The following is a 50411-nucleotide window of genomic DNA, read 5'->3' as shown; positions in this document are numbered from 1 at the left end:
GTGAGGAAATAAAGGCTAGGAAGCACTGGAATCAGGTAAAAGAGATTAAAATAAAGCTAATAGTAAACAACCTTGGCAGGTATGCCAAAATTGTTTGTTTGATTCAAATGAGGATTTCTACAGAGCCGATTTAATGTGAGTTTAAAAACGGTGGTCTTCTTACTCCAACGGTGAGAAAGGATCTTTGAAAAGATCTCATATAATACCCTGATCAGATTTTTGGTTCTGTGGTCATCTGATCAGAACCTGTCAATTGTATTATCAACCACCTCCACCGCAATGATCAGTATACGATCGGCGTACTTTCTGTGTCAAACGGATTTGTCCGCATTGCAAGAGAGAACAGGTATGGATAATTCTTCTTGTTATATTTCATATAAGTAAACCATTCTCGCGCAAGCAGTGCATATACACGCTTGATGTCTCCTGTCAGATGATGTGTGTCCGTCTCTGGAAGACATGAGAAATCACCCCTGCAATCCAGCTCTTCTGTGAGATGAAAAACAGCTCTTAAGAGTTCGGTGAATTCCTCATGCTCGAGCATGGATGGATTTTCAAGCAGTCTGACAAGGAAGTCCCTTTTCCCTACAAGAAAGGTGCTTAAGTTTTCAAAATCGATCTTTTCTGTATCCACATCATAATTGATTCTGCTCATTGATCTGACAAGGTTATCGAAATCCCTGTCTGACCATTCAGAATCGATCATGAACTGATCTCTGTGCCTGTCCAGGTCAGGATCAGCATCCGATATATATTCCAGAAGCTTTATGCCAACCTCACTGAAAAACACACCGATCACCATGTTCAGTTTTTGCAACCTGTGTTTTTTATCCATATCACTTAAGAAATGATGAATGATCATTGATATAAGCAGCACTTCAATTGGTACAAATGCAATATCTCCGACCATATAAATGAATATATGATGAGGATCATTAAAGATTAGGTAATGGATATAGTAAATTATTCCCGATAAAATTACCAAAGCAGCACCAAATATTACATACTTCTGATTTTTTTCCATAACAACACCACGCAAGCATAATTTTAAGATCAGGTATTTTAAGGCTTTAATAGATTTCCTTTTAAAGACTCTGTAGAAAACCTGTTTTCCTGCTTTATTTATAAGGGAGTTAAACTATAAAGCAGAATGGCATGGGAAACCATTAATAAAGAAAGATCATATGCAGGTGTTATTTTGATAGGCTATAAGCAACTACAAGGTATTAATAATAGTACATAATAACTTATAAGTGCTTATAATAATTATAATCCACTACCATGGAGGAAAAAGACATGGCACAGAGCACATCGACAACCATACCAACCACAAAGATGGTGAGAGACAGACTGAAAAGCTATGGTCAAAAAGGGGAGACCTATAGTGATATTCTTGAACGCTTAATGAATACAGTCGATAAAGAAGAATTTATGGACCGCATGTACAGGCGCCTGGAAGAGAAAGATCAGTTTGTCTCACTTGATGAAATCTGAAAGTGAGTCAAATGAAATACAGAGTAAGTATACATCCACATGTCAGGAAATCCCTGAATGCACTTGATCCTCAAACAAAGACACGGCTTGTGGAAGGTCTTAGAAAATTGGAGAATAACCCATTCGATAATGACTTTAAAAAACTAAAAGGTACCAAAAGCAGGCAAGACCTTTACAGATTAAGCATTGGTGATTATAGAGCTATTTTTGCAATTGAAGAAGATATCGTATACATACTCGAAGTCATTGACCGTGACCAAAGTTATAAATGGCTTTGATCATACCGTTTTTACTCGATTACTTCACTTTTCACGGCTCTGTAGAAACCCTTGAGATGATCAAACGCAAGGAAATGAAGACAAAAAGAGCCGTATCTTGCGTCTTTGCGTTCATTTGTAGTTGGTTAAAGTTGAAATTAGCAGAATTTCTACAGAACTAAGATTCAATAATGATATATGTTTTTCCACATAATGTTAGTTTGGTGCCCTTTTCTCTTTTTGGACCACTTAACCCACCAATCCACAACCGGGTCCAATTCAAGTACTCCAACTATAAAATCAAATAAGGGCACCACGAAAATCAGACGTGATATGTAGTGACTACTATATCCACTGAAGTGGAGGAAGTGCCCACATAAACGAAAAAAATCCAATATAATTACAGGATTAAGCCCAATGATCTTGATAACGATAGGTTTTCTACAGAGCTGAATTAAAGAACAATTATAACTCATTTGCTTTGAAGCTTGTGACAGAAGTTTTAAAAATAGAAAAATCAAAGAAAGATCAATTATTCTTCAATTAAGTCCCCTTTTGCCAGGAATTATGCTTTCTTCCACTGGTTTTCCATAGGGACATACCAAATTACATATTGTACATTCCATGAACCCTCTTTCTGTTATGCGACGTATGTGTTTCTCATTTTGAGGGGAAACTTCTTTGTCAAATTCATGGGAAACTACACATTTGTCATAAATGACTTTCTTTCCGGGTTCTACTCCTTGAGAAGGGCCGGGAATGATCGCCTGATAGGGACAACTTTTGACACACTGAGACTGTTCCTGACAAAGTGGTTGTTCTGCACACAGATCCCGTTCAAAAGGTTCATCTGGCTCAAGTTCTGCATTTGTCAATACTGTTACCCATCTAACCCTTGGTCCGTATTCAGGAGTTATAACCTGAGTATTATGTCCTATAAACCCCAATCCTGCAAGATAGGCGGCAACCTTTTCATGAACTGCATGAGATGGAACCGCTTTGTATCCCTTTTCATTTAACCAAGCAATCAAACGCCATGCACGGGTTTCGGTTACTTCGTAGTACAGATTGTAATAGTCAGCTTCCCCTCCAGAGAAATCCCCCGTACTTACAGATGATATTGCTGCATTTAGGCCTTCGTCCCAGAGAACTAAACCCATAACAAATGCAGATTTAGCTTCAGGCATTACTTCAGATGGCCGCACCATCCCTCTATCAGTCGGGAAATCAACCTGTTCCAGTTTTTCGATGTCCGAAACACCAAAAAGCTGGAAACCTTCTTGGAAAGCACGTTCTTGAATCTTTTCTTTTAAGCTCATTTTTTCCTCCATAGCAAAAACTTAGATCACTTGGTGAGGTAAGATATTTTTTTGCTACAATAATATAGGCATGAAAAACTATAAAAGGATGCTTTTTTACCAAACAGAGGGCGAATACTGGAACCTGAACTTGTCAATATCCTCTTCAGGTAAGCCGATGTTTTTGAACATCTCCCTGAAAACATCTATGTATTTCTCCTCAGGAACATGCTCTCCTGCTGAAAGCATTATTTCAAGTTCGACCCCACCTAGCTGATCCATCTTGATGGTGTATGCAACACCTTCTTTTTCATGTACTATCCTCTGGTTTGGCACCACAAAGCTCATCCTACCTGTCAGCAGATCGTGTGCATAGAAGGAAAGCATGGTATTGCCTTCTCCATGTGTCAGTGAGAATTCTGAATCTGTGCTCATACTTTCAAGGTCTTTATAGATGGCATCAGGCAGTATGTTACGGGAAATATCCATTTTTGGCTGCTTTCCGGAATCAATAGCATTTTTAAGCTCTTCAAGATCATGTTCGGCTTGCTGCCTGTCAGATCCAAAGGCTGCCATTAACCTCTCGATTATCCAATCGTCCTGTGGAAGGTGCTCCACTTCAAAGGGAGAAAAATATGGATCTGGTCTGATGTGATTGAAAAACATGACAGTTGCCATGTCATCATCAAGGAACATTATCTCCATTACCGTTTCCTCATCTTCATAATACGTGGCATGATTGAGCAAGAAGTCATCTCCAAGACGCTCCTCAATATACGGCATGTCTGTGAGGTATGTCCCAGTTGCACTTTTGGCCTTAACATTTACATAAAAAGGACCCTGTACATCGTAACCTGCATCATTTGCTCTTTGTATTATCCCTTCATGGTTCAGTTCACCCAGGTTCTGTCCTTCTTCTGTATAGTATGTCGCATGATCTGAACCAACAAGTATGAACGCAAAAGATGCATAAAGGAACGCTACAAGTATAACACCCATGGTCAGTGTCAGAAAAGTCTTTTTTGTTAGTGAATATTCCTTTTTCTGCCATATCTTGAATAACCCAAAAAGAAAAATACCACTAACAATAATTCCAATTAAGAAGAACAAACTTATCATAACCGAATCTATCGGCTGACAAGTATAATAATCTGTTGTACAATCGGCTGACCAGGATTACCAAGGATAATATTTATTTGTCTTGAATGCGGAATTTAGTATACAATGGTGATGGGGAGCCGGATGGAACAACAAACTGCATTGATCAAGATTATTGTATTAGTAACCTTTCTGACCATGGTTGTTATGAACTTACTGGCTAACATCCTGCCAATCAATGATGTCACCACAGGCCAGGTTTCGGACTCCTTTCAAAATCTTTTTGCTCCTGCAGGGGTGACCTTTTCCATATGGGGAGTCATATATCTCTTGCTGGGAGGATATACACTTTACCATCTCGGCCTTTTCAGGGATTATCGGAGTAACTCCACAACTGCGCTGTTCAACAAAGTTGGAATACTGTTTTCAATATCTTCGGTCGCCAATGCATCCTGGGTTCTCGCATGGCACTATTATATGATACCACTATCTCTGCTGCTTATAATTGTAGTACTGGTCTGCTTGATAAAGATCAATGAATTGACAGCCAAGGACAGCCTCACTGGGGGGGACTATTTTTTCATCAGGCTTCCGTTCAGCGTTTACTTTGGATGGATCACGGTCGCAACCATCGCTAATGTAACTATTTTTCTTGTAAGCATCGGATGGGGAGGCTTCGGCTTAGCTGAGAGCACCTGGGCTGTTATTATACTTGTAGTCGGGCTCATCATCGCAATAGCAACAATGATAAAGAACAGAGATATCGTTTATGGACTTGTTATTGTCTGGGCCTATGCAGGAATCCTTCTAAAACATATATCACCTGAAGGTTTTGGGGGACGGTATCCCGCCGTGATCGCTGCAGTGGTTATCTGTATAGCCTTGTTGCTACTTGCCGAAGGATATGTTTTGATGTCAAAAAGGAAGGGAGTATATCACTGATAGATACTTGATATTCCGTATGGATCAATGGTTTGAAATAATGTGAGTCATATTTGATTTTTCCCAGTACATAATTAGTGAACTACCCCGAAGCTAAAGACTTCGTGGCTTCCTGTTTCATCCCTTGAACCATTGTTCACAAGTCCACAGGCTCTTCCCGCAGTCCCTGCGGTGTTTGGGTTTGTTACAATTATTTAGTTCACTTGGTTATCATGAACAAAGAATAGTATGATATTTAAATATATAACAGTAATAACAGTAATGTACGCTTACATCTCCGATGTTCCATTTCAAAGAAATGGAACTCCCATTAAATCTTCGATTTAATGCGATGCTAAAGACATAGGGGTTTTACGCTCCTCTTATAAAATGTTACCATATAGTAACTTACTGTATAGTAAGTATCTGAAGTTTATGTTTTTGACGCACTGCAACAAGAATATTATTGCGCAGCCTCACCAAGAATATGTCTTTTGATCCACACCCGAATACATTATCCAGCATTCTGCAAGATGAAAACCGTCCACTACATATTAATTCTTAAACTTAACAAACTTATCCACTAGTTATTGTGTATTTTTGCAAGCAATAACTCAAAATTAATGCATTAGAGCTTTAATAACAAATATCTTTGGTAATTCAAAAAACATATTAGCACATCAAAATTAATTATGTATCATTATTAAAGACAATTGTTCACTATCAAAATTTCGAAATCTTTTTGTTTAAGCTGAGATATTCTAATTTGTTGTTATTATTTGAAAATCTGGAGTTGGGAGTATAACCATACTTAGAAATCTAAGAAAAGAGTATGGAAGGATGATTTATCCTCTAGCATTAATCGCAGTTTTCTTTTCCGTTATCCTGGGAGCTACGGTCGTGAGTGCGGATGGAGTAGATGTGATTTTCGAGTCTGGTTTTGGCCATTTGGATGATATCGATATTCGACATGAAGCAAGAGATGTTGAGGTTAAAGGTGATTACATCTATGCAATTAATGGTGAGGGTTATTTTCAGATTATCGATATCAGCAATCTGAAATCACCAGAACTTGTAGGTGATTATGATACTGGTGGTAAAGCAGGTAATTTTGAAGTATTGGATGATTACGCCTATCTGGTATATAGTGAGGTTTTTGGTAACGCTTCTTTGAACTCCATTGATATAAGTGATCCCTCATCACCAACTCATGCTGGCAGTTATGATATTAATTTACCAGCAGACGATGCTGGTGTTAGAGGCATTGAGCTTTCAGACGGGTACCTCTATTTAATCACTTATAATGGTCTTGTTATTCTTGATGTAAACAATCTCCAATCACCGGTTCTTGTGGGCAGGTATGATACTCTGCCTGCACCTGATGTCGCGGTTGAAGGTGATCATGCCTACATAGTTCATGGGACCGATAGCTTCTGGATCGTTAATATAAGCGATCCTTCATCACCAGATCATGTAGGAACTTATGATACGATCGATCATGCAGGATCCATTGACGTATCAGATGGTTATGCCTATGTGACAACTGATGATGACTCTTTGAAAGTCATTGATGTTAACAATCCTTCATCCCCCACTATCGTAGGTAGTTGTAATAATGTCGGTTCGATGCCAGGAGTTGTTGTCAAAGGTGGATATGCATATTTAAACTGCTTGAACCTTCTTTCGATTATTGATATAAGCAATCCCTCATCACCAACTGTTGTGGGTAGTTCTGCAACCGAAACTTTTTCTTTTCATATTGCTACTGAAGACAATATCGTCTGTCAGACTGATGAATATCATGGTTTTATTATCTATCGCATAGAAAAATCGACCACAAATTCTAATGAAGTAAAAAATAGGCATTCCACAGAGCCGATATTTGATTATTATTGAAAGACTCTGAACCAATAACTAAAATTTAAGTAGCCTTCTCTTTTAATAACATATACATGATTTTCTTTATAAAGTATTCACGAAGCCTAATTTAAACAGTTCTGTTTTTCTGAGTTACCTGTATCCCCACATAAAAGCGCGTCGAACTAATTAATGTTCTTGTTTTCTCATCTCGGAATCACTTCTTCAAATTTTTTACCATTCTCTTCCCATATAATCTTTACTTTAACCATATTTTCCCATTCGTCCATATCACGTTTACTTATATTAGATGCATCAAATGTTGCATTGCCTTTGAAACCTTCCCATGTATCAGGCTCCAAGTCTCCAATATATTTTTCATTTCCTTCAAGAGAAATTAATCTTGATGATACTTCTGGGTGAAGTATAACTTCGCAACTGACGTTTTCTGCAATTGCTTCTCCATTGTTTCCAATACTGGTTGTCCATTGGATTTTTTGAATATTGGTTTGATTTTGATTAATAGCACCCACAGAATAACCAATATCTCCTGAAATTTCTACTTCTTTTGTTTCATCGAATATACATCCAGATGTAACAATTGCACCAAATGCTACCAGAACTAAAAGTAATATTTTTAATTTCATGAACACCTTTGCCAATAGATATTATAATCCTTTACAACTTCTATACTTTAATAATACATTCTTGATGTGAAGAGTGATTTAGGTACATAAGGCTTTCCTTTTGCGATTCTGTAGAAAAGGATACATATATAACTGCAAAGTAATAAAATTAGCAAGCCTGCTTATTTTGGGAAAGAGATGATATCGATCCATGTATGCTCAAATCCTACTAGATCAAACGGAATGTTGAAAAATAATACAAGATACAGACAGATTATACCAAAAAAATAGTAAATGAAATGCATTACTCGAGATTCAACCCCTACTTATCTTTACTGGGTTCTGCCAGGAATGGTGTACATCTCATGTACAGGTAACTGAACATTATAGCATGCTGAATAATCCTTTAAACCGTTATTACTGGCAATTTTCCATAATATAATTTAATTCTTCAATTTTTGCAGTGAATTTAGTATTTATTTCATCCTGATATTCATCTTCACATTGCGATAATACCTTTTTTCTATCATTTTTCAATTGTACAATCCGATTATTACAAAAAGTTAAAACATCTTTTCTTGAAGTCAAATTTTCCAATACCATTTAAACCCATCCAAGTTTATGAATAATTTGTAGTTAATGTTTGATTCAGAAATGTTTCAATGAGCAAATTTTCAAATCATACTTGGGATATTCTAGTTTCAAGTTTCTTCCCTTAGTATTTGCAAGCAAGTCAATGCTTGCACCACAATAGGTAATTTTTTTATTTAACCTAAACTCTTGTTAATATGGAGGGGAGTGAAATTATTTGGTTAAATGAAATTTTTCAAAAGCTTTGAAATTTCAAATGTTAAATACAAATAACGACTCTTTAGAAATCCTTGAAATTATCAAACGCAAGGAAATGAAAACTCAAATGGCAGGCGATATCTTGCGTCTTTACGTTCATTTGTAGTTGGAAACTGCTGACTTTAAAGTTTCAATTAGCAAGATTTCGGCTCTGTAGAAAACCTATCTCCTACTTAATTTATGCAGCGCTAGCTGTATCAACGGTTTTCTCCAGAGCCAAAGTTAACAATTGTTATAAAAGTATCATATGTTATTAAATAAACATGTAAGGTAAGGTTGGAGATGTAGTTAGGATAATTCCTTAAATGAGGAATTCTACAAAGTCTAAATTTGATTCTTTTTTAACAGATTGATTTGCGAATATATGTGGCGGATCAATTCTTCAAACTTATCAATTTGTGATAGGTAGTTCTCATATGTATGCAGTTTAGTTTTTTGTTCTTGTGTCGCTGCATTTTCTTTATATTCTTCTATAAGGGGAGTTATTTTCGTTTTTGCAAGGCTCAATTCGGTTTCAAAACCATTTCTTATTTGAGTCGCAAAAGCATCTAACAGGTTTTTTTCCATTTGCAAATATGTTTTGCGAGATCCTGGCTTGGATATCCTTTTGATACTCCAAAATTGTTCAATATTTTTGACCTTAAGGCTGATGGAAGCAAGACTATAGCCAGTTCTCTGTGCTAATTCCTCCATACTTATTGCATTTGGTTCAAAATTAAGTATCGATAGGATTTGTGCAGTGATGTCATCAACTCCATACCCTTTAAAGATCTCATGCCCTATGTCAATTATCTTTTCTTCAATATCAGTCATTTTTCTCACTCATAATTAGAGGTTTCCTATAATTGGGAGATAAATAATTAGGCTGATACGAGCTTTAATCCACCAATACCAACGACAATCAATCCAATAAAGAATATTCGTGTTATATTTATTGACTCATTGAAAAGAAATATTCCCAATATTGTTGTCCCAATAATACCAATACCTGTCCAGACGGCATAAGCTGTTCCAACAGGCAATGTTCTCAAAGCTCTTTCCAATAGATACATGCTTAGGATTAAAGTAATAGCAGTAAATACCATAGGATAGAATTTGGTTAACCCATCGCTATATTTTAATCCGATTGCCCATCCGGTTTCAAATAATCCCGCAATTATTAAAAGTATCCATTCCATGTTTATCCTTTTCGCAGGTTTTAATAATTATTAAAAGCTATTGATAATACTTGTGTATATAGATATTTTGGAAGGAAAGTCGTTTAGTTCACAATATAAGGAAGCTACAAAATGTTTTGTAGTACAAAATTACTTTTATTATGAACCCTTCAAAATAAATAGGTTTGTTATAGTTTCTTCTTTAATTTATAGAACTTGTTGACATTAATGTTTTAATAAGCAAAAGTTGAAATATAATATAATATAACCAATAATAAACATAAATAATCTTTTATAATATAGGTAGTTTGCATCATGGTCTGACCAGACTAAAAAAGTGCGCCATAGGCAAAACAGAAGGTACAAGAATGAAAAACGAAGTAAGTGTGGAGCGGCTGTCTAAAATAAATAGCTGTCTGCTTGATTTGGGCGCCGACTATGAAGCTAATATTAACATCCTGACAGCGCTTTGCGGTGAACTCCTAAGTGGTACATGTGCTCTATACAACCGACTTAATGGTGACATACTATGTTCTGTAGGACAATGGCATACTCCTCCAGACTATGTATCTGAGGATTATCCTGAAGGACACATCTGCTATGATGTCATCAAACGCGGCACCTCAGAACCACATATTGTGCGCAATTTAGGTGAAACGCCCTATGCCGAGACAGATCCAAATGTGGCATTATATGGTCTGCAGACCTATATCGGTCATCCCGCTATTTGTTGCAGCGAGGTTGTAGGTTCCCTTTGTGTCGTGTATCAGGATAATGTAGATATCGGTGAGGATGACAAACATATCCTTGGACTCATCGCCTTGGCCATTGGCAGAGAGGAAGAACGTAAAAATGTAGAAGAAAAACTGCATAAAAGTCAGCAACAATTATCCAATGCATTAAATATTGCAAAATTAGGCCACTGGGAGTTTGATTTTGCAAGTGGTATGTTTACTTTTTCGGACGAGTTCTATTCCATATTCCGCACGAATGCTGAGGAAATGAGTGGCTACAGAATGCCAATCGAGGATTATGCCAGGCGTTTTGTACATCCGGATGATCGTCATATGGTCTCAGAGGAGACGCGCAAGGCATTGGGTGCTAAAGATCCAGATTTCAGTCGTTACATTGAACATCGCATGCTCTATGCTGACGGGAGCACAGGTTATCTGGCAGTCAGATTCTTTATCGTAAAAAACAGTAAAGGTGAAACTGTCAAATCATATGGTGTAAATCAAGACATTACTGATTGCAAGTTGTCAGAAAAAGCTTTGATTCACTCTCATAACTTATTGAGCTACATCGTGGAACACACAAGAAGTGCTGTTGCAGTACACGACCGTGATTTGAATTATATATATGTCAGCCAGCGGTACCTTGACGAGTACAAGGTCAAAATGAAGGATATCATAGGAAAACACCACTACGAAGTATTCCCAGATTTACCTCAAAAATGGAGAGACGTTCATCAAAGGGCGCTTGCTGGTGAAGTTATAAGTGCTGAAGATGATCAATATATAAGGGAGGATGGCACCGTAGAGTGGACCCGCTGGGAATGCCGTCCCTGGTACGAAATGGATGGAACGATCGGTGGGATTATTGTTTACACCGAGGTCATTACTGACCGCAAACAGGCAGAGAAAAACCTGGAGGAATCTTCCAATATCCTAGAAGCTATGCTCAATCAATTAAAGGATGCAGTGGCTTTCCAGAAAACCGACCTTACAATAATGCGCTATAATAAAGCAGGGTATGAACTGCTAAATTTGTCACATGAGGAGGTGGTAGGTAAAAAGTGTTATGAGTTGATTGGGCGCCACGATGTATGCCCAAATTGTCAGACAGAAAAAGTGCTAAGGACCAAAAAGATTGAGACTTCCGAAAAATATGTGCCTGAACTTAATAGATATATAAGGGCAACAAGTAATCCTATACTTGATGAAAATGGAGAGATCCTCTTTATAGTTGAACAGCTCCAGGACATTACTGAAAGCAAACGAACAGAAGAAGAATTAAAGCAACGTGAAACACTCCTAAACAAGGTATTTGATATTCTACCTGTTGGACTATGGTTTGCTGATACTAACGGAAAACTTCTGCAAGGAAATCCTGCTGGAAAGCGTATATGGGGTGCTGAACCGCTTGTTCCTCCTGAAGATTATGATGTGTTTAAAGCACAGAGACTTCCCACAGGTGAAGAAGTGCTTCCTGAAGATTGGGCACTGGTCCACACTATCAAAAAAGGTGTAACAATAGAAAACGAGCTTCTGGAAATTGAGGCATTTGATAATAAAAGAAGGATCATACTCAATTATACGGCTCCCGTACTAAGTGATGATGGAGAGATGTTGGGTGCAATAATAGTCAATAATGACATCACTGACCTAAAGAAGATAGAGTTGGAACTATTAAAGGCTAAAGAAGCCGCAGAAGCTGCTAATGCTGCTAAATCAGAGTTCCTTGCCAATATGAGCCATGAGATCCGAACTCCCATGAATGCGATAATCGGTTTTACCGATTTACTAATGGAAACCGAGATGAGTGATGTACAACAACACTATACTCAAATTGTACAAAAAAGTGGGGAAAATCTTCTTGAGCTTATAGAAGATGTACTTGATATCTCTAAGATAGATGCAGGGAAGCTCGAACTTGAAAAGGTGGACTTTGATCTGCTGAACCTTCTCAAGGACTTTGTCGACACCATGAGCCTACGTGCGCGTAGTAAGGGGCTGGAACTATCCTACGAGCTCAAAGATGATGTTCCTTTGTTACTTCAAGGAGATCCTGGCCGCTTGACCCAGATTCTTACCAATCTAACAGGTAATGCTATCAAGTTTACTTCAGAAGGAAAAGTATTGATCCATATCTCAGTTGAATCCCAGAACGATGATAATGTCCTGCTGCGTTTTTCTGTAATCGATACAGGCATTGGCATTCCTGAAGAAAAGATTGACCTTATTTTTGAAAAGTTCACCCAGGCAGACACCTCTAACAGCCGTAGATTCGGTGGCACAGGCCTCGGACTTGCAATATCCAGGCAACTGGTCGAAATAATGGATGGAAACATTGGTGTGATCAGCGATGAAGGAGTGGGATCGGAATTCTGGTTCACCGTGCAGCTGGAAAAACAGTCCAAAGCAAAGGGGGTAGAAAAGTCTGAAAAAGAGAACTTGATTCAAACCAACAATAATGTACTGAAGATTTTGCTGGTCGAGGACGATATGCTCAATCAGGAAGTAGCTCAAACTATGCTAATTAACCTGGGATTCGAGGTTGATGCTGTTGACAATGGCATGGAAGCCATAAAGGCTCTTGAGACAGAACCATATGATCTGGTGCTTATGGACATTCAAATGCCTGAGATGAACGGGCTGGAAGCCACAAAGATTATTCAAAGTCCAGAGTCCAAAGTGCTAAACAGGGATATTCCAATAATTGCATTGACAGCATATGCGATGAAAAATGACAGAGAGAAGTTTTTTGAAGCAGGAATGGTTGATTATATTTCCAAACCTATATCATTGAAATCACTTCGTGAATTGCTGGACAAATGGAATAATATTATTCTTACAAGTAGAGAATCTACACAATATTGAGGTTCAAATTTAATCGGATTCTGATTTAACTGTATATACCTCGTTCAGACGAACTCAACATATAGTGCTTCTCATAATAGCATCGATTTTATCAAAGCGATTTTGCATTATATAATTATAGACTCCGCCTATCTAGGGCGACGTCATTTCCTACTCCACTTATAAGAATATCTAGCATTGTATATGAACAAACTCTTCACTTTTTAACATTAGTGTTTAAAAATAATGGCTTTATTATTTCAATGTTAAGATTAGAATATATTGTAGTATTTGTATGATAGAAAGGAACACCGATCGTGTATATTGGTGTTCGTGGGGTAGTAAGGTTTTAAAAAAGCTCCAATCCTTTCTATGCACCTATTTTATGTCAACTGATAAGTGTCCAAGTGGAAACCTCAATTAAAGGAGTAAAACTTTGTCTCTAACTAAGGTGGCAATCTTAAACTTATATAGAAAGGGTAGTTTCCTTATATATAACATACTAAAAAAACATACTAAAAAGAATTACCCATGACTGTTGTTAAAAGCAGGTAGCTTGCTCATGTCTTGCTGAAAAGAAAGCATCTGTTGATTTTAGTAAGCCTGCTTATAGTATTGAAAGGCAGGATTCAGAAGATATTAGGCAGAAGATACTGAGTATATCTTATTCTGATTGGAAGGAAATGGGATTTTCAAAAGGGACCCTCCATTACATGAAGAAAAATGTTGAAGCTGATAAACCTTTTACTCTAAATGCTCATTTCAGGGAAAGATCAGAAATGTGGATAAACTAATTACTATTCAAAGTCAACAGTGTTATATTTAGTGAATTTTCCACAAAAAAGATATAGTTCTTCACCATTAGCTTTAATGAGAGAGTGAAATCTAATGTCATATTAAATTGCACCAGTATTAGAGGGTGGAAAGCAAATGAAGAAACCATTACTTGATGTAATATTTGCTTCTGAAAAGAGAAAAAATGTACTCTTACTGTTACAGGATGGCCCTCAGGGAATGGAAATTCTTCTCAAGTCACTGGATACAACCAGACAGTCTTTACTTCCTCAAGTAAGGATTCTGGAAGAACATCATCTTGTTGATCACTACGATGATACTTATGAATTGACAACTATTGGAAAACTGATAATTGATGAGATGAAGCCGTTGTTGTATACGATTAAGGTATTTGACAAGGATATTGATTACTGGGGAAATCATGACTTGAGTTACATTCCGCCTCACTTTTTACAAAGGATAGATGAACTGAGAGAATGCAGAGCGATAAAACCATCAATTACAGACCTATATGAGATAGATGAGGAATTTCATGAAGCAAGCAAGAGGTCTGAGTCTCACTCTGTAATCACTACATACATACATCCAGAATTCTATAGATTAGTCTATGAAATGATGAATAATAATGTTCAAATGTATTTTGTTTTTCCTCCAGATTTGCTTGATCAATTACAACCTGCTCGTTATGCAGAATTGATAGAAGTTTCAAAAAGTGAGTTTGTCCATATTTTTGTTTATCCAAAAAAAGTAGGCTTCCTATTCTTTGCATTCAATGATACTCACAGTATGTTATCTCTAACGACAAATAATGGTAAGTTTGATGGCAGATATCTATTGTGCCGTTATAAAAAATCACTTGAATGGGAAAAAGACCTGTTTGATTATTACTTGAAAGAATCTACTCCAATAAATGAAATATAATTATTTTCTTTTTTATTTTAGTTTTCATTTATTTGTTCTATTGCATATTGGCAAAGTCTAAAATTCTTGTGTGCTGTCTCTCTAACAGCGTTGCCATAATTTGAGTTGTAGATATCCCTATAACTTATTGAGGAGATATAGTTAACTCTAATTTTTTGTACGCTAATTTGGAATGACGTTTTTGCATGAAACAAATTAAAAATAAAAAGAATGACTAAATTTCAGTTATTGGTATGGAATCTTTCAGATAGTATTCAACTAATTCTTTTCCCCATTTAAGCGCATGATCACTAGCACAGATTACCCTTTTGTGATCATAATCACCTTCTACCGTTAACAACCTAAACATGAAATTACGACCACTGAACGTAAAGGACACGAGCTTGAAATTTGTTGGATGAACGTGAATTCGAATGTTTGGAAGCTGGCAAACATATTTAAAATTTTCCTCGTCCTCCAATGTAAGTTTTTCATGAAGATCTTTTGAAATAATAACTTCAGAATTCACATAATTTTCAGCTAAATCTCTGAATATCTGTTTATAATTAGAAAATAAAAAAGAGGTAATTAGGTAAAAAAATTTTGTGTCTTTGGCTTGCTCAATAAAAGAATAATCAGCTTCATACAAATTAGTTAAAGATACTTCTATAATAGAACATGAACCAAATTCATTCATTCTTTTCGCGAGATGAGGTGGGATAAAATCAAGGTCATGAGTCCCCCAGTAATCGATATTGTTTCCAAAGAAATTTATCATATTTAATGTAGGAATAATCTCGCGAACTATTATCTTTCCCATTGGAGTTAATGTGTAGGAATCATTGGAAGTAGTTATCAAATAGTTTTCTTCAAGTATTTTCAATTGGGAAACTAAAGCCTGTATACTTATATTTAAATGATTCTGTATTATTTCCTTGTCCTTAGATCCGTCTAATAGTAACAAAAGTATGTCTTTTCTTATTCCTGAGGCGCATATAGAATAAATAAATGTTGATTTCTCCATGGTTTACTGCCTTAACAGTAATTATATTTCAAGATATATGAGTTTAAGGTTAAAGTTTTATATTAGACTCAATTACATCATTACAATTAATCTAATGTATTAACACAGTTAACATTATAATTCAATGGCTCTGTAGAAACCTATAAAAAACGCTATCATCAAGGAAAAACTTGTAACTTAGTTCAATAGCTGGCAGTACATTTGAATATTAAAATTTGATTATCGTCTGAATTTTGAGGATTTCTACGAGCCTAAATACCGAAAGTACTTAATAAGTAAGGTATCCAAAGTTACTGTTGCTTGTTAAGATATGGTAAAATGAAGAAAGAATTACTTGATGTTATATTTAAGTCAGAAAAGAGAAAGGAAATTCTCATTCTGTTGCAAGATGGATCAAAGGAAATGGAAGATATCCTTCAATCCCTTAATTCTAGCAGGCAGGCATTACTTCCTCAGATTAGAATACTTGAAGAGCATTATCTTGTTTCACAAGAGAAAGATACCTATGAGTTGACAACTATTGGGAAACTTATTATTGATGAGATGGTTCCTTTTGTAAATACTGTTGATGCTTTAGATGTTGATATTGATTATTGGGGAACTCGTCGGCTTGACTTTATTCCACCTCATCTCATTAAGAGGATAAGCGAACTTGGAAAATGTGAGGTTGTTAACCCTCCACTAAATGAAGCATATGAACTAAATAAACAAGTCGTAGAGGATTGTTATAAATCTAAATCTGTTTTTATAATTTCTACATTCTTTCATCCAATGTATCCAACATTATTCTCAAAGCTGATTGAAAACAATGTAAACGTATATGCAATCTTCTCCCAGGATGTTGTTAACCTGATAAGAAGTAATTATTATGCTGATTATTTAGAACTCCGTGCTCAGAATTTAGTCCATCTTTTCATGTATACTAAAAAAATGAACTTGCAGGCTGTCGTATGTAATGACCACTGTTTACTAATGCGGTTATTGAAAAGTAATGATGGAGTTGATAACAAACATGTCGTATGTTTCAATCCTTGTGCTCTTGAATGGGGAAAAGAAGTTTTCGATTGTTACATGAAGAATTCAACTCCAATAACGGAACTTTAGTTATTATTTTTACTTTATTCTCTTATTGAGTTCCAACTTTTTTAGAATATATCTAGGGTTAAACAGATAATATAGTTATAACAGTTCGGTTTTTTGAGTTACCTATATCCCATAACTTATTGAGGGGACACAATTTGGACCAGATGCAATACACAAGGTTGGAAATAGACAAATACCAACTTCCGAGAATGACGGCTCTATAAACCTCCGCCTCATCTAGGCAACCCTAATCCCCACAACAAATCCCATATTCTAAAACCAGCATCAATCGAATGCGGAAACAATTGTAATCTTGGCATCATTCACAACTTAGATGAAACACAAGCCGAGCTATTGCACCACAATGATATCGAGAAAAACATAGTTAATCTGCAAGAATCAATATCAGGCAGTCAAAAAGAAGTTGGTGGGCCCGATGAGATTCGAACTCATGACCCCCGCCGTGTAAAGGCGATGTCATAACCGGCTAGACCACGGGCCCATACGAATGATAATAGTTGCTCGGTGACGCTTTCACCTTAGAGCATCCCCATAATGTAACTAGTGGTATATATTCCTTTTTAGTGAAAACAGGTTAAATGCAGGTAAATCTTTCTTACTGCAGGAACTGGGCGAATGCGGATTGCTACCTTTATATAGTCCGGGGCAAATTCTTGTTCTGGAGTGGATATCTTGACAGTAGCAGAGACCTTAAAGGACCTTTATATTCTCATAAAGGAGGAAGATACCGAAAAACTGCTTTCTATGTTTGTAGGGGAACCTGTGATAGATACGCCCCTCGAGGGAAGAATAACGGGCATAGATGAGTTCATTGAATTTGCAGACCGACAGCATCAGTGGCTGAGCGGGCATGATGCAGGGCAGCAGTTCGTAGAGATCACTGCGAATGTTAAGCGCATCTGCGTTGAGATCCTGCTTTATTTACAGCATGATACCAGGAATATTGATCTGCCGGTTGCGATCGTTGCAGACCTTGACGGAGACCGGGTGTCCGCAATACGTGTATATCACAGTACGTGGCCGCTCACAGGAAAGCATAAGGTGAGAGAACCGCTTCTGGAACCGGTGGAAGGTCTTGAAGAACCTGATTTTGTCAAACAGTACATGCAGGCCTTGGAGGAAGGCAATACTGAACAAATACTGGATATTTTTGAAGACGATGGCTATGCCCGTGAACCCGGCAGCTCAGGGTATATGCATTCGGGTAAAGCCGGCCTGAAGGATTTTTTATTCATCAGTATTGCATGACGGAGGCATCACTCTCAGGCACTGTACCGCCACATTCGATGGCAAGCGTGTGGTAATCGAATATATATCCGAAGCATGGGGCAAAACAAAATTACCGCCGCAGGCAGGTGTGGCTGTCTATGAACTCGGTAAGAACTGGAAGATGTACGCTGCCAGAATATACGATGATGTAACTCCGCCCGGAGAAAAATAAGAAAAAGAGAAAAAAGACAAATACTGGCTCCGGTAGCAACTCTCACAAGCTGTTCTGCGGGAAATGCTCATTTACCATATCCCTTACCTCATTCAGCCAAGTCTGCCTTTGTTCAGGTGTGCTTCCTGCTATTGTCCTGAACATCCTGCGATAATAGTTTTTCACACCGCAGAAATCAAAAACACAGTCCTTCCATATCCTCTCAAGAGGATCCCCGAAAACAGTATATTCCCTCTCCTCAGGCGTGTTTGAGGTATTGAACACAATAGCTGCCTTTGCTCTCATCAGACCGATGGGAAGGCCGGAACCGTCATCATCTGCAGGGAATCTGTATGCCACATTCTCCCGTAACACCCTGTCAACCCATCCCTTGAGGATGGCCGGAGGCTGTCCCCACCAGTTGGGATGGATGATTATTATGCCTTCAGCTTCCCTTATCTCATCACAATGTGTCTGGACGAGTGCATTTTCCGACCGGTCCGTCACAAGTTCCTCCCCCGGATAACGGGGTCAAAATTTTCCCTGTACATGTCATGAAGCCGGACATCATGCCCGTTATTATTTAGGACATCGGCAACTGTCGCTGCAATGGCATGATTGAGGCTTTTATCGTAAGGATGACCCAGTATTACTGATATTCTCATTAGAACTACCGTTATTTAGGACTTATACCGCCTGATATTGTCAACTTCACACCAGATAATCAACGACTACTCTCATTTCATTGATTTTACCTACAAGATCTGCAACCTTTACATGTTCCGGGTGTTTCTGGTAGGATAGCAGTGCTTTCTCGTTCCTGAACTCTGAGTACAGCACCACATCAAAGGCAGCATCAGAAGAGTTGATATTGACTCCGACCTCTATACTTTCTATCTCGGGGATCTGGTCTTTGAGATCTTCAAGCATTTTCTTCATCAGGTCTGCATTCTCCTGACTGGTCCTGCCTTCTGCAGTTTCTTTCAGCTTCCACATGACAATATGTTTTAACATAATAATTCCTTTCCACAATTTACGAAAAACCTTTTTCAGGGAATTATGCGATAAAACTTATAAAGCTAATGCAGAATAGGGCATAATCAACAGTTTTCGCTGTATGTAGTGGTCATATCTATTTAAATATTAAAAAAGCGAAGTAAGGCATATGCCTCACGACACACATCATCAGGAAGACGATGAGGAAGATGAGTTTGCAGAAGAGTACATGGGAGATTATGCAAGCATCAGTTCTATCGTAGGTGAGGCTTTGCCTTTTCAACTGGTAGCAACGTTCGGAGGTGTTGCATCAGGTATCATTCTGTCGGGCATGACCGATGAACTGCAGATGATACCCGGACTCATAGTGATAGCCCCTGCAGTCCTGGGAATGCGTGGTAATATATCATCCACACTTGGATCCCGGCTCGGCAGTGCTATCCATATGGGACTGATCACAAAGATCGACAGAAATCCTGAATTAATGAACAATGTGACCGGATCTCTCCTGCTCAGTGCGATAATGTCTTTTATTCTGGGATTATTAGGTCATTTTATCACGGTTGCTCTCGGATTGCCGAGTGCGGGTCCTCTCACACTTACCCTGATAGCTGTTCTTGCAGGTGTGTCTTCAGGCCTGATACTCGCATTCGTAGCCGTGCTGCTTGCTCTGGGTATGTTCCGATTCGGCTTTGACCCGGATAATGTAGTCACTCCTGCCATTGCCACGATTGGTGATATAGTATCTATGATGATGATCTTCATAGCTGCAAGGGTGGTGCTCTTACTATGACGTATTATACAATAGGAGGAATAGTCGGAAGAAGCTTCCCTATAATCCTCTTCACCTCAATAATAGGTATCCTGACAGGGCAGATCCTTAATTTCCAGATAGAGAACCTTGTCTCAATGCCAATCATTCTTATCCTGATACCTGCGCTTATCAAGATCGGTGGTGATACGGGAAGTATGCTGGGAGCACGTCTCTCATCCGCCCTGCACATGGGTCTTGGAGGTAATGTATATCACAATCCGGTTGTGCGCAACAGCGTGCTTTCAGCATTCATTGTAGGTATGTGTGCCTTTACTTTCCTGGGGATTGTTGTATGGATCACCGGTATGGTGCTTGAGATGGAGATCGCATTTGCAACTCTTATGGCATTGTGCTTAATTGCAGGCACTTTCGAGCTACTGGTCGTTTACTCAGCCACTCTTGTGATTGCTTTCGCATCACATCGTTTCGGTGTGGACCCAGACGATACAGTAATTCCTGTGATCGCAACCCTTGGAGATCTTATTGGCGTAATTGGTATATTTATCACCATGCATTTGCTGAATATAATATAGAATAGAATTGAAGATAAGAACATGAAAGGAATAAACTGGTAGAAAGATCATGACTCCTAAGGAAATAAAGTACATCCCACGCAACCTCAAAGATCTCCTGATAGAGACTAAGAATACATCAGAACTGATGGTTGATCTTGCCTATTCTGCAATGATCTATGATGACGAAGACATTGCTGAAGAGGTAATAAGTCTTGAAGAAAAAATGGACACTCTTGACTATCACATGAAAATAGCTGCCATGCTGAGTGCAAGACGTGTAGATGAAGCTGAAGAGATGTCAGGTGTGTTACAGGTTGCACTTGCATCTGAAAATATCTCAAATGCAGCAGGGGACATTGCAAAGATAGTTGTCCTGGACATGGGTATACCCATGGAGCTTAAACTGGCTATGAGAGAAGCTGAAGAGACGATCACAAGAGCAACTGTCAGTGAGAACTCTCCTCTTGCAGGCCGTGCACTTGGGGATATTGAGTTCGATACGGAATCCGGAATGTGGATTATCGCCATACGCCGGCACAATGAATGGATATATAACCCAAACCACAATTCACGAATACGTGCCGATGATGTGATTTTTGCGAGGGGTCATGATGAAGGGGTTCCTATTTTCATGGAACTTGTGACAGGTCACAAATATGTTCCAAGGGATGTACAGCATGAGCGTTTCCTGATAGACCTCGAAAGGGCCGTGGACATTATAGTTGAAATGAAGAACATGGGTGAACTTTCCGTAGGACTTGCATACTCCGCCCTCCTCTTCGATAACGAGGATATAGCTCATGAAGTAAAGGCACTTGAAGTAGAAATGGATGCCATGAAATACGAACTTCAGCATTGGGTGCTGGAAACTGCAAAACATGTACCTGATGTGAACCAGCTTAGAGGTTTGTTGCATCTTGCAAATGCAGCCGAGGCAATTTCAGACGCAGCATATACGATTGCCGATACTGTTCTCAGGGATATCGAACTTCATCCGGTGGTGACCCTGGCTGTCAGACAGTCGGATGAGGTCATAACAAAACTCGTTGTCCAGAAATGCTCGCCCATTGTAGGAAAAACCTTCGGGCACCTGAAACTCGAAACAGAGACAGGTGTACATGTAATGGCGATCAAAAGGGATGATAAGTGGGTTTACCGTCCTAATAAGAGAACGATCATCCAGGCAGGGGATATACTTATAGCAAGAGGTTCCCGCACAGGAGAAGATGCACTATTCGAGATGTGCGCCTGTCCCTTTGAAGACGAAGACGAAAGAGATTCCTGACCGAAAGATCAGGATCTCAATATTTCTACAGAGCCATCTTTTTTACCGATATACGCCTCGTCAACATTGGTGAATATCCCATGTTCGACGATTCCGGCTACCTGTGAAAGAAGTGCGGACATTACCACAGGGTTTTCGATAACGCCGAAACTTGCATCGATAATAAAATTACCATTGTCGGATATGACGGGCCCATCTTTTCTTGATGCAAGACGCAGCACCGGGTCTCCGCCAATCATTCGGACCTGTTTTAATACAAGTTCCTTTGCGTACGGAAGCACTTCAAGTGGCACATAATGGTTCAGCTGTTCACTTGATTTCGATTCGTCAGCAACTATCACAAAACGCTCTGCAGAACGTGAAACGACCTTCTCACGTGTATGTGCGGCCCCACCGCCTTTTATAACGTTGAGGGCAGCATCAATCTGGTCGGCGCCGTCAATGGCTATATCCAGTTCCGGATACTCGGCAAGGCTTGTGAGAGTTATACCTGCATCTATGGCCAGCATCTCGGACTGGTATGATGTCACGACTGCAATTATATCAAGACCTTTGGCAACACGCCTGCCAAGTTCAGCTATCGTGTAAGCTGTGGTCGAACCCGTGCCAAGGCCAACTACCATCCCATCTTTAACAAGATCTGCTGCAGCGATACCTGCTGCTTTCTTTTCCGGGCTCTCTCCGGAAGGATTCCTTTCTTTCATCAGAACTGCTCCGATTGCTTTGATCACGGGGAAAGTCTGCGTCTGTCCCTTGGGAACAGCACCACGTCACGGATGTTCTCAACTCCCAGCATGGTCATGACAAGCCTTTCGCAGCCTATACCCCATCCTGCATGTGGTGGCATACCGTATCTGAAAGCCTTAAGATAGAATTCGAAACCTTCGGGGTCAAGGCCCTGGGATTCGATCCTTCTTACAAGAAGCTCGGGGATGTGTATGCGCTGTGCACCTGAAGAAAGCTCCATTGTCCTGTGCATCATATCAAATCCCTTAGAAAGGACCGGGTTGTCCTCATAAGGCATTGCATAGAATGGCTTGATCTCAGTTGGCCAGTCGATTATGAAGTAGTGTGATTCACCTGTTTCTTTGAACACATACTCACCAATGGTATGCTCGGCTGCGGTACCCAAGTCATCCCCCCAGTTGAGCATCTCGTCAGTGTTCGCATTGACGATATCAATGGCTTCATCATAGGTAACTCTTTTGAAAGGAAGTGCCGGTACTTTCAGATCAAGATCAAGAACTGCAAGTGAACCGGACGCATTCTCAATTACCTGCTCATAGATGTAGGCAACCATCTTCTCAAGGATCTCCATCACATCGAAGTGATCACAGAAGCTTGCCTCAATGTCAATGGATGTTGCTTCATTGAGATGTCTGCGGGTGTCGTGTTCCTCTGCCCTGAAGATAGGGCCGATCTCAAACACCCTGTCCATTCCGCCGGACATCAGTATCTGCTTGAAGAGTTGAGGACTCTGGTTAAGGAAAGCTTCCCTGTCAAAGTATGTGATCGGGAATAGGGAGGTTCCTCCCTCTGTTGCTGTTGCAACGACCTTCGGACTGGAAGTCTCGATGAAACCGCTGTCCGTAAGGAAGCTCCTGACAGCCCTGAGTACTTCGTGCCTTATACTGAATATGGCGGTTGTCCTCTCTCTCCTGAGGTCGATGAACCTTGAATCAAGTCGTGTATCAAGTTCGGCTTCAACCTTTCCGGTAGTATCCATCGGAAGTGGTGACTCTGCCTCATTGAGGAGTCTTATCTCATCGGGAATGAGCTCATAACCATTTGGAGCCTTTGCTTCCGGCTTGACACTGCCTGTTATGGATACTACGGATTCCCTGACGAGTTTTCTGGCCAGATCCAGCAGTTCCGGATCTGTTTTCTTTTTCACAAGTGTGACCTGGGCCCTTCCGGTCCGGTCCCTGACCACAACAAAACAAATTCCTCCGAGGTCACGGACCTCATATACCCAACCGGCGATGGTTACTTTCTCATCGCCCAGTTCTTCCGGTTTTACCTCTGATGCATAGTGTGTCCTGAGATCTGTTAATGACATAAAATCACCTAGTTTGTAAAAATACTAATATCATTCCTATATCGATAATTCTGGCACCAATACTTGCTACTTTGTTATAAACCTAATTATTCATGGCATTCACAGGCTGAAACAAGAGTCCTTTCCGATATCTCACCTGCAATTGCATTTGTCATGATCTCTGCAACTGTGTCGATGTCATCAGACTGGCCCAAGGCCCACATAAGCTTTACAAGTGCGACTTCCGGAAGCATATCCTCCCCTTCGATAGCACCTGCTTTGAGTATATCCCTGCCGGTATCGTAAACCCTGTTGCATACCCTTCCACTGATGCACTGTGATGTCACTACAACAGGAATACCCGAACGTATCACATTCTCTATATGGGGAATCCATTCGGTGGAAACATGCCCAAGTCCGGTACCTTCTATCACCAGCCCACGGTAGCCGGCATCTGTGAAATACGAAAGGATTTCAGGACTTGCGCCGGGTGTGAACTTCACGAGTGCACATCTGGGTTCAAGGGAGTCATTCAGTTCGAGTTGTCTGGCTCCTCTTTTAGTGTAAGTTGACGTAGCGTGCAGCTCGCGGCCGGTATAGTCCACATAGGCAATGGGGTCTGCATTGACAGACCTGAAGGCATCTCTTCTGGAAGTGTGCATCTTCCTTACCTTGGTGCCGCGGTGTACGGCACATCTTCCATCGGATTCATCATCATGCATGACAACAGTGACCTCGGCAATATCACTGACAGCAACAAGTGCGGCACATATGGCGTTCATGGCATTGTCGCTGCTGGGTCTGTCAGCACTTCGCTGGGAACCTACAAAAACGATCGGCACGGGGGTCTCTATCATGAATGATAACGCAGCAGCCGAATACATCATTGTGTCAGTACCGTGGGCTACGATTATCCCGTCAGCGCCCTTCCCGATTTCTTCAGCTATCGCTTTTGCGAGTACCTGCCAGTAATCGGCTTTCATGTTCTCAGAAAGAATATTATAGATGGCACGGCCGCTAAAATCAGCTATCTCTTTTAATTCCGGGATGGCCTGCAGAATATCATCAGCCGAGAAACTGGCTGTGACAGCACCTGTCCTGTAATCGATCTTACTTGCTATCGTACCGCCAGTGGACAGAATTGAGACCTTTGGCAGGGAAGCCGGCCTTTCCACGGAAATATCCGGACCCCTGGCTGCAACCAGTGTATTGTTTGCTGCTTTTTTTTTCTGCACAACTTTGATACTGGCATTCTCAGGGTCGATTCCCGCATTATATCCGCTGATCATCTTGATGACAATGTGCCGGGTGGTGCTTGGCATGACTACGCCTTCATATTCCACACCGTCCTTTTCGATTTTTATCCTGTCGCCTTCTTCGAATTCCATGATGATCCTTACCTTGGTATTATAATAAGTACATTATTTCGAACTACTCTCAATGCATCTGTCGACAACTGTGAAAAGGGCATTGAGCGAATGCTCTATGCTGTTGTTGAATTCTGTTATTCTGGTGTGTTCAAGTTCCAGCTCCTCAAAACAGCTGCGTATCGCCCTTTCAAGCTCATTGGGAGAAGGGCCACCTGTGATACTGCGTTTGCTTATGTTGGATAGAGGGTCAAGTGCTTCTTTCACCATTTCCCGACTCAGGCCACGTTCACTCAGGTTTTCGCCCAGCACGTTCCTGGCGGCAGCATCGATATCTTCCGGTGTAGGGTCTCTATTTTCACGTGCCAGTACACCGACTATCTGATGTGCTGTCCTGAAAGGTATGCCTGCAGCTCTTACCATGGTATCTGCAAGTTCTGTTGCCGTTGTAAAACCAGCTGTTGACTGCAGCGACATAGCATCCGTATTTACCTCAAGTGTGGCAAATATACCTGCCATTACTCTGGCAGCACCTCTTGTAGTTTCCACAGCACGCCAGAGGTTAGGAGTAGCTTCCTGAAGGTCCCTGTTATAACTCAGTGGGAGGGCCTTGCAAATAGATATCAGTGCCATCAGAGAACCAATGACGGTACCGGATTTACCACGAATAAGCTCGGCAGTATCCGGATTCTTTTTCTGCGGCATTATAGAAGATGTTGATGAGTAACTATCATGAAGTTCGATAAAACCAAATTCAGTCGTTGACCATATTACTATCTCCTCTGCCATTTTGCTGAGGTTTACCATGATATTCACAAGTATCGAGGCAGACTCTATCATGAAATCACGGCTACTGACCGCATCCATGGAATTCTCAATGAGCCTTTCAAAACCAAGCAGTGACCTTGTTCGTTCCCTGTCAAGTAAAAAACCCGTAGATGCAAATGCAGCAGCTCCCAGAGGGCATTCATTCACCCGTGAGAAGGCTTCCATCAGACGCTGTGTGTCCCTTGACAATGCACCTGAGTGTGCCAGCAAATGGTGAGCGAAGGTGGTCGGCTGTGCATGCTGCAGGTGGGTGAATCCTGGCATCAGCGTATCTTTATTTTCCGAAGCCATGTCCAGAAGATTCTTCCGAAGCTGGCTGAGCTCTTCCATAAGGGACAGCAGTTCATCCCTGAGCCTTATCCTGATGCAGGTGACGACCTCATCGTTCCTGGAGCGGCCGGAATGCATTCTCCCGCCAACATCCTCACCGACCATATCGATGAGCCTTGATTCAAGTGAAATGTGTATGTCCTCATAAGAGTGATCAAGACTCCCGATCCCATCTTCCCTGATCTGCAAAAGTCCCTTCAGGATCTTGCTGCAATCCTGTTCCCTGATAATACTCTGCTCTTTGAGCATGACTGTATGTGCCAGGTCCACAAGTATATCTGCCTCGAAGATCCATTTATCTGCCGACATAGATGAAGTGAAGTTCAATATATCTTCATCAGGAGTGGAAGACAGGCGTCCCCTGCGTAAAATCTCGCTCATGTGAATCCTCGTTAGTTTAAATATAATATTAAAAGTGACCTTGATTTTGTAGCGTGGTATGGCTTGAATACATAAATAAGAATCGGTTTTGTAATTTCAGCCCTCAGTGAACTTTTTTGTTCAGGAGATCAACTGCGGACAGGTAAATCAAATAAGATGTTGGAAAAACTATCCGAAAAATCCCGCAGCGGTGAAAATGTACTCCGTTATCAGAATTTCAGTATTCCCTGAGATTAAACTCAACTGTTAAGGCCACACAACCACGGGCATTACAGAGAACCAAGCACAACCAGCATGGTCAGAGAAGCCGTAAGGTTGGCAATGATCGATGCTTCCAGTCCTTTTTTCCAATAGAGCCAGCCGAATATACTCCCGGTGATCAGGCTCAGGACTGTGATTCCCAGGGTGAGCATCAGATCAGGGTATTCTGATGCGGATAGGGATGAAATGTAGCCTATACTATAAAGGAGACTCGTGATAAGTACGGATAGCCAGACACCAGTGTTCGTGGGTAGGTTCTCTGAAGTCCTTTTGATCTTCCATGAGATCCATATCAGAAGGGTTACAAGGAAGAATCTCAGGATAATCTCCTCCACGATACCTGCATAGAATGAGTATAAAAATCTCTGCCACAGAAGAGGTGATGCCAGGAACACGGTCAAAGGTTCGACAAAAATGGAAAAAACGAATCTGTCCGTTACAAAGATGAGAGTGCCTGCAAAGACACCAAGGATCACCGATAATTTCACGGTAGAATGAAAGCTGGCAGGCAAACCCCTGCCTTCAAACAGGGATTCAAGTACTGGTGTCCCCAAACCAATTTTTTTCCCGAGGAAGATGCCTGTTAAAATGGATACGATCAAAAGCCCTGTTCCCTGAGCAAACTGGGTTGCCAGTATCATCGGGAGAGAAACGCCAAAGTCGTATATCGCATCTCCGGAAATAGAGACTGCATATGGTACGGCTGCTATCATTGAGAATTCTGCTGCCATAAACAACAGCCAGAAGATCTTCTGGTCCACAATATTTTTGGCATCCATGCTTATATTCCTTTTTTGAGAACAGCCTTAGTGAGTTATTTATATTTTGATGCGATTCATATGCCCGTATTATATATCAGTCCTTTTATTTGCAACTGCTTTTTTACTTTCTGGGTTGCTGATTATCTCTGATTTCGGTTGCTATGATCTTTGCAGTTCCTATTAGCGAAACTATATATACTAATTTAATAATATATTATTAATATTATATCACATCAGTACTATCATAATCGCTTTTCAGTTGAGGATCAATATGGAAAATGACATTAATAAATTCCAGGAACATGTTAATACAAACGAATTAATCCAGCTTGTAATTTTTAATCTGGGGCTGGAGGAATTCGGTGTTGACATTATGAAGGTACAGGAGATCATCCGGCTTCCTGAAATAACGCGCATACCCAGATCTCCTGACTACATTAAGGGTGTTATCAACCTGCGTGGTAAGATCATTGTTGTAATGGATCTGGACAGGAGATTCGGCCTTCCGGCAAAGGAGATTACCGATGAATCCCGGATTATAGTTGTAGATGTTGAGGGTACGATAATCGGAATGGTCGTTGACTCTGTCAGTGAAGTGATCAGACTGCTTGCCACAAATGTCGATCCCACACCTGAGATTATCATGCAGAAGATCAACGCAGCTTATCTCAAAGGCGTTGGAAAAATGGATGAGAGGTTGTTAATACTTCTCGATCTTGAGAATATCATAAACGAGACTGCTGCCTGAGAAGGTTTTTCCCGCGAACCTTCTACTCCGGCAGGATGCATGAGTAGCTGGCAAATGACGCAATAGCCGTTTTGCTCATTATTTACCTATATACGGGCAGAATTCCCGGATATGTGCATTTGCATTGAAGCTCTAAAAGAACTTTTACTTTTTTGCGGGAAGATCCATTGGAATTAATTATTAATCGAATACGGGGATGACTATGAGAAAGAATATAATCATTTTTGCGATATGTCTGTCGGTCATATTTACATTGGTCACCGGATGTATCGATGAAGCAGAATCAGGTGGCATTTCTGAAAACGTTACTGGGCAGCAAGCAGAAAGTGCTTTGACCCTGTATAGTTCAAACGATATACTGTACCAGGTTTCCACGATAAATGCCTTACTTGAAGGGGTATATGATGGCGAAACAGACTATGAGTCTCTAAAGCAGCACGGGGATTTCGGGATAGGGACCTTTTCAGGTCTGGACGGTGAGATGATAGAGCTGGATGGTATAGTATACCAGATAAAAGACGATGGTATTGCCTATCCTGTGAATGATTCCATGACCACACCCTTTGCTGCGGTAACTTTTTTCGATGCGGATACAGAGGATCTTATCACTGAACCTATGAACCGATCTCAGACAGAAGATTATCTTGCAGCATTGATGCCTAACAGGAATATCATGTATGCCATCAAGATCAACGGAACATTCGATTATGTCAGGACAAGGAGTGTTCCGAAACAGGAAAAGCCATATCCCAAACTGGTGGAAGTCACAAAGGACCAGCCTACATTCGAATTAGAACAGGTTAACGGAGTAATTGTAGGTTACTGGCTGCCCTCGTATGTTGAAGGTATAAACGTGCCTGGATATCATCTTCACTTCATAACTGAAGACAGGACCGCAGGCGGGCATGTTCTCGAGTTCGGTATAACTGAAGGAACGGTCGGTATAGACAATACGCACAGGTTCTTTATGGAACTTCCCAAAAGCAATGAGTTTCTGGATTCGGATCTTACAAAGGATACAGGTTCAGAACTCGAACAGGTCGAGAAGTGAGAATTAAGGTCTATTGATCAATAGCAGGAAGTGTTACATGTACTTTTGTACCAACACCTTCCTCACTTTCAATCCATATTTTTCCACCATGGTCCTCTATTATTACTTTTGATATGTATAGACCAAGACCATTGCCACCGTAGTTCCTGGTGGATGAACTGTCTATCTGGTGGAATTTCTGGAAAAGATCAGGCAAGTCATGTTCGGCAATACCGATGCCATCATCTTCCACAATCGCATGCAGATTCCCATTCTCCCTAAAAGCTGACAGATTTATAGTTCCTTCTCTGGGGGTGAACTTTATTGCATTCTCTACTAGATTCACAAAGACCCTTGGAAGGTAATCGGCATCAGCCTTTGTTAAAATGGCGTCCGTTGGTAAGTTGAAGTTCAAAGAGATACTTTTCTCCTTTGCATGTTCAGACATCTCTCCCATGGCAGACAGCACAGAATCGGACAACATTATCTTTTCAAAATTATATTTAACCCTTCCACCCTGTGAAGTGCTGGCAAATAGGAGGGAATCAAGCAGGCTATGCAGGCGTTTAGACTTGTTAACAACTTTATTTATGGCATTTTCCTGCTCAGGGTTCAATTGACCGAACATGCCTTCCTGTAGTAATTCACTGTAGCCCCTGATAGTAGTGAGCGGGGTATTGAGCTCATGTCTCAGGTTTGAAAGGAACTCATCTTTGAGCTTGTCAAGAGACTGGAGTTCTTCATATGCCCTGGCTAGTTCTTCCGTGGATTTCTGCAGGGCTGTTTCAGTACTCTTACGCTCGGTAATGTCGCGTATATGCTCCACAGCCATCACTATATCGTTATTTTTACCAAGGACCGGGAACACTCGATACTCCCGGGTCTTCCCGTCTACAGGGCTCGTATATTCAGTTTCGGTAACATTCCCGGTGGAAAAAACCTCTTTTACATGACATGGGTCACAGGGCTCATCGCGGTGCATGAAACATTCATAACAATGTGGATGGAACTCTCTCTCTTCGGGAGTGATGAACTTCTCACTTTTCCAGTTACTTGTAACTACATTAAGCTCTCTGTCCACGACGACTATCAGGTCCTGTAATGCATTGAAAGTGCTTGTAAGTAGCTCTTTTTGTTGCTGCAATGCATCTTCTGATTGTTTACTCTTGGTAATATCGGCAATCAGGCAGACACCACCTTCAAGGGTGGTTTTCGATGACCTGTGAGGGACGTAGTAAGATCTGAGATACACGGGCTTGCCTGCTATTCGGACCGAGTATTCTGTCTCGTAATATGGCATGATTTCCTGGTCGGACCTGAAGAGAACTTTTTCAAGCTTTTCATCATTCACAAAATCAGTTATCTCTGCTCCTATTATATCTTCACGCGGCAATCCGAATATTTTCAAGAAGCTCCTATTGCAATGGGTTATTATCCCATTCTTGTCAATAAAGATTCCAAGAGGGGATGATTCGAAGATGACCCTGTACCTTTTTTCGGAATCAAGCAGGGCATCTTCGACACTTCTTCTCTCAAGGACTTTGCCAAGGCGAGAGACGATGGCGTCCATCAACTTTTTCTCTTCTTTAAGAAATGGTCCGACATCCTGAACAGGATGCTCTTTAAGGTAGACAAGCTTCAGATAGCCCCGGACCTTTCCATGAACGGTTATTTCGACAGACATCTTCCACGGAGTATCCTCATAGTTAGTAGTCTGGTAAATTTCATCATCCAGTGTGATGCGTGCTGCTGCAACTTCAGAACAGCTACATGCAGAAGGGATGCGATTAACGATTCCCCTGAGCAAAGACTTCAGGGGGATATGCATATCAAAAAGATCTGAAATACTATATATGCATTCTAATTCCTTTTCTCTTTTTTCGAGCAGCATCATTGCATGATTGTTTATAAAAGACACCTATTTGATTTTTATATTAATTATATTTATATTTTAGTTATTAATACATTTCGTTCCTGCACAAGATTTGAAGAAAGCCCGGTTTCAGTCTTTTTCCGATAGGTGCAATGTAATAGGGGAAGTTATATATGGAATCACCTATTGAAATATGTCCAAATCTTAGGTGAAATAATGTACTCTGACAGGATAAATGCACTACCCCCTTACTTGTTTGCGACTATAGACGAAGCAAAAGCTAAAATGAGATCTAAAGGTGTGGATGTGATAGATCTCGGAGTAGGTGACCCTGACCAGCCAACTCCTGCGCATATTGTGGATTCAATGTGCCAGGCAGTTCGTGACCCTTCTACACACAGGTATCCCTCCTATACAGGCATGCTTGATTTCAGGAAGGCTGCTACTGACTGGTGCAGGCAGAGCAGAGGATTGGACCTCGACCCTGCTTCAGAAACACTCACACTTATCGGTTCAAAGGAAGGAGTTGCGCATATACCTCTTGCCTTCATTAACCCGGGCGATGTGGCTCTCTGCCCTGACCCTGCGTATCCGGTCTACAAGATCGGTACACAATTTGCAGGGGGAGAACCTCACATAATGCCTCTTCTTGAGGAGAACGGTTTCCTGCCTGACCTTGATGCGATACCAAATGATGTACTTGGCAGGTCGAAGCTTATGTTCATTAATTATCCCAACAATCCTACATCTGCAACAGCCGACACAAAATTCTTCGAAGAGGTTGTGCAGTTCGCCAGGGAGAACAATATCGTAGTTGTACACGATAATGCATATTCGGAGATGACTTATGATGGTTACAAGGCACCAAGTTTCCTGAGCGTCGACGGGGCAAAGGAAGTAGGAATTGAACTTTTCTCTCTTTCCAAGACCTATAACATGACCGGATGGCGCCTTGGATTTGCTGTGGGTAACAAAGACATGATCGCCGGTTTCGGTAAGGTCAAGTCCAATATCGATTCAGGAGCTTTCAATGCCATTCAGATGGCAGGCATTACAGCTCTTTCTGACTCACAACAGTGTGTTGCCGATATGAACAGCACCTATACTGAAAGAAGGAACGTTCTCCTTAAAGGTCTTCATGAAATGGGTATTGATGTCAAACCACCCAAGGCTACCTTCTACATATGGGCACCCGTACCAAGCGGATATGACTCCATCGGCTTCTCCAAGCTCCTGCTGGAAAACGCGGGCATTGTAGCAACACCAGGCGTAGGTTTCGGAAAGTATGGTGAGGGGTACATACGCTTTGCACTGACCCAGACCGTAGAAAGATTATCTGAAGCTGTGGACCGGATGTCAAAGCTCGATATCTGAAACTGATATTTCCGTTTTGAAGCTTAAACAAGCACTTAAAGCAGGATTTCCATCCTGCAACTTTTTTCTATCAACTATTCAATGATCATACTGGAAAGCATAGTTTAAGACTTATCTGGTGTGAGATTTATAATTACAAATCAGACATAAAGAGCCCGAAGCAGAGAATTCGGTCACACGATACACTAATTAGATTCTATTGTGATATGAGAAGCTTAAAAAGACTTTCCTTTGTAGGTGGTGGTTTATGCAACACCTGGATAATTTTATGCTTAGAATTTAATAATTAAAATACTATACTATTATTATTTTATTTGATAAGGTTATATATTAAATCGCACTTTACTGTTACACATTATCACACAGTTTGAATTATGATGTACAGAGGTGCAAAATGAATCTTAAAAACATACCAATCAGTCGTCAGATAATTGCTTTAGCACTGATCCTGACAATAATACCTGTTACAGTGGTGGGTCTCTACGCCTACGGTCAGACTTCGGATGCTATCCATACTCAGCTCAATGAACGATTAGATGAGCAAGTGAAGATGGAAAAGGATTATATTGACACTACCTTCACTATTGCACAGCAAAGTCTGCAGTCGCAGATCGATACTGCCCGTATAGAGTTCTATTCAATTGCCGATCCCAAAATAGTTGACGGAAAGCTGGTAGTAGGAGATCTTATCCTTAATAGTGACTTCAAGCTTGTGGATACTATAGAAAGTAAGATCGATGGGAGTGTCAGTGTATTCCAGGTAAAGGATGGTTCTGCAATCCGCATATCAACCACAACGCGAAACGCGGATGGAAGCCGTGCTATCGGAACTACGGTCTCTCCGGAGGTTTATAACTCAGTTGTGAGGGGCGGCCAGACATATACTGGCAGGGCAGATGTTCTTGGTGAGTGGTATATGACTGCCTATGATCCGATAAAAGACAGTAACGGCAGGATAATAGGTATTCTTGGAGTTGGCATCCCTGAAGAGGTATACAGGTCGCAGATCAAGGAGCAAATGGGAACAGTTTCATTTGGTGAAACCGGGTATATGTACGTAATGGATTCCACGGGTGACCTCATCATCCACCCTACCATAGAAGGAGATAATATTTATGCTAATGATTTCGCCAGAGAGATAAGTGCAAACAAGAACGGTGATATCATTTATGAATGGGAAGGACGCGACAAGATGATGAGCTACACTTACTATGAGCCCAAAGACTGGATAATAGTATCCGGAACCTATATGGATGAGTTCGAAGCTCCTGTGGTTGCCATAAAGAATGGTATCATGACCGCTGTTCTGATCTTTATTGTCCTTGGTTCTGCCTTTGCACTGCTTATCAGTAGGTCGATATCAGGTGGTATCCAGAACATCGTCGACGATTTCGATAAGATCTCCTCCGACGCTCTGGAAGGTAAGATCAACACACGGGCCGATACTGATGTTGGTGTGGACTTCAAGGCGATACCCAGGGGCTTGAATGGTATACTGGATACTCTTACTGATATAATTAGCATGGTAAGTAAAAACGCAAACAATGTAGCTGCAACATCCCAGGAGATATCCTCCTCTATAGAAGAGGTGACCGCTGCATCCAATCAGATATCCCTTACAGTCGGTGAGATATCAAAAGGTGCACAGGACCAGTCTTCCAAGACAGAGGAAGTTGCACATGCTATGTCAGATATGACTTCCAATGTTCAGGACATTGCCTCCAATGCACAACATGCGGCCGAAACTGCAAGTGTTACAAGTGAACTTATCCACAAGGTAGGGAATGAATCTGAAGAAATGTTGAAGCAGATGGATGATATCAAGAGAGCAACTGACAGTTCAGCCTCTGCAATTACAGAACTTGAAGGAAAGTCAAGACAGATCGGAGAGATTGTGAGCCTGATAACAAGTATTGCAGATCAGACTAATCTACTTGCACTAAATGCTGCTATCGAGGCAGCCAGGGCAGGAGAACACGGCCGTGGTTTCGCAGTTGTGGCTGATGAGGTCCGAAAGCTTGCCGAAGATTCTGGCAGTGCTGCCAAGGATATAGCACAACTGATCCATGAGATACAGGAAGGTACCAGGGATGCGGTCGAGTCAATGGAAAGTGGTACTGAAACAGTAGGTGCCGGTGTCAACGCACTTAACACAACAGTCCTGGCTGTAAAGAACATCGTTGTAGAGAGCAGCAAGGTAGCTGAAATGGCACAGAACATAGCAGCTGCAGCCCAGGAACAATCCGCCTCTATTGAAGAGATAACTTCATCTATGGATGAGGTGGCAGCTATTTCACAGGAAGCTGCCGCAGGAACAGAGGAAGCTTCAGCAGGAGTCGAGCAGCAAACTGCCTCGATGAACGAACTTGCAGAAAGTGCTCATGAACTTGCGGATATGGCTGCATCCATGCAGCAGATGATCTCTAAGTTCACTCTGGAAGAACAGTCAACAACCACGCATGAACCTGCAACTTCAACTCCGTTGAAGAAAAAGGTCAGGAAAGAGATTTTGGCCTGATGGTCACTATCTCTTTTTCTTTTTGTATAGTTCTGAGTTTTTGCGTTACTGATCATTTTTTTCTGAATAAAGTTTCACAAACAACCTTTTTCCATTATCTCCAGTACTTCTTTATCAGAAACATCATACCAGTTCCTATAAACCTGGGCAACGGCCATGAAGTTCCCGGGTGTATCAAGCACCACTAGATCATCGACCATTTTTCCGATGTCTTCAGCAACCTCCCTCCCTGCAACCGGGACTGCGACAACGATCATTGCGGCTTTTTCCTTCTTGCATAGCATGATGGAAGCCCTCATAGTAGAACCCATAGCAAGCCCGTCATCAACCAGTATGACAGTCCTGTCTCTTATTTCCGGCAAAGGTTTGCCTTTTCTCAGGATCCCTATTCTTCTCCGGATCTCTGCAGACTGCTCTTCCACGATCCTGTCTATCAGATCCTGTGACAGCCACATTGTGGCATCTCTGAAAAGAAATAAACTACCATCTTCTGCAATTGCCCCGAATCCTGCTTCCGGGTTATCGGGAAACGGAAGTTTCCTTGTGATCAGCAAAGAAAAATCCGCATCCAGGTAGGCAGCTACCTGGCAGCCAACCTCCACTCCGCCCCTGGGGATGGCAAGTACCAGTGCTTTACTTTCTCTGTACTTATCCAGGGATTCTGCAAGTTTTATACCGGCATCCCTGCGATCATCAAACATTTATACCTCCAGTTAAGAGAAATCATCTCTGGATCAGTTCCGGAATGCGCTTATTGTACTGTAACAGTACCCACCATGGAAGGATGTATCGTACATATGTAATCATAGGTACCAGGTTCCTCAAAAGCATGGGAATAAGTCTGGCCGGGTTCAAGAACCCCGGAATCGAACTCACCGTTATCTGCAGTGGCGGTATGGGCCACAGCATCATCATTTGTCCACGTAACAGTATCCCCTGCTGAAACCCTGATGTTCTGAGGCTGGAACTGAAGGCTCATCATAGAAACTTCATTCGTTTGAACCTGCTCCTGATCATCAGCGGAATCGTCCGTTGGCCCGGAATCTGTACATCCTGCAGCAAGCACCGCTGCTGCCACAAGTACCATAGCTATCAGCCATTTCAAGAATTTTCTCATTGGTCACTCCCCAATATCATCAAAGAGAATAAGGTTTAAAGCATTAACGTAGAATCTACCTGCAGAGAAGAAACAGAAGGAACAGTAACAATTTGTAATTTTAAAAAGGAGTTATGTGATATAATAAAGAACATTAAATGATATGATCATGTTTCAAGACAGTCAAGCGGTCTTTTGAAAAAGGCCTTGATCATACCATTATCATCAATGTCGTCGGAGAATTTGACCAGCTCCCAGCCATCTACGCCGAGTTCATTCAGGTCCTGCTTTGTGAGGTCCAATTCACCAAATCTAACTGATCTTATTTCATATTCCCATGATGTCATATTTATTACCTCGTAATATTTCCGGCTAGTAATTTTCGGATATAATAGCCTATATTCGCGATCTATAAAAACCTTTTCAAAAAATTAGATTGTATTGAAAACAATCCAATTTGCTTTAACTGCGAAAATATATGGGAAAAATAACGTCGTAAGTAATTTGTATCACGTAATCTTATTCAGAGATTTATCAGAAATAGGAACTCAGGAAGAATAATATCTCTACAGAAAAACCTGAAAATATGGGAATTGCAAGGTTGTCATCGATTTTCACAAAATATGTCTCCACCATCGTTGCCACTGCAGCCATCAAAATAGCTGCCTGCCAGCTGGAAAGGAAAATATAGCCTATCACAAGATCAATACACAATTCCGCAATAAGACCTTCAAGAGACTTGCCATTGCCGAATATCCTGATCTTTCCAATCCTTTTACCTACAAGCGCTGCACTGGCATCTCCGAAGGTTGTCATAAGTATGGCAGCATAGGCGACATGTTCACTAAATACAGCTACCGCAATAAGGGCACCGAGGGTGAAGTAGACGTGTGAGCCAAGGCCTGAGACCTCTTTCTTTCTCAGCAGAAAACTGACAAAAGGAAGTTTGAATCCCCTGTCAAGCCTCAGATGTTCGATGGTCAGGATTATCACCAGATATGTAATGAGAAGGCTAAGGGTGGCCTGCTTCCCGAAAAAAGCGTAGACAAGTACTATCAGGATAGATGTCAGATGAATGCCTTTTCGCACAATTTCATTGAAAAAGGATTTTGAAGCCATCGGGATTTACTTCGCTTTTTTTGTATATAAAAGGCCCTATCCGGGAAATTGAACAGGCTTATCGATATGATCAGTAGGTTTGTTTTCTGTTCTAAGCGAATCAGTAAAATAGCAGGCCTTAGAAACTACAATGTGGAGTGGGTATTATATGGTAATCTTTAAGGATCGAACAGATGCCGGAAAAAAGCTCGCAGAGGCGCTTTCCGAATATTCCGGACATGAGGATGTTATTTTACTTGCGCTTCCAAGAGGAGGAGTTCCAGTGGCTTTTGAAGTAGCAAAGGAACTTGATGTGGAACTTGATGTTTTTATTGTAAGGAAACTGGGGGTCCCGGGTTATGAGGAACTTGCTATGGGAGCCATTTCAAGCGGGGGCGTAAAGATCATGAACATGGGTGTGGTGCAGTCCATGCAGATAACCGGGGAAGCGATCGATTCGGTCGTTGCGTCAGAAAGGGTGGAACTGGAAAGAAGAGAAGAAATGTATCGTAAAGGTAAGCCTGAACTGGATGTTACTGGAAAGACAGCCATTCTTATAGATGACGGGCTAGCTACAGGCGCTACCATGAAAGCAGCATTCCAGGCCCTGAGAAAGCAGAACCCGGACAAAATAATCGTGGCAGTACCGACTGCGTCCAGGGAAGCATGTGACGAGTTTGCGGCAGAGGTTGATAGGACTGTGTGTCTGACAACACCTGAGCCTTTCTACGGTGTGGGAGCATGGTATGAGAATTTTGCCCAGACAAGCGACAAGGAAGTATGCGACCTGCTGAAGAAAGCTGATGAAATGGCCGGACCCGTTATGCCTTCAAGGGGGTAAGAAGATGGCAGATAAGGAAGAGAACAGTGTCAAGATCACTATTGATTCAATATCCCTTGGAGGGAACCTCGACATTCCCGGTGGTGCAAAAGGTATTGTTATATTTGCACACGGAAGCGGTAGCAGTAGATTCAGTCCCAGGAACAGGTTTGTGGCTGGTTATCTCCAAGGACAGGGGCTTGCTACTCTTCTGTTCGATCTGCTGACTCCGGGGGAGGAGGAGATTGACAATCAAACCGCACAGTTTCGTTTTGATATAGAAATGCTTGCCGAACGCCTTGTTGCAGTCACAGACTGGGTTGTTGAAAATCCGGCAACTGCCAATCTTAAAATAGGATACTTCGGTGCAAGTACAGGCGCTGCTGCAGCCCTTATTGCTGCCAGTGAGAGACCCGGCCAGACCAGGGCCGTAGTTTCGAGGGGAGGAAGGCCCGACCTTGCAGACAGGGCATTGGCAAACGTAAAAGCACCCACATTGCTGATCGTGGGCAACATGGATAGTCCTGTAATAGAGATGAACAAGTGGGCTTTAGAAAGACTGGACTCAGAAAAGAGAATGGAGCTGGTTCGCGGTGCGACCCATCTTTTCGAGGAACCGGGAACGCTGGAAGAAGCAGCCAGGCTGGCAGGGGAATGGTTCAGTAAGTATCTTGGTTCAAATAAGGGTTGAATATACCTTTTTTTCTTTTAGTTTGAATATTTTGTCTGTATTTAAGAATTTGAATATATGTCAGGCAGTAAACTGGCATCTTAAATTATAAACAGGATATTCCCGGCCGGGTCTTTGAGCCAGGTAATCCCGGGACCCTTATTTGTATCATTTGACGATCTCGCGATATCTTTTATTTTACGGCATGCCTCCATAGTACTCAAATTAAAAAAGAAACAGGAAATTTTGGCATTATTCTAACGAAATTGCATCAACCGGGCAAATTTCTACACAGTCTCCACAGTCCACGCAGGTGTCAGCATCGATTACCGCAAGGTCTTCGGCACTCATTGAGATCGCTTCAACAGGGCAGGAATCGACACATGCTCCACATCCAGTACATAAATCCTTATCAACAATAGCTACCATTCAATTTCACTCCATTATTTGTGATAATCTCTTATAGAAATCCATTGAGAGATTCTACAGTCAAAGTCAGGGATTATGAGATAAATACTTGTCGAATTCAGGGAGCTTCAATTGTATGCGGGCAAAATTGTGAAGATAGTGAAGAAAGTAAAGCTGATTACATTTATACTTTATTATACAGGTGGTATAAAATAAGTTAATATACTATTTATTTTAATAAATATAATAAAGCATATTCTCAAAATAATTAGTGTAATACTTATATACAGTATCCTGGGAGAAAAAAGCATGGTTAATATTGATGATCTGCACTTGTCAAAAAATGCTGCACGACAGGAACTAACGTTGATACTCTTATTCGGATGCCTTGTTTTATTTGTTTCATCCTATTTTCGTCTATATGAGATCATCTTCTCTTATGTGGAATTTCATGAATTGTGGCAACTTGGGGTATTATTCATTCTTTCGCTTTATTTTGCAGTAACTTTTACCTTTTTTTCTTTCAGGAGATGGCAGGAAGCAAGGACTGAGATAAATAAGAGAATAGAACTTGAAAAAGATATCTTACTCGCCGCTCATACGGCAGATCATGCCAACCGGGCGAAGAGCGAGTTCCTTGCTAATATGAGCCATGAGATTCGCACACCTCTTAATTCGATCATAGGCTTTTCAGACCTGCTCATGGAGGAAATGTATGGAAATCTCAATGATAAGCAGACACGTTTTGTAAGTAACATCTCTTCAAGTGGAAAGCATCTGCTGGAGTTGATTAATCAGATACTTGATATTTCAAAGATCGAGTCAGGTCAGATGAAACTCAACCAGGAGAAGTTCAATATTTCAGATACTTTAGAAGAAATAAAGACAATACTTTACCCCCTTGCTTCAAAGAAGAGAATTAAACTTACATTCGTTTCAAACAACGAACTTGCAGAAATTATAGCAGACAAACTCAAGATAAAACAGATAATTTTCAATCTTGCAAGCAATGCTATCAAATTCACACCTGAGGGGGGTCGTGTCGATATCGCAACAGCGATGTCGGACAAGGTTCTGACCGTGATGATAGCCGATACCGGGATTGGTATCAGAAAATCAGAACTGGAAACCATCTTCGAACCTTTCGAACAGGCCGGACAAATGTGCAATAAAGAGAATCAAGGCACAGGACTCGGGCTGTCTATTGCTAAAAAGTTTGTAGAGCTACATAAGGGACGCATCTGGGTCCAAAGTCAACCTGGGATTGGTTCGACTTTTATTTTTAAGATACCTGACGAGATATTTGCATGAACTTCCTGTTTCCTGAACTTGTTCCAGACACCTAGATCCGCTAAACCTGTTCTCATAGAAATCAAGATTCACTCTGTTTCTTTGTTCAAAAGTGACTGGCAAAGTAGGCGATAGCTGCATATCTGAAAAACTTTCCTACGAAAACTAATATGGCGAAGTTAATGAATTTGTACCGTAAGAGGCCTGCGACTACGGTAATGGCATCTCCTATACCCGGCAGCCAGGTGAAAAGAAGAGATAAAGTGCCGTATTTTCTGAAACAGTTCTCTGCACGTTTGAGCTGCTCATCGGATATACGCATATATTTGCTTATGAGGAGATTCCTCCCCGTAGATCCGATGTAATAGGAAGTACATGAGCCTAGGAAATTCGCTACTGATGCCACAAGAACAACAGTATGGATGTTGAAGTTACCAAGGACCATCAGTATAACAAGACCCTCGGAACCAAGTGGCAAAATCGTTGAGGCCAGAAAACTTGTGATAAAGAGGCTGACATAACCATAATCATTCAGCAGTAGCATTATATCGACCATGACATGTCTTCCTCTGTTTTACAAAGTTACAAATATATTCTGTATTTAGTTACTTTAATTCAAAAAACTACTCCGGTTGCAGGATAACGACTATCTTCGCAACCGATCTTTTAAAACAATCCTTCCATTTATGCATTAAGGGTATCATTGATACATTAACTCTTTGTACGAGGCATCTCCGTTACACCTATAGTTGATTCCGAGGTGTTTTCACTCCGACCTTCAATACACTGGAGAAAACTACAATTGATAATATTCGAGGTCATAAATTAATATTTGCAGACTGTTGACCAGTTCTTATCGAAATTAAATCTAAAGCGAGAAATACACTGTAAAAAAAAGTATATATTTTCTAAAAGCCTAAGATTAAAAAATAATCGTATGCCTAATGACATACGATTTCACTTATCAATAACTTTCCTGTACATCCGGGCCTGGAAGCCATGATATTTTGCGAACCCTTCGGCGTCCTTCTGGTCGATGGTGGCGCTGTCGAATGAAACGAGGTCCTCTGAGTAGAGAGCGTAGGAAGATGTCCTTGCCAGTATGATGACGCTGCCTTTGTGAAGTTTCACGGTGACAGTGCCTGTTACTCGCTCCTGGGTCTTGTCTATGAAGGCATTCAGGTCGTGGTAGAGCGGCTCGTCCACCAGGCCGTAATATGCAAGCTCTGACCACTGCTCGTCCACACCCTTCTTGAATTTGAGCTCCGCCCGTGTGAGTACCAGCTTCTCGAGGTCCCTGTGGGCTGTCAGAAGCACGGTGGCTGCGGGGTGCTCGTAGTTCTCCCTCGCTTTCAGACCCAGCACGCGGTCCTCGATCATGTCCGTTCTTCCGATTCCGTGGGAACCTGCGAGCTCGTTGAGCCTCTCGATAAGTTCCACGCCGCCCATCTTCTGACCGTCCAGGGATACAGGGACACCGTTCTCGAAACCTATGACAAGGATCTGTCCGGCAGGTGCTGCTTCCGGGGACACCGTCCACTGGTATATCTCCTCAGGCGGGATGAATCCGGGGTCTTCCAGTTTACCGCCCTCGATACTGCGGCTCCAGATATTCTCATCCACACTCCAGGGCTTTGCTGTTGTGACGGTAACAGGTATGCCGTGCTTCTTCGCATACTCGATCTCCCACTCGCGGGTGAGGTTCATGTCCCTCATGGGTGCGATGACCTCCATGTCCGTCAGGCGGAATACAGCCTCGAAACGTAGCTGGTCATTACCCTTGCCGGTACAGCCATGTGCAAGTGCCACTGCGCCTTCCTGTTTCGCTATCTCGACAACCTTCCTAGCAATGAGCGGGCGGGCGATGGAAGTGCCCATCACATAACCCTCATAGTCTCCGTTGGCCTTGATAAGAGGGAAAATGTAGTCTTTCACGAACTCATCACGCACATCAAGGGTGAAGTGCTTGTCACTGATCTTCTGCGCCTTCTCCTCTGCCTGAGCGACATCCTCTTTTGGCTGGCCTACATCTACTGCGACTGTAATTACCTCGTCGCAGCCATATTCTTCCTTGAGCAGCGGGATGCACACCGAAGTGTCAAGACCGCCTGAATAAGCAAGTACAACTTTCTTTGACATAAGAAAACTCCTATCCTTCCTTCTATTCTTAAAATTAAGAACTTATAATTTCCCTGTGATATTCATTAATGGATTTGACAGTACCTTCACCCTTCTTCATGGACACTATGGCGTTAGATGCTGCAATGGCCGCCTGGATGGTTGTAATGTAAGGCACCTTGAAATCCACAGCCGCACGGCGTATCCTTGAACTGTCTTCCCTTGAAAGCTTGTCGTTAGGGGTGTTTATGACAAGAGCAACCTCATACCGGCGCATCATGTCAATGACATTGGGACTGCCGTCATGGACCTTCTTAACAATTCCCATTTCAATGCCATGTTCTTCAAGGTAATCCGCTGTTCCTTTGGTACCAAGCAGTTCAATACCTGCATCTTTGAGCTTGTTGGCCACATCAACAAGCTGCTCCCTGTCCTCGTCCCTTACTGAGACAAAGACCTTTCCTGTGAGTGGGAGCAGGTTATCGGCACTGAGCTGTGCTTTGAAGAATGCTCTGCCGTAATCGTAGTCAACACCCATGACCTCGCCTGTACTTTTCATTTCAGGTCCAAGTATCGGATCTGCTCCCGGAAGTTTATCAAAGGGCAGCAGTACTTCTTTTACAGATACGTGTTTGACCTTAGGTTCGTTGCCGGATGCATAGCCAAGCTCCTCCAGTCTTATTCCCATTATCACCCTTGCTGCTATTTTTGCCAGCGGCAGGCCGACTGCCTTGGATACAAAGGGGATGGTCCTGCTTGAGCGCGGGTTTGCTTCAAGGACGTATATTGTGTCGCCCTTCTTAGCCATTTGAATGTTCACAAGACCCTTTACGTTCAGGGCCAGTGCGATCTTACGGGTATAATCACGTACTATTTCGAGGATCTCTTCTGAAAGTGACTGTGGCGGGATCACACATGCGGAATCGCCTGAGTGCACACCCGCTTCCTCGATATGTTCCATAATGGCACCGATGAGCACATCCTTGCCATCACACACGGCGTCCACATCTATCTCCACAGCTCCCTCAAGGAAGTCATCGATGAGTATTGGGTGCTCGGGAGACACCTTCACAGCCTCACGCATATAGCGCTCGAGATCGTTCTGGTCATAGACTATTTCCATTGCACGACCGCCCAGTACGTATGATGGTCTCACAAGCACCGGGTAGCCTATCCTGTTGGCTATCTCGATAGCCTGTTCCTGCGAGATAGCATAACCTGCATCCGGCTGGTTGATCTCCAGCTTGCTCATCATAACGTTGAACTTTTCCCTGTTCTCTGCAACATCGATGTCCGCAGGGGATGTACCCATGATAACAGTCTTCAGGTCACTGCGCCTTATGAGCTCTTTTTCAAGAGGTAGTGCAAGGTTGACGGATGTCTGTCCTCCGAACTGTACAAGCACACCGTCCGGATTCTCCTTCTCGATGACATTCATGACGTCTTCCAGGGTCAGAGGCTCGAAGAATAGCTTATCCGAGGTATCATAGTCAGTAGATACCGTCTCCGGGTTGTTATTGATGATATGTGCCTCGATGCCTGCCTCGCGGATAGCCGCCACCGCGTGAACTGTACAGTAGTCGAATTCTATACCCTGTCCGATGCGTATTGGACCGGAACCCAGGATCAGTATCTTCTTACGGTCAGATGGTTCTGCTTCACACATCTGCTCGTAGCATGAATAATAATAAGGAGTCGCTGCAGCAAATTCCGCAGCACAGGTATCTACCATCTTATAAGTTGAACTGACACCTGCATTGCGCCTCTGGTCGTTGATCTCTTCCCGGCTCTTCCCGGCGACTTCTGCAATGCGTGCATCGGTAAGTCCTAAGCGTTTCGCATCCTTGAGCATCTCATCCGGTATACTACCGGACAAACCTGCTCCCCTTATACTTTCCTCCATGTCAACGATGTTCTTTATCTTCCTCAGGAAGAAGACATCTATCCCGCTTAACCTGGAGACTTCCTCGATGGAGAAGCCATTGCAAAGAGCATGATAGATAACGAACAGGCGCTCACTTGTAGGTGTCCTGAGAAGGGTCTTTATCTCACTGGCTGACCACTCATCCGATCCGAAATCCATATTGATGTCCAGTGAACGTACAGCCTTGAGCAGTGATTCCTCGATCGTCCGTCCGATGGACATTACCTCACCGGTACTCTTCATGGCAGTGGTAAGTGTCCTGTCTGCATTGACGAACTTGTCAAAGGGCCATCTCGGGATCTTCGTGACTACATAGTCGATGGTGGGCTCGAAGGATGCAGGGGTCTGCTTGGTCACATCATTGAGGATCTCGTCCAGTGCCATGCCGATAGCTATCTTTGCTGTTACTCTGGCTATGGGGTAGCCCGTTGCCTTTGATGCAAGGGCTGATGATCTTGATACCCGCGGGTTTACTTCCACGATACGGTAATCCCCATCCTTGATGGCGAACTGGATATTACAGCCGCCCTCGATTCCGAAGGATCTGATGATCTTGATCGCAGCAGTCCTGAGCATTTGATGTTCATCATCACTAAGAGTCTGGGAAGGAGTGACTACAATGGATTCTCCTGTGTGGACACCCATGGGGTCAAGGTTCTCCATGTTACAGATAACTATACATGTATCATTGCCATCACGCATGACCTCGTATTCGAATTCCTTCCAACCGAGAACACTTTCCTCGATCAGCACCTGGCTTATACGGCTTCGTCGAAGGCCTCTTTCAGTTATCTCCAGAAGTTGTTCCCTGGAGTGAGCTATACCGCCACCAGCTCCGCCGAGAGTGTATGCCGGGCGGATGATGAGCGGAAGTCCGAGCTCATCTATAAGTTCCTCTGCTTCCTTTAGTGTGGATATTGCCCTGCTGCGTGGTACTTTTTCCCCAATACTCTCCATTCTGCGTTTGAAGAGTTCACGGTCTTCTGTGTTCTTGATGGCCTCAAGGGGGGTTCCAAGAAGCTCCACATTATATTTTTCAAGAATGCCGTGTTCTGCAAGCTCACTTGTGATATTAAGACCTGTCTGGCCTCCTATACCTGCAATGATACCGTCAGGCCTTTCCTTCTCTATTATCTTCTCGACAGATTTCACTTCAAGAGGCTCGATGTAGACTGCATCCGCCATCTCTGGATCGGTCATGATGGTCGCAGGGTTAGAGTTCACAAGCACGACCTGCATACCCTCTTCCTTGAGCGACCTGCATGCCTGACTCCCGGAGAAATCGAACTCTGCACCCTGCCCTATCATAATGGGCCCTGAACCTATCAGGAGAACCTTTTTAATATCCGTACGTTTTGGCATTATTTCTTACCTCCTGCCAGTTTGAGAACCTTATCAAAGAAGATCTTCTCGGAATCGAGTGGACCTGGATGCGCATCAGGGTGGTACTGGACACTGAATATATCAAGGGTCTTGTGTGCTATCCCTTCAACTGTCTTATCGTTCGCGTTCATCTGGGTTATCTTCACTTCCGCCTCTTCAAAAGTATCGGCGTCAACGGCAAAACCATGGTTCTGAGATGTAATATGTACTATGCCGGTCTCGAAATCCTTTACAGGCTGGTTCGCACCCCTGTGGCCGAACTTGAGCTTGTATGTTTCAGCACCTAGCGCACGGGAGATTATCTGGTGTCCCAGGCAGATACCCACTATAGGTAATTCCCCTGAGAACTTCTTCACTGCCTCGGTTCCCTTTTCTGCCTGTTGCGGATCTCCCGGACCATTGGATAAAAAGAGCAGGTCCGGCTCAAAGGATTCGATTATGGATGTCGAAGCAGTACCTGGGACAACCGTCACATCGATGCCTCTGGACAGCAGGCTCCTTTCTATACTTAGCTTCCTGCCAAAGTCCATGAGCACCACATTCACCGGCTTATTCGGGTCCCTGAACGGGCTTTCTATCCTGAAGGGCTCAGGGCATGTAACCTTTGAAATCAGGTCGATATCCGAGATACCTGGCTGCTTCCTGGCAAGTCTTACGGCTTCTTCTCCGTCATCACTGCCGTTGATCAGGGCTGTACGCATTGTTCCGTGCTCACGTGTCTTGATTGTGAGCATACGTGTGTCGATCCCTGCGATACCGGGTTTACCTGCATCCTCCATAAGCTGGAAAATGGTCTTCTTTGAAGTGTAATGAGATGGCTCAGGACATGCCTCCCTTACAACAAGACCTTCGGCTTTTACTCCGTCTGATTCAAAACAGTTTTCACTGACACCGTAGTTGCCTATGAGGGGATATGTGAACATAAGGATCTGACCTTTATAGGAAGGATCGGTCAGTGCCTCCTCATAACCAGTATATTGAGTGGTAAAAACAAGTTCCCCGGAAACGATACCTTCGGCACCAAAGCCAGTGCCTTTTACGATAGTCCCATCTTCTAATCCTAATACTGCATTCATTGTACGAACCTGCGCCTACATGTAAGGAATAGGCTATAAGTATTACGATGAGTCTCAGTCTGAATGCGTAGGCTGAAAAGATAAGAAAGGATCGAATTAACGAATCTTTCTGAGGAAGGAGTAAACTATAAAGCTCACCATTAAAAATGAGATTATAAGTACGGATACAATGAAAGACCTGGGACTCTCAGTGGCAAAGACCCTGATCCTTTCTACATACGGATTCAGTTGCTTCTTTTCCCGGTCATCTTCCTGAACGTCTGCTTCTTCCAGTTCCATATTCCCGGTTTTCAATGTCATTACCCAGATGTTGTATCCTCCATTCTCATTGGAAATATGGGCTATTTTGCTGCCATCCGGACTCCATGCAGGGGCTCTTTCATCAGATGCTGCAGATGTCAGCATTGTAAAACCTTTACCATCAGCACCCATAAGCCAGAGATCATAGTCTCCACTCTGATCTGATGAAAATACTATCATGCTCCCGTCAGGACTGTATGCAGGATCAATATTATCATAAGAATTGCTTGTTAGTACAATCGGGTTTATGCCATCCGTATTCTGAACAAGGATGTCACCATCCAGTGAGTAAATCAGCTTGCTCCCATCAGGGCTCCAGGAAGGGGAACTTTCATGACCGGGACTGTCGGTTATCCGTTTACTATTAGTGCCGTCTATGTCCATTATCCATACATCATAGTTCCCGGCAAGTCTTGAGATATAGGCGACCCTTGTCCCGTCCGGGCTTACAGAAGGACTTCTGGCATCGGCGGTTTCCGTAAGTTTTAGAACATTGCCGCCATTGGCATCCATGACGTGTATACTTATGTAGCGTGAAGAATAGGCCTTCTTGCTCTCGGTCGCATAATATATTTTGCTGCCGTTACGATTGAATACCGGGTCCCCTTCCCATGCCAGGTTATCGTAGAGTTTCTTCCTGCCCGAGCCATCGGAGTTCATGCTCCATATGGCCTGATCGAAAGCAAAGACTAATTTTTCCCCGTCCGGACTCCAGGATGGGTGGTTATAGTTAGAGCCATTGGTCAGTTGTACGCTTTCATGGGCAAGCAGACCGGCAGATACCAAGGGTGTCAGTAATATCACTAACGAAAATACCAGCGCAATAAGTATGAGCACGGCTGCATGTTTTGGATAAGAGGCATATGGGGAAGTAGACATGATAAATATATTATAAGTCTATATATTTATTAACCTTTTGTTTTAGGATGTCGCTTATAATTTTCCCGTCAACCTTACCTCTGAACTCAGCCATTACCGGACCCATTAGAGGGCCTATTGCTGCAAGACCTTTTTCCCTGACAAAATCCTGCCTTTCAAGGATAACGGATTCAATGAACTCCTCGAGATTTTCAGTATCGATTCCTCCAAGACCAAGTTCCTCTGCTGCATCCTTAGCATTAAGGGAGGGGTTGTGTGCCATTGCCCTTAATATAGGATCTATCGCTTCCCTTGCGATCTCTCCTTCTGCAAGCCGGGCAAAGATATCTGTGAAATGGCAGTCCTCAAGATTGTCAACTTCCACACCGTCACGCCTGAGTTCCGGAAGCGTACCTGTTAGCGTCCTGACAGCAAGCGTTGCAGTAATATCAGGATTGTCAGCGAATCGCTGCATTATATCCTCGAAGAGGGGGAGGTAAGTCGAATACACGATTTTTTCTGATAGCTCCTTATGCAAACCGTAGTCCGATTCAAAGCGCTTTGCACGCTGTGTCAGCAGTTCAGGCATATCAACTGACCCGAAATAATCCGCAGAGATCTCTGTCTGGGGAACATCCGTTTCAGGATACATCCTTGCGGCTCCGGGAAGAGGTCTCAGATATGAGCTGTTCCCGTCAGGCAATGCACGGCGGGTCTCCTCGGGCACTCCGTCAAGTGCTTCCTTTGCCCGGACAATAACGCTCTCCATAGCACCCTGTGCACGTATTTCAGCATCTGCCACCATTACGACCGCATCATTCTCACCGGCATCAACGGCCTCCCGGAGGACCCGGACCTCATCTTCACTGATGCCATAATTTGGAAGTTCGTCAGTGTGGAAGATCCCGCCAACACCAGAGGTCTTGGCACGGTCCGAGAACTCGGTACCAAGACGTCTGCCAGGCTGGATCTCCATGCCCACAAAGTCTGCAAATCCCCGGAGCAGGATGGCAAGAACCTTACCCTTTTTAAGTGCCTTCTTTATGACCTTGGACTGAGTTTCCTTGAAAAGATGAGTGACATCAAATACAGTATCGCAGGCTGAAGCATGTCTTTCCAGAAGCTTGTCCCTGATGGCAAGCAGATTGACCTGGCGTTCTACCTCATGCTCGACAATTGTCTCTATCATGTCCAGTGCCTGCACACCTTTAAGTTCCACCCGGGCTCCCTTTGCAATGGATATGTTCACGTCCTGGCGTATGGTACCAAGGCCACGTTTGACCTTTCCGGTTGAGCGCAGCAGCATGCCTATCTGCTGTGCTGTCTCTTTTGCATGTGCAGGGGAGATTATGTCGGGGTCCGTGCCTATCTCGACAAGGGGAATACCAAGGCGGTCAAGTGAATAGATGATAGAGTCGCCCCTGTCCTCTATTTTCTGGCATGCCTCTTCCTCCAGGCAGAGCACACCAACACCAACAGGCCCGACTGATGTGTCGAGGTGGCCGTCCTTTGCAAGGAAAGCGGTCCTTTGGAAACCCGATGTATTGGAGCCGTCCACTACGATCTTGCGCATTACATGAACCTGATCCACAGGTTTCATTTTAAGGAGCTTGCTAATACTGAGTGCTATTCCCAGGACTTCCCTGTCAAGTTCTTTGGGTGGCTCATCATCGTTCTCCACCAGGCAGGTTGTATCATAGCCCTTGTAAACATACTTGCGCTTAAGTTTGGACTGCTCCAGGGCAGCTCTGTCCGTTTCACCCATCTCACTTGCAGTAGGCCGCAGGTAACGGAAGAATTCGTAAGTCGATTCGCCGGTCTCCCTGATCAGTGTAGGGCATCTGCAAAAGAGCTTCTGTTTTGAATCAAGCTG

The 50411-nt window shown here is 42.4% G+C and carries 47 protein-coding genes and 1 tRNA gene (1 of these 48 running past the window's edge); 19 read left to right on the top strand and 29 right to left on the bottom strand.

The genetic code is table 11. The features are described from left to right. Positions 1 to 283: 283 nt before the first annotated feature. Positions 284 to 910: a hypothetical protein gene (locus CUN85_RS06825; protein WP_235856230.1), complete on the bottom strand. Its 627-nt coding sequence runs from the start codon at positions 908 to 910 to the stop codon at positions 284 to 286. Positions 911 to 1296: 386 nt separating this feature from the next. Between CUN85_RS06825 and CUN85_RS06820 the strand changes: the two genes are divergently transcribed. Both CUN85_RS06820 and CUN85_RS06815 read left to right on the top strand, forming a co-directional pair. Then, positions 1297 to 1494, top strand: a complete 198-nt coding sequence (locus tag CUN85_RS06820; protein WP_135389576.1) for a DUF7557 family protein — start codon at positions 1297 to 1299, stop codon at positions 1492 to 1494. 11 nt (positions 1495 to 1505) lie between these two features. After that, a complete protein-coding gene (locus CUN85_RS06815; RefSeq protein WP_135389575.1) occupies positions 1506 to 1772 on the top strand; it encodes a type II toxin-antitoxin system RelE family toxin in 267 nt (88 codons plus the stop codon). A 518-nt stretch (positions 1773 to 2290) separates the two neighbouring features. Here CUN85_RS06815 and CUN85_RS06810 read toward each other — a convergent pair. Together CUN85_RS06810 and CUN85_RS06805 are read right to left on the bottom strand one after the other, a co-directional pair. Beyond that, positions 2291 to 3070, bottom strand: a complete 780-nt coding sequence (locus CUN85_RS06810) for a 4Fe-4S double cluster binding domain-containing protein (protein ID WP_135389574.1) — start codon at positions 3068 to 3070, stop codon at positions 2291 to 2293. Between the two features lie 96 nt (positions 3071 to 3166). After that, positions 3167 to 4048, bottom strand: coding sequence for a hypothetical protein (locus CUN85_RS06805; protein ID WP_135389573.1), 882 nt, complete (start codon positions 4046 to 4048; stop codon positions 3167 to 3169). 243 nt (positions 4049 to 4291) lie between these two features. Here CUN85_RS06805 and CUN85_RS06800 point away from each other — a divergent pair, with 243 nt between their 5' ends. Then, on the top strand, positions 4292 to 5089 hold the full coding sequence (locus tag CUN85_RS06800) for a tryptophan-rich sensory protein (protein WP_135389572.1): 798 nt from the start codon (positions 4292 to 4294) through the stop codon (positions 5087 to 5089). Between the two features lie 879 nt (positions 5090 to 5968). Next, positions 5969 to 6964 (top strand): LVIVD repeat-containing protein, encoded by a 996-nt coding sequence (locus tag CUN85_RS06795; protein WP_167848817.1) that lies wholly within the window; start codon positions 5969 to 5971, stop codon positions 6962 to 6964. 167 nt (positions 6965 to 7131) lie between these two features. On the opposite strand, the gene CUN85_RS06790 is transcribed toward CUN85_RS06795, so the two are convergent. The 4 genes from CUN85_RS06790 to CUN85_RS06775 form a co-directional block, all read right to left on the bottom strand. After that, positions 7132 to 7572 (bottom strand): hypothetical protein, encoded by a 441-nt coding sequence (locus tag CUN85_RS06790; RefSeq protein WP_135389570.1) that lies wholly within the window; start codon positions 7570 to 7572, stop codon positions 7132 to 7134. 396 nt (positions 7573 to 7968) lie between these two features. After that, complete coding sequence (locus CUN85_RS06785; RefSeq protein ID WP_135389569.1) at positions 7969 to 8154, bottom strand: hypothetical protein; 186 nt, start codon at positions 8152 to 8154, stop codon at positions 7969 to 7971. Between the two features lie 570 nt (positions 8155 to 8724). Next, a complete protein-coding gene (locus tag CUN85_RS06780; protein WP_135389568.1) occupies positions 8725 to 9213 on the bottom strand; it encodes a GbsR/MarR family transcriptional regulator in 489 nt (162 codons plus the stop codon). 47 nt (positions 9214 to 9260) lie between these two features. After that, a complete protein-coding gene (locus tag CUN85_RS06775; RefSeq protein WP_135389567.1) occupies positions 9261 to 9578 on the bottom strand; it encodes a DMT family transporter in 318 nt (105 codons plus the stop codon). Between the two features lie 347 nt (positions 9579 to 9925). Here CUN85_RS06775 and CUN85_RS06770 point away from each other — a divergent pair, with 347 nt between their 5' ends. Together CUN85_RS06770 and CUN85_RS06760 are read left to right on the top strand one after the other, a co-directional pair. Beyond that, a complete protein-coding gene (locus CUN85_RS06770) occupies positions 9926 to 13156 on the top strand; it encodes a PAS domain-containing hybrid sensor histidine kinase/response regulator (protein WP_135389566.1) in 3231 nt (1076 codons plus the stop codon). A 909-nt stretch (positions 13157 to 14065) separates the two neighbouring features. Next, positions 14066 to 14851: a helix-turn-helix transcriptional regulator gene (locus CUN85_RS06760; protein WP_135389565.1), complete on the top strand. Its 786-nt coding sequence runs from the start codon at positions 14066 to 14068 to the stop codon at positions 14849 to 14851. Between the two features lie 214 nt (positions 14852 to 15065). On the opposite strand, the gene CUN85_RS06755 is transcribed toward CUN85_RS06760, so the two are convergent. Then, positions 15066 to 15854 carry a helix-turn-helix transcriptional regulator gene (locus tag CUN85_RS06755; RefSeq protein WP_135389564.1) on the bottom strand — a complete coding sequence of 263 codons (789 nt, stop codon included), beginning with the start codon at positions 15852 to 15854 and terminating at the stop codon, positions 15066 to 15068. Between the two features lie 318 nt (positions 15855 to 16172). On the opposite strand from CUN85_RS06755, the gene CUN85_RS06750 reads away from it, so the two are divergent. Beyond that, on the top strand, positions 16173 to 16958 hold the full coding sequence (locus tag CUN85_RS06750; RefSeq protein ID WP_135389563.1) for a helix-turn-helix transcriptional regulator: 786 nt from the start codon (positions 16173 to 16175) through the stop codon (positions 16956 to 16958). Between the two features lie 404 nt (positions 16959 to 17362). Here the strand turns inward: CUN85_RS06750 and CUN85_RS06745 are convergent. Next, positions 17363 to 17439 (bottom strand) — tRNA-Val (locus tag CUN85_RS06745). A gap of 191 nt (positions 17440 to 17630) precedes the next feature. On the opposite strand from CUN85_RS06745, the gene CUN85_RS06740 reads away from it, so the two are divergent. Together CUN85_RS06740 and CUN85_RS06735 are read left to right on the top strand one after the other, a co-directional pair. Continuing rightward, positions 17631 to 18206: a nuclear transport factor 2 family protein gene (locus tag CUN85_RS06740; protein WP_135389562.1), complete on the top strand. Its 576-nt coding sequence runs from the start codon at positions 17631 to 17633 to the stop codon at positions 18204 to 18206. Next, complete coding sequence (locus tag CUN85_RS06735) at positions 18199 to 18399, top strand: hypothetical protein (protein WP_135389561.1); 201 nt, start codon at positions 18199 to 18201, stop codon at positions 18397 to 18399. The genes CUN85_RS06740 and CUN85_RS06735 overlap by 8 nt, the downstream gene beginning before the upstream one ends. Positions 18400 to 18441: 42 nt before the next feature. Here CUN85_RS06735 and CUN85_RS06730 read toward each other — a convergent pair whose 3' ends face one another. Genes CUN85_RS06730 through CUN85_RS06725 form a run of 3 tightly spaced genes read right to left on the bottom strand, consistent with a single transcriptional unit; the run spans position 18442 to position 19392 of the window. After that, positions 18442 to 18885, bottom strand: coding sequence for an NAD(P)H-dependent oxidoreductase (locus CUN85_RS06730; protein ID WP_268921602.1), 444 nt, complete (start codon positions 18883 to 18885; stop codon positions 18442 to 18444). Next, entirely contained in the window at positions 18882 to 19043 is a 162-nt protein-coding gene (locus CUN85_RS13525) for an NAD(P)H-dependent oxidoreductase (RefSeq protein WP_268921601.1), read from the bottom strand. Before CUN85_RS13525 ends, CUN85_RS06730 begins: the two co-directional genes overlap by 4 nt. Before the next feature lie 46 nt (positions 19044 to 19089). Continuing rightward, positions 19090 to 19392 carry a Dabb family protein gene (locus tag CUN85_RS06725; protein ID WP_135389560.1) on the bottom strand — a complete coding sequence of 101 codons (303 nt, stop codon included), beginning with the start codon at positions 19390 to 19392 and terminating at the stop codon, positions 19090 to 19092. A gap of 151 nt (positions 19393 to 19543) precedes the next feature. On the opposite strand from CUN85_RS06725, the gene CUN85_RS06720 reads away from it, so the two are divergent. From CUN85_RS06720 to CUN85_RS06710, 3 genes are read left to right on the top strand one after another with little or no spacing between them, the layout of a single operon-like run. Further along, positions 19544 to 20167, top strand: a complete 624-nt coding sequence (locus tag CUN85_RS06720; protein WP_135389559.1) for a magnesium transporter — start codon at positions 19544 to 19546, stop codon at positions 20165 to 20167. After that, positions 20164 to 20721 (top strand): magnesium transporter, encoded by a 558-nt coding sequence (locus CUN85_RS06715; protein ID WP_205804378.1) that lies wholly within the window; start codon positions 20164 to 20166, stop codon positions 20719 to 20721. Before CUN85_RS06720 ends, CUN85_RS06715 begins: the two co-directional genes overlap by 4 nt. 49 nt (positions 20722 to 20770) lie before the next feature. After that, complete coding sequence (locus CUN85_RS06710) at positions 20771 to 21988, top strand: potassium channel family protein (protein ID WP_135389558.1); 1218 nt, start codon at positions 20771 to 20773, stop codon at positions 21986 to 21988. An 8-nt stretch (positions 21989 to 21996) separates the two neighbouring features. Here the strand turns inward: CUN85_RS06710 and rpiA are convergent, their stop codons facing one another. The 5 genes from rpiA to CUN85_RS06685 form a co-directional block, all read right to left on the bottom strand. Further along, complete coding sequence (gene rpiA / locus CUN85_RS06705; RefSeq protein ID WP_135389557.1) at positions 21997 to 22692, bottom strand: ribose-5-phosphate isomerase RpiA; 696 nt, start codon at positions 22690 to 22692, stop codon at positions 21997 to 21999. 23 nt (positions 22693 to 22715) lie between these two features. Continuing rightward, positions 22716 to 24047, bottom strand: a complete 1332-nt coding sequence (gene aspS, locus CUN85_RS06700) for an aspartate--tRNA(Asn) ligase (protein WP_135389556.1) — start codon at positions 24045 to 24047, stop codon at positions 22716 to 22718. Positions 24048 to 24133: 86 nt separating this feature from the next. Continuing rightward, positions 24134 to 25414 (bottom strand): Glu-tRNA(Gln) amidotransferase subunit GatD, encoded by a 1281-nt coding sequence (gatD, locus tag CUN85_RS06695; protein ID WP_135389555.1) that lies wholly within the window; start codon positions 25412 to 25414, stop codon positions 24134 to 24136. 33 nt (positions 25415 to 25447) lie between these two features. After that, positions 25448 to 26932 (bottom strand): argininosuccinate lyase, encoded by a 1485-nt coding sequence (gene argH, locus CUN85_RS06690; RefSeq protein WP_135389554.1) that lies wholly within the window; start codon positions 26930 to 26932, stop codon positions 25448 to 25450. 269 nt (positions 26933 to 27201) lie between these two features. Further along, positions 27202 to 27972, bottom strand: a complete 771-nt coding sequence (locus CUN85_RS06685; protein WP_135389553.1) for a CPBP family glutamic-type intramembrane protease — start codon at positions 27970 to 27972, stop codon at positions 27202 to 27204. Positions 27973 to 28225: 253 nt separating this feature from the next. Between CUN85_RS06685 and CUN85_RS06680 the strand changes: the two genes are divergently transcribed. Both CUN85_RS06680 and budA read left to right on the top strand, forming a co-directional pair. Beyond that, complete coding sequence (locus CUN85_RS06680) at positions 28226 to 28702, top strand: chemotaxis protein CheW (RefSeq protein ID WP_135389552.1); 477 nt, start codon at positions 28226 to 28228, stop codon at positions 28700 to 28702. 202 nt (positions 28703 to 28904) lie between these two features. Further along, the gene (budA, locus tag CUN85_RS06675; protein WP_235856229.1) at positions 28905 to 29753 is read left to right on the top strand and encodes an acetolactate decarboxylase; all 849 of its coding nucleotides are present in this window, start codon (positions 28905 to 28907) and stop codon (positions 29751 to 29753) included. Positions 29754 to 29763: 10 nt separating this feature from the next. On the opposite strand, the gene CUN85_RS06670 is transcribed toward budA, so the two are convergent. Then, positions 29764 to 31650 (bottom strand): PAS domain-containing sensor histidine kinase, encoded by a 1887-nt coding sequence (locus tag CUN85_RS06670; RefSeq protein WP_135389550.1) that lies wholly within the window; start codon positions 31648 to 31650, stop codon positions 29764 to 29766. 171 nt (positions 31651 to 31821) lie between these two features. On the opposite strand from CUN85_RS06670, the gene CUN85_RS06665 reads away from it, so the two are divergent. Beyond that, on the top strand, positions 31822 to 32979 hold the full coding sequence (locus CUN85_RS06665) for an LL-diaminopimelate aminotransferase (RefSeq protein ID WP_135389549.1): 1158 nt from the start codon (positions 31822 to 31824) through the stop codon (positions 32977 to 32979). Between the two features lie 394 nt (positions 32980 to 33373). After that, on the top strand, positions 33374 to 35497 hold the full coding sequence (locus CUN85_RS13325) for a methyl-accepting chemotaxis protein (RefSeq protein WP_235856228.1): 2124 nt from the start codon (positions 33374 to 33376) through the stop codon (positions 35495 to 35497). A 74-nt stretch (positions 35498 to 35571) separates the two neighbouring features. Here CUN85_RS13325 and CUN85_RS06655 read toward each other — a convergent pair whose 3' ends face one another. From CUN85_RS06655 to CUN85_RS06640, 4 genes are all read right to left on the bottom strand, one after another. Further along, positions 35572 to 36198 carry a phosphoribosyltransferase gene (locus CUN85_RS06655; protein ID WP_135389548.1) on the bottom strand — a complete coding sequence of 209 codons (627 nt, stop codon included), beginning with the start codon at positions 36196 to 36198 and terminating at the stop codon, positions 35572 to 35574. Between the two features lie 50 nt (positions 36199 to 36248). Then, entirely contained in the window at positions 36249 to 36614 is a 366-nt protein-coding gene (locus tag CUN85_RS06650) for a cupredoxin domain-containing protein (RefSeq protein ID WP_135389547.1), read from the bottom strand. Positions 36615 to 36760: 146 nt separating this feature from the next. Continuing rightward, positions 36761 to 36940: a hypothetical protein gene (locus CUN85_RS06645; RefSeq protein ID WP_135389546.1), complete on the bottom strand. Its 180-nt coding sequence runs from the start codon at positions 36938 to 36940 to the stop codon at positions 36761 to 36763. Between the two features lie 187 nt (positions 36941 to 37127). After that, a complete protein-coding gene (locus CUN85_RS06640) occupies positions 37128 to 37712 on the bottom strand; it encodes a diacylglycerol/polyprenol kinase family protein (protein ID WP_135389545.1) in 585 nt (194 codons plus the stop codon). Positions 37713 to 37860: 148 nt separating this feature from the next. Between CUN85_RS06640 and CUN85_RS06635 the strand changes: the two genes are divergently transcribed. Continuing rightward, on the top strand, positions 37861 to 38532 hold the full coding sequence (locus tag CUN85_RS06635) for a phosphoribosyltransferase (protein ID WP_135389544.1): 672 nt from the start codon (positions 37861 to 37863) through the stop codon (positions 38530 to 38532). A 4-nt stretch (positions 38533 to 38536) separates the two neighbouring features. Further along, on the top strand, positions 38537 to 39202 hold the full coding sequence (locus CUN85_RS06630) for a dienelactone hydrolase family protein (RefSeq protein WP_135389543.1): 666 nt from the start codon (positions 38537 to 38539) through the stop codon (positions 39200 to 39202). A 231-nt stretch (positions 39203 to 39433) separates the two neighbouring features. Here the strand turns inward: CUN85_RS06630 and CUN85_RS06625 are convergent, their stop codons facing one another. Then, complete coding sequence (locus CUN85_RS06625) at positions 39434 to 39610, bottom strand: indolepyruvate ferredoxin oxidoreductase subunit alpha (RefSeq protein ID WP_135389542.1); 177 nt, start codon at positions 39608 to 39610, stop codon at positions 39434 to 39436. 288 nt (positions 39611 to 39898) lie between these two features. Here CUN85_RS06625 and CUN85_RS06620 point away from each other — a divergent pair, with 288 nt between their 5' ends. Further along, positions 39899 to 40900, top strand: a complete 1002-nt coding sequence (locus CUN85_RS06620) for a sensor histidine kinase (protein WP_135389541.1) — start codon at positions 39899 to 39901, stop codon at positions 40898 to 40900. A gap of 85 nt (positions 40901 to 40985) precedes the next feature. Here CUN85_RS06620 and CUN85_RS06615 read toward each other — a convergent pair whose 3' ends face one another. The 6 genes from CUN85_RS06615 to gatE all read right to left on the bottom strand — a co-directional run. After that, positions 40986 to 41435: a YqaA family protein gene (locus CUN85_RS06615; RefSeq protein ID WP_135389540.1), complete on the bottom strand. Its 450-nt coding sequence runs from the start codon at positions 41433 to 41435 to the stop codon at positions 40986 to 40988. 401 nt (positions 41436 to 41836) lie between these two features. Beyond that, positions 41837 to 43018 carry an argininosuccinate synthase gene (locus CUN85_RS06610; protein WP_135389539.1) on the bottom strand — a complete coding sequence of 394 codons (1182 nt, stop codon included), beginning with the start codon at positions 43016 to 43018 and terminating at the stop codon, positions 41837 to 41839. 34 nt (positions 43019 to 43052) lie between these two features. Next, a complete protein-coding gene (gene carB, locus CUN85_RS06605) occupies positions 43053 to 46283 on the bottom strand; it encodes a carbamoyl-phosphate synthase large subunit (RefSeq protein ID WP_135389538.1) in 3231 nt (1076 codons plus the stop codon). Beyond that, positions 46283 to 47380 (bottom strand): glutamine-hydrolyzing carbamoyl-phosphate synthase small subunit, encoded by a 1098-nt coding sequence (carA, locus tag CUN85_RS06600; protein ID WP_135389537.1) that lies wholly within the window; start codon positions 47378 to 47380, stop codon positions 46283 to 46285. The genes carB and carA overlap by 1 nt, the downstream gene beginning before the upstream one ends. 96 nt (positions 47381 to 47476) lie before the next feature. Continuing rightward, entirely contained in the window at positions 47477 to 48559 is a 1083-nt protein-coding gene (locus CUN85_RS06595; protein ID WP_135389536.1) for a TolB family protein, read from the bottom strand. A 10-nt stretch (positions 48560 to 48569) separates the two neighbouring features. Continuing rightward, on the bottom strand, positions 48570 to 50411 hold the 3' portion of the coding sequence (gatE, locus tag CUN85_RS06590; protein ID WP_135389535.1) for a Glu-tRNA(Gln) amidotransferase subunit GatE. The gene runs 60 nt beyond the window's last position; the window shows 1842 of its 1902 coding nt (coding positions 61–1902); its start codon lies off the right edge, out of view; its stop codon occupies positions 48570 to 48572.

The sequence above is a fragment of the Methanolobus halotolerans genome (genome assembly GCF_004745425.1).
Classification (GTDB): domain Archaea; phylum Halobacteriota; class Methanosarcinia; order Methanosarcinales; family Methanosarcinaceae; genus Methanolobus; species Methanolobus halotolerans.
The sequence above is the reverse complement of the archived record's forward strand: the minus strand, read 5'-3'. Positions and strand labels throughout refer to the sequence as shown.

Bases quoted from the DNA above. Each gene is read 5' to 3' on its own strand.
- CUN85_RS06825 (WP_235856230.1), bottom strand. From the start codon at position 910: ATGGTCGGAGATATTGCATTTGTACCAATTGAAGTGCTGCTTATATCA.
- CUN85_RS06820 (WP_135389576.1), top strand. From the start codon at position 1,297: ATGGCACAGAGCACATCGACAACCATACCAACCACAAAGATGGTGAGA.
- CUN85_RS06815 (WP_135389575.1), top strand. From the start codon at position 1,506: ATGAAATACAGAGTAAGTATACATCCACATGTCAGGAAATCCCTGAAT.
- CUN85_RS06810 (WP_135389574.1), bottom strand. From the start codon at position 3,070: ATGAGCTTAAAAGAAAAGATTCAAGAACGTGCTTTCCAAGAAGGTTTC.
- CUN85_RS06805 (WP_135389573.1), bottom strand. From the start codon at position 4,048: ATGGGTGTTATACTTGTAGCGTTCCTTTATGCATCTTTTGCGTTCATA.
- CUN85_RS06800 (WP_135389572.1), top strand. From the start codon at position 4,292: ATGGAACAACAAACTGCATTGATCAAGATTATTGTATTAGTAACCTTT.
- CUN85_RS06790 (WP_135389570.1), bottom strand. From the start codon at position 7,572: ATGAAATTAAAAATATTACTTTTAGTTCTGGTAGCATTTGGTGCAATT.
- CUN85_RS06785 (WP_135389569.1), bottom strand. From the start codon at position 8,154: ATGGTATTGGAAAATTTGACTTCAAGAAAAGATGTTTTAACTTTTTGT.
- CUN85_RS06780 (WP_135389568.1), bottom strand. From the start codon at position 9,213: ATGACTGATATTGAAGAAAAGATAATTGACATAGGGCATGAGATCTTT.
- CUN85_RS06775 (WP_135389567.1), bottom strand. From the start codon at position 9,578: ATGGAATGGATACTTTTAATAATTGCGGGATTATTTGAAACCGGATGG.
- CUN85_RS06770 (WP_135389566.1), top strand. From the start codon at position 9,926: ATGAAAAACGAAGTAAGTGTGGAGCGGCTGTCTAAAATAAATAGCTGT.
- CUN85_RS06760 (WP_135389565.1), top strand. From the start codon at position 14,066: ATGAAGAAACCATTACTTGATGTAATATTTGCTTCTGAAAAGAGAAAA.
- CUN85_RS06755 (WP_135389564.1), bottom strand. From the start codon at position 15,854: ATGGAGAAATCAACATTTATTTATTCTATATGCGCCTCAGGAATAAGA.
- CUN85_RS06750 (WP_135389563.1), top strand. From the start codon at position 16,173: ATGAAGAAAGAATTACTTGATGTTATATTTAAGTCAGAAAAGAGAAAG.
- CUN85_RS13525 (WP_268921601.1), bottom strand. From the start codon at position 19,043: ATGAGAATATCAGTAATACTGGGTCATCCTTACGATAAAAGCCTCAAT.
- CUN85_RS06725 (WP_135389560.1), bottom strand. From the start codon at position 19,392: ATGTTAAAACATATTGTCATGTGGAAGCTGAAAGAAACTGCAGAAGGC.
- CUN85_RS06720 (WP_135389559.1), top strand. From the start codon at position 19,544: ATGCCTCACGACACACATCATCAGGAAGACGATGAGGAAGATGAGTTT.
- CUN85_RS06715 (WP_205804378.1), top strand. From the start codon at position 20,164: ATGACGTATTATACAATAGGAGGAATAGTCGGAAGAAGCTTCCCTATA.
- CUN85_RS06710 (WP_135389558.1), top strand. From the start codon at position 20,771: ATGACTCCTAAGGAAATAAAGTACATCCCACGCAACCTCAAAGATCTC.
- rpiA (WP_135389557.1), bottom strand. From the start codon at position 22,692: ATGAAAGAAAGGAATCCTTCCGGAGAGAGCCCGGAAAAGAAAGCAGCA.
- aspS (WP_135389556.1), bottom strand. From the start codon at position 24,047: ATGTCATTAACAGATCTCAGGACACACTATGCATCAGAGGTAAAACCG.
- gatD (WP_135389555.1), bottom strand. From the start codon at position 25,414: ATGGAATTCGAAGAAGGCGACAGGATAAAAATCGAAAAGGACGGTGTG.
- argH (WP_135389554.1), bottom strand. From the start codon at position 26,932: ATGAGCGAGATTTTACGCAGGGGACGCCTGTCTTCCACTCCTGATGAA.
- CUN85_RS06685 (WP_135389553.1), bottom strand. From the start codon at position 27,972: ATGGATGCCAAAAATATTGTGGACCAGAAGATCTTCTGGCTGTTGTTT.
- CUN85_RS06680 (WP_135389552.1), top strand. From the start codon at position 28,226: ATGGAAAATGACATTAATAAATTCCAGGAACATGTTAATACAAACGAA.
- budA (WP_235856229.1), top strand. From the start codon at position 28,905: ATGAGAAAGAATATAATCATTTTTGCGATATGTCTGTCGGTCATATTT.
- CUN85_RS06665 (WP_135389549.1), top strand. From the start codon at position 31,822: ATGTACTCTGACAGGATAAATGCACTACCCCCTTACTTGTTTGCGACT.
- CUN85_RS13325 (WP_235856228.1), top strand. From the start codon at position 33,374: ATGAATCTTAAAAACATACCAATCAGTCGTCAGATAATTGCTTTAGCA.
- CUN85_RS06655 (WP_135389548.1), bottom strand. From the start codon at position 36,198: ATGTTTGATGATCGCAGGGATGCCGGTATAAAACTTGCAGAATCCCTG.
- CUN85_RS06650 (WP_135389547.1), bottom strand. From the start codon at position 36,614: ATGAGAAAATTCTTGAAATGGCTGATAGCTATGGTACTTGTGGCAGCA.
- CUN85_RS06645 (WP_135389546.1), bottom strand. From the start codon at position 36,940: ATGACATCATGGGAATATGAAATAAGATCAGTTAGATTTGGTGAATTG.
- CUN85_RS06640 (WP_135389545.1), bottom strand. From the start codon at position 37,712: ATGGCTTCAAAATCCTTTTTCAATGAAATTGTGCGAAAAGGCATTCAT.
- CUN85_RS06635 (WP_135389544.1), top strand. From the start codon at position 37,861: ATGGTAATCTTTAAGGATCGAACAGATGCCGGAAAAAAGCTCGCAGAG.
- CUN85_RS06630 (WP_135389543.1), top strand. From the start codon at position 38,537: ATGGCAGATAAGGAAGAGAACAGTGTCAAGATCACTATTGATTCAATA.
- CUN85_RS06625 (WP_135389542.1), bottom strand. From the start codon at position 39,610: ATGGTAGCTATTGTTGATAAGGATTTATGTACTGGATGTGGAGCATGT.
- CUN85_RS06620 (WP_135389541.1), top strand. From the start codon at position 39,899: ATGGTTAATATTGATGATCTGCACTTGTCAAAAAATGCTGCACGACAG.
- CUN85_RS06615 (WP_135389540.1), bottom strand. From the start codon at position 41,435: ATGGTCGATATAATGCTACTGCTGAATGATTATGGTTATGTCAGCCTC.
- CUN85_RS06610 (WP_135389539.1), bottom strand. From the start codon at position 43,018: ATGTCAAAGAAAGTTGTACTTGCTTATTCAGGCGGTCTTGACACTTCG.
- carB (WP_135389538.1), bottom strand. From the start codon at position 46,283: ATGCCAAAACGTACGGATATTAAAAAGGTTCTCCTGATAGGTTCAGGG.
- carA (WP_135389537.1), bottom strand. From the start codon at position 47,380: ATGAATGCAGTATTAGGATTAGAAGATGGGACTATCGTAAAAGGCACT.
- CUN85_RS06595 (WP_135389536.1), bottom strand. From the start codon at position 48,559: ATGTCTACTTCCCCATATGCCTCTTATCCAAAACATGCAGCCGTGCTC.